The 54,328-nt window shown below is 67.2% G+C and carries 60 protein-coding genes and 1 riboswitch (2 of these 61 cut by a window edge); of the genes, 41 read left to right on the top strand and 19 right to left on the bottom strand.

Features of this window, described 5'->3' with window-relative positions:
- Positions 1–498, bottom strand: partial view of a LemA family protein gene (locus tag HMJ39_RS01320; protein ID WP_194295980.1) — the 5' portion only. 93 nt of this gene lie to the left of the window's left edge; the window shows 498 of its 591 coding nt (coding positions 1–498); its start codon is at positions 496–498; the stop codon falls past the left edge of the window.
- Positions 499–566: 68 nt separating this feature from the next.
- Entirely contained in the window at positions 567–836 is a 270-nt protein-coding gene (locus HMJ39_RS01315) for a GIY-YIG nuclease family protein (RefSeq protein WP_256244770.1), read from the bottom strand.
- 86 nt (positions 837–922) lie between these two features.
- Between HMJ39_RS01315 and HMJ39_RS01310 the strand changes: the two genes are divergently transcribed.
- From HMJ39_RS01310 to uca, 10 genes are all read left to right on the top strand, one after another.
- Entirely contained in the window at positions 923–1,333 is a 411-nt protein-coding gene (locus HMJ39_RS01310) for a hypothetical protein (RefSeq protein WP_161383897.1), read from the top strand.
- Between the two features lie 70 nt (positions 1,334–1,403).
- On the top strand, positions 1,404–1,964 hold the full coding sequence (locus tag HMJ39_RS01305) for a glutathione peroxidase (RefSeq protein WP_194295979.1): 561 nt from the start codon (positions 1,404–1,406) through the stop codon (positions 1,962–1,964).
- A gap of 82 nt (positions 1,965–2,046) precedes the next feature.
- Positions 2,047–2,364, top strand: coding sequence for a hypothetical protein (locus HMJ39_RS01300; protein ID WP_194295978.1), 318 nt, complete (start codon positions 2,047–2,049; stop codon positions 2,362–2,364).
- Positions 2,365–2,396: 32 nt separating this feature from the next.
- A complete protein-coding gene (locus HMJ39_RS01295; protein ID WP_194295977.1) occupies positions 2,397–3,170 on the top strand; it encodes a dienelactone hydrolase family protein in 774 nt (257 codons plus the stop codon).
- A 196-nt stretch (positions 3,171–3,366) separates the two neighbouring features.
- Positions 3,367–3,466, top strand: a riboswitch (guanidine-I (ykkC/yxkD leader).
- Between the two features lie 56 nt (positions 3,467–3,522).
- The gene (locus tag HMJ39_RS01290) at positions 3,523–4,593 is read left to right on the top strand and encodes a putative urea ABC transporter substrate-binding protein (RefSeq protein ID WP_194295976.1); all 1,071 of its coding nucleotides are present in this window, start codon (positions 3,523–3,525) and stop codon (positions 4,591–4,593) included.
- A gap of 25 nt (positions 4,594–4,618) precedes the next feature.
- On the top strand, positions 4,619–5,434 hold the full coding sequence (locus HMJ39_RS01285; RefSeq protein ID WP_194295975.1) for an ABC transporter permease: 816 nt from the start codon (positions 4,619–4,621) through the stop codon (positions 5,432–5,434).
- A gap of 10 nt (positions 5,435–5,444) precedes the next feature.
- Complete coding sequence (locus HMJ39_RS01280; RefSeq protein WP_194295974.1) at positions 5,445–6,239, top strand: ABC transporter ATP-binding protein; 795 nt, start codon at positions 5,445–5,447, stop codon at positions 6,237–6,239.
- On the top strand, positions 6,236–6,952 hold the full coding sequence (locus HMJ39_RS01275; protein ID WP_161383904.1) for an urea amidolyase associated protein UAAP1: 717 nt from the start codon (positions 6,236–6,238) through the stop codon (positions 6,950–6,952). Before HMJ39_RS01280 ends, HMJ39_RS01275 begins: the two co-directional genes overlap by 4 nt.
- An 11-nt stretch (positions 6,953–6,963) precedes the next feature.
- The gene (locus HMJ39_RS01270) at positions 6,964–7,602 is read left to right on the top strand and encodes an urea amidolyase associated protein UAAP2 (protein WP_161383905.1); all 639 of its coding nucleotides are present in this window, start codon (positions 6,964–6,966) and stop codon (positions 7,600–7,602) included.
- A gap of 85 nt (positions 7,603–7,687) precedes the next feature.
- The gene (gene uca, locus HMJ39_RS01265) at positions 7,688–11,284 is read left to right on the top strand and encodes an urea carboxylase (RefSeq protein ID WP_194295973.1); all 3,597 of its coding nucleotides are present in this window, start codon (positions 7,688–7,690) and stop codon (positions 11,282–11,284) included.
- Positions 11,285–11,364: 80 nt separating this feature from the next.
- Here uca and HMJ39_RS01260 read toward each other — a convergent pair whose 3' ends face one another.
- The 3 genes from HMJ39_RS01260 to proV all read right to left on the bottom strand — a co-directional run bounded on the left by HMJ39_RS01260 (position 11,365) and on the right by proV (position 14,442).
- Positions 11,365–12,222: a glycine betaine ABC transporter substrate-binding protein gene (locus tag HMJ39_RS01260; protein WP_228462083.1), complete on the bottom strand. Its 858-nt coding sequence runs from the start codon at positions 12,220–12,222 to the stop codon at positions 11,365–11,367.
- An 81-nt stretch (positions 12,223–12,303) separates the two neighbouring features.
- Positions 12,304–13,191: an ABC transporter permease gene (locus tag HMJ39_RS01255; protein ID WP_194295971.1), complete on the bottom strand. Its 888-nt coding sequence runs from the start codon at positions 13,189–13,191 to the stop codon at positions 12,304–12,306.
- Positions 13,192–13,194: 3 nt separating this feature from the next.
- A complete protein-coding gene (gene proV, locus HMJ39_RS01250) occupies positions 13,195–14,442 on the bottom strand; it encodes a glycine betaine/L-proline ABC transporter ATP-binding protein ProV (RefSeq protein ID WP_407645777.1) in 1,248 nt (415 codons plus the stop codon).
- A 140-nt stretch (positions 14,443–14,582) separates the two neighbouring features.
- Here proV and HMJ39_RS01245 point away from each other — a divergent pair, with 140 nt between their 5' ends.
- Positions 14,583–15,569 carry an alpha/beta hydrolase gene (locus tag HMJ39_RS01245; protein WP_228462082.1) on the top strand — a complete coding sequence of 329 codons (987 nt, stop codon included), beginning with the start codon at positions 14,583–14,585 and terminating at the stop codon, positions 15,567–15,569.
- Here the strand turns inward: HMJ39_RS01245 and murI are convergent.
- The 4 genes from murI to HMJ39_RS01225 form a co-directional block, all read right to left on the bottom strand.
- A complete protein-coding gene (gene murI, locus HMJ39_RS01240; protein ID WP_194295969.1) occupies positions 15,566–16,339 on the bottom strand; it encodes a glutamate racemase in 774 nt (257 codons plus the stop codon). The two genes, HMJ39_RS01245 and murI, sit on opposite strands and share 4 nt — an antisense overlap.
- A 127-nt stretch (positions 16,340–16,466) precedes the next feature.
- Complete coding sequence (locus HMJ39_RS01235; protein WP_194295968.1) at positions 16,467–17,330, bottom strand: alpha/beta hydrolase family protein; 864 nt, start codon at positions 17,328–17,330, stop codon at positions 16,467–16,469.
- A 5-nt stretch (positions 17,331–17,335) separates the two neighbouring features.
- The gene (locus tag HMJ39_RS01230; protein WP_161383911.1) at positions 17,336–17,527 is read right to left on the bottom strand and encodes a DUF1272 domain-containing protein; all 192 of its coding nucleotides are present in this window, start codon (positions 17,525–17,527) and stop codon (positions 17,336–17,338) included.
- 1 nt (position 17,528) lies between these two features.
- Entirely contained in the window at positions 17,529–17,708 is a 180-nt protein-coding gene (locus HMJ39_RS01225; RefSeq protein ID WP_161383912.1) for a hypothetical protein, read from the bottom strand.
- Between the two features lie 178 nt (positions 17,709–17,886).
- Here HMJ39_RS01225 and HMJ39_RS01220 point away from each other — a divergent pair, with 178 nt between their 5' ends.
- The 3 genes from HMJ39_RS01220 to HMJ39_RS01210 are packed head-to-tail and all read left to right on the top strand — an operon-like array spanning position 17,887 to position 22,282.
- The gene (locus HMJ39_RS01220) at positions 17,887–18,693 is read left to right on the top strand and encodes a helix-turn-helix domain-containing protein (protein WP_194295967.1); all 807 of its coding nucleotides are present in this window, start codon (positions 17,887–17,889) and stop codon (positions 18,691–18,693) included.
- 35 nt (positions 18,694–18,728) lie between these two features.
- Positions 18,729–21,608, top strand: coding sequence for an RNA polymerase-associated protein RapA (gene rapA / locus HMJ39_RS01215; protein WP_194295966.1), 2,880 nt, complete (start codon positions 18,729–18,731; stop codon positions 21,606–21,608).
- 23 nt (positions 21,609–21,631) lie between these two features.
- Positions 21,632–22,282, top strand: a complete 651-nt coding sequence (locus tag HMJ39_RS01210; protein WP_194295965.1) for an alpha/beta hydrolase — start codon at positions 21,632–21,634, stop codon at positions 22,280–22,282.
- On the opposite strand, the gene HMJ39_RS01205 is transcribed toward HMJ39_RS01210, so the two are convergent.
- Positions 22,279–23,004, bottom strand: coding sequence for a dienelactone hydrolase family protein (locus HMJ39_RS01205; RefSeq protein ID WP_161383916.1), 726 nt, complete (start codon positions 23,002–23,004; stop codon positions 22,279–22,281). The genes HMJ39_RS01210 and HMJ39_RS01205 overlap by 4 nt on opposite strands.
- 133 nt (positions 23,005–23,137) lie before the next feature.
- On the opposite strand from HMJ39_RS01205, the gene HMJ39_RS18780 reads away from it, so the two are divergent.
- Both HMJ39_RS18780 and HMJ39_RS01195 read left to right on the top strand, forming a co-directional pair.
- Positions 23,138–23,578, top strand: coding sequence for a hypothetical protein (locus HMJ39_RS18780; RefSeq protein ID WP_228462081.1), 441 nt, complete (start codon positions 23,138–23,140; stop codon positions 23,576–23,578).
- Between the two features lie 92 nt (positions 23,579–23,670).
- Positions 23,671–23,859, top strand: a complete 189-nt coding sequence (locus HMJ39_RS01195; protein ID WP_161383917.1) for a hypothetical protein — start codon at positions 23,671–23,673, stop codon at positions 23,857–23,859.
- Between the two features lie 382 nt (positions 23,860–24,241).
- Here the strand turns inward: HMJ39_RS01195 and HMJ39_RS01190 are convergent, their stop codons facing one another.
- Positions 24,242–24,574, bottom strand: coding sequence for a DUF1820 family protein (locus HMJ39_RS01190; protein ID WP_161383918.1), 333 nt, complete (start codon positions 24,572–24,574; stop codon positions 24,242–24,244).
- Positions 24,575–24,978: 404 nt separating this feature from the next.
- On the opposite strand from HMJ39_RS01190, the gene coxB reads away from it, so the two are divergent.
- Genes coxB through HMJ39_RS01170 form a run of 4 tightly spaced genes read left to right on the top strand, consistent with a single transcriptional unit; the run spans position 24,979 to position 29,321 of the window.
- Positions 24,979–26,187 (top strand): cytochrome c oxidase subunit II, encoded by a 1,209-nt coding sequence (gene coxB, locus HMJ39_RS01185; RefSeq protein WP_194295964.1) that lies wholly within the window; start codon positions 24,979–24,981, stop codon positions 26,185–26,187.
- 14 nt (positions 26,188–26,201) lie between these two features.
- Positions 26,202–27,803: a cytochrome c oxidase subunit I gene (gene ctaD / locus HMJ39_RS01180; RefSeq protein WP_161383920.1), complete on the top strand. Its 1,602-nt coding sequence runs from the start codon at positions 26,202–26,204 to the stop codon at positions 27,801–27,803.
- A gap of 21 nt (positions 27,804–27,824) precedes the next feature.
- Positions 27,825–28,409, top strand: coding sequence for a cytochrome c oxidase assembly protein (locus HMJ39_RS01175; RefSeq protein ID WP_161383921.1), 585 nt, complete (start codon positions 27,825–27,827; stop codon positions 28,407–28,409).
- 30 nt (positions 28,410–28,439) lie between these two features.
- Complete coding sequence (locus HMJ39_RS01170; protein ID WP_194295963.1) at positions 28,440–29,321, top strand: cytochrome c oxidase subunit 3; 882 nt, start codon at positions 28,440–28,442, stop codon at positions 29,319–29,321.
- Positions 29,322–29,391: 70 nt separating this feature from the next.
- On the opposite strand, the gene HMJ39_RS01165 is transcribed toward HMJ39_RS01170, so the two are convergent.
- Positions 29,392–29,643 carry a twin transmembrane helix small protein gene (locus HMJ39_RS01165; protein WP_161383923.1) on the bottom strand — a complete coding sequence of 84 codons (252 nt, stop codon included), beginning with the start codon at positions 29,641–29,643 and terminating at the stop codon, positions 29,392–29,394.
- A gap of 100 nt (positions 29,644–29,743) precedes the next feature.
- Here HMJ39_RS01165 and HMJ39_RS01160 point away from each other — a divergent pair, with 100 nt between their 5' ends.
- The 7 genes from HMJ39_RS01160 to HMJ39_RS01130 all read left to right on the top strand — a co-directional run bounded on the left by HMJ39_RS01160 (position 29,744) and on the right by HMJ39_RS01130 (position 36,092).
- Complete coding sequence (locus HMJ39_RS01160) at positions 29,744–30,475, top strand: SURF1 family protein (RefSeq protein ID WP_161383924.1); 732 nt, start codon at positions 29,744–29,746, stop codon at positions 30,473–30,475.
- 4 nt (positions 30,476–30,479) lie between these two features.
- Positions 30,480–31,091, top strand: coding sequence for an SCO family protein (locus HMJ39_RS01155; protein WP_161383925.1), 612 nt, complete (start codon positions 30,480–30,482; stop codon positions 31,089–31,091).
- Positions 31,092–31,123: 32 nt separating this feature from the next.
- A complete protein-coding gene (locus tag HMJ39_RS01150) occupies positions 31,124–32,197 on the top strand; it encodes a COX15/CtaA family protein (protein WP_161383926.1) in 1,074 nt (357 codons plus the stop codon).
- A 17-nt stretch (positions 32,198–32,214) separates the two neighbouring features.
- Complete coding sequence (cyoE, locus tag HMJ39_RS01145) at positions 32,215–33,156, top strand: heme o synthase (RefSeq protein ID WP_228462080.1); 942 nt, start codon at positions 32,215–32,217, stop codon at positions 33,154–33,156.
- 98 nt (positions 33,157–33,254) lie between these two features.
- Positions 33,255–33,842, top strand: coding sequence for a LemA family protein (locus HMJ39_RS01140; protein ID WP_194295962.1), 588 nt, complete (start codon positions 33,255–33,257; stop codon positions 33,840–33,842).
- 7 nt (positions 33,843–33,849) lie between these two features.
- On the top strand, positions 33,850–35,646 hold the full coding sequence (locus tag HMJ39_RS01135) for a M48 family metalloprotease (protein ID WP_194295961.1): 1,797 nt from the start codon (positions 33,850–33,852) through the stop codon (positions 35,644–35,646).
- Positions 35,647–35,708: 62 nt separating this feature from the next.
- Positions 35,709–36,092, top strand: coding sequence for a hypothetical protein (locus HMJ39_RS01130; RefSeq protein WP_194295960.1), 384 nt, complete (start codon positions 35,709–35,711; stop codon positions 36,090–36,092).
- Here HMJ39_RS01130 and HMJ39_RS01125 read toward each other — a convergent pair.
- Positions 36,050–37,120 carry a GNAT family N-acetyltransferase gene (locus HMJ39_RS01125; protein WP_194295959.1) on the bottom strand — a complete coding sequence of 357 codons (1,071 nt, stop codon included), beginning with the start codon at positions 37,118–37,120 and terminating at the stop codon, positions 36,050–36,052. The genes HMJ39_RS01130 and HMJ39_RS01125 overlap by 43 nt on opposite strands.
- 123 nt (positions 37,121–37,243) lie before the next feature.
- On the opposite strand from HMJ39_RS01125, the gene HMJ39_RS19125 reads away from it, so the two are divergent.
- Together HMJ39_RS19125 and HMJ39_RS01115 are read left to right on the top strand one after the other, a co-directional pair.
- A complete protein-coding gene (locus HMJ39_RS19125) occupies positions 37,244–37,831 on the top strand; it encodes a cold shock domain-containing protein (protein ID WP_194295958.1) in 588 nt (195 codons plus the stop codon).
- A gap of 10 nt (positions 37,832–37,841) precedes the next feature.
- The gene (locus HMJ39_RS01115; protein ID WP_194295957.1) at positions 37,842–39,362 is read left to right on the top strand and encodes a sodium:solute symporter family transporter; all 1,521 of its coding nucleotides are present in this window, start codon (positions 37,842–37,844) and stop codon (positions 39,360–39,362) included.
- Here HMJ39_RS01115 and HMJ39_RS01110 read toward each other — a convergent pair.
- Both HMJ39_RS01110 and HMJ39_RS01105 read right to left on the bottom strand, forming a co-directional pair.
- Positions 39,359–39,985 (bottom strand): hypothetical protein, encoded by a 627-nt coding sequence (locus HMJ39_RS01110; protein WP_194295956.1) that lies wholly within the window; start codon positions 39,983–39,985, stop codon positions 39,359–39,361. The two genes, HMJ39_RS01115 and HMJ39_RS01110, sit on opposite strands and share 4 nt — an antisense overlap.
- Positions 39,982–41,256 (bottom strand): sialidase family protein, encoded by a 1,275-nt coding sequence (locus HMJ39_RS01105; RefSeq protein WP_194295955.1) that lies wholly within the window; start codon positions 41,254–41,256, stop codon positions 39,982–39,984. The genes HMJ39_RS01110 and HMJ39_RS01105 overlap by 4 nt, the downstream gene beginning before the upstream one ends.
- Positions 41,257–41,438: 182 nt before the next feature.
- Between HMJ39_RS01105 and HMJ39_RS01100 the strand changes: the two genes are divergently transcribed.
- The 7 genes from HMJ39_RS01100 to HMJ39_RS01070 all read left to right on the top strand — a co-directional run bounded on the left by HMJ39_RS01100 (position 41,439) and on the right by HMJ39_RS01070 (position 47,314).
- Positions 41,439–42,164, top strand: a complete 726-nt coding sequence (locus HMJ39_RS01100) for an SRPBCC family protein (protein WP_228462079.1) — start codon at positions 41,439–41,441, stop codon at positions 42,162–42,164.
- Between the two features lie 76 nt (positions 42,165–42,240).
- Positions 42,241–42,981, top strand: coding sequence for a lysophospholipid acyltransferase family protein (locus HMJ39_RS01095; protein WP_194295954.1), 741 nt, complete (start codon positions 42,241–42,243; stop codon positions 42,979–42,981).
- Between the two features lie 122 nt (positions 42,982–43,103).
- The gene (locus HMJ39_RS01090) at positions 43,104–43,937 is read left to right on the top strand and encodes an SDR family NAD(P)-dependent oxidoreductase (protein WP_161383935.1); all 834 of its coding nucleotides are present in this window, start codon (positions 43,104–43,106) and stop codon (positions 43,935–43,937) included.
- 9 nt (positions 43,938–43,946) lie between these two features.
- Positions 43,947–44,534: a DUF938 domain-containing protein gene (locus tag HMJ39_RS01085; RefSeq protein ID WP_194295953.1), complete on the top strand. Its 588-nt coding sequence runs from the start codon at positions 43,947–43,949 to the stop codon at positions 44,532–44,534.
- A 95-nt stretch (positions 44,535–44,629) separates the two neighbouring features.
- Entirely contained in the window at positions 44,630–45,853 is a 1,224-nt protein-coding gene (gene rhlB, locus HMJ39_RS01080; RefSeq protein ID WP_267130480.1) for an ATP-dependent RNA helicase RhlB, read from the top strand.
- 23 nt (positions 45,854–45,876) lie between these two features.
- Complete coding sequence (gene glpE / locus HMJ39_RS01075) at positions 45,877–46,197, top strand: thiosulfate sulfurtransferase GlpE (protein WP_194295952.1); 321 nt, start codon at positions 45,877–45,879, stop codon at positions 46,195–46,197.
- Between the two features lie 106 nt (positions 46,198–46,303).
- The gene (locus tag HMJ39_RS01070) at positions 46,304–47,314 is read left to right on the top strand and encodes a hypothetical protein (protein WP_194295951.1); all 1,011 of its coding nucleotides are present in this window, start codon (positions 46,304–46,306) and stop codon (positions 47,312–47,314) included.
- Between the two features lie 123 nt (positions 47,315–47,437).
- Here HMJ39_RS01070 and HMJ39_RS01065 read toward each other — a convergent pair whose 3' ends face one another.
- Positions 47,438–48,883, bottom strand: coding sequence for a PhoH family protein (locus HMJ39_RS01065; protein WP_161383940.1), 1,446 nt, complete (start codon positions 48,881–48,883; stop codon positions 47,438–47,440).
- A gap of 236 nt (positions 48,884–49,119) precedes the next feature.
- Here HMJ39_RS01065 and HMJ39_RS01060 point away from each other — a divergent pair, with 236 nt between their 5' ends.
- A complete protein-coding gene (locus HMJ39_RS01060) occupies positions 49,120–49,593 on the top strand; it encodes a methyltransferase family protein (protein WP_194295950.1) in 474 nt (157 codons plus the stop codon).
- On the opposite strand, the gene HMJ39_RS01055 is transcribed toward HMJ39_RS01060, so the two are convergent.
- Positions 49,493–50,203, bottom strand: coding sequence for a C40 family peptidase (locus HMJ39_RS01055; protein WP_194295949.1), 711 nt, complete (start codon positions 50,201–50,203; stop codon positions 49,493–49,495). The two genes, HMJ39_RS01060 and HMJ39_RS01055, sit on opposite strands and share 101 nt — an antisense overlap.
- A 167-nt stretch (positions 50,204–50,370) precedes the next feature.
- Between HMJ39_RS01055 and HMJ39_RS01050 the strand changes: the two genes are divergently transcribed.
- From HMJ39_RS01050 to HMJ39_RS01040, 3 genes are all read left to right on the top strand, one after another.
- A complete protein-coding gene (locus tag HMJ39_RS01050; protein WP_194295948.1) occupies positions 50,371–51,420 on the top strand; it encodes a M14 family zinc carboxypeptidase in 1,050 nt (349 codons plus the stop codon).
- A 99-nt stretch (positions 51,421–51,519) separates the two neighbouring features.
- Entirely contained in the window at positions 51,520–51,999 is a 480-nt protein-coding gene (locus HMJ39_RS01045) for a hypothetical protein (RefSeq protein ID WP_194295947.1), read from the top strand.
- 254 nt (positions 52,000–52,253) lie between these two features.
- Positions 52,254–52,955, top strand: coding sequence for a TorF family putative porin (locus tag HMJ39_RS01040; RefSeq protein WP_161383945.1), 702 nt, complete (start codon positions 52,254–52,256; stop codon positions 52,953–52,955).
- A gap of 127 nt (positions 52,956–53,082) precedes the next feature.
- On the opposite strand, the gene HMJ39_RS01035 is transcribed toward HMJ39_RS01040, so the two are convergent.
- Together HMJ39_RS01035 and HMJ39_RS01030 are read right to left on the bottom strand one after the other, a co-directional pair.
- Positions 53,083–53,544: a copper chaperone PCu(A)C gene (locus tag HMJ39_RS01035; RefSeq protein ID WP_194295946.1), complete on the bottom strand. Its 462-nt coding sequence runs from the start codon at positions 53,542–53,544 to the stop codon at positions 53,083–53,085.
- Positions 53,522–54,103 (bottom strand): SCO family protein, encoded by a 582-nt coding sequence (locus HMJ39_RS01030; protein WP_194295945.1) that lies wholly within the window; start codon positions 54,101–54,103, stop codon positions 53,522–53,524. The genes HMJ39_RS01035 and HMJ39_RS01030 overlap by 23 nt, the downstream gene beginning before the upstream one ends.
- A gap of 160 nt (positions 54,104–54,263) precedes the next feature.
- Between HMJ39_RS01030 and miaB the strand changes: the two genes are divergently transcribed.
- A protein-coding gene (gene miaB / locus HMJ39_RS01025; RefSeq protein WP_194295944.1) for a tRNA (N6-isopentenyl adenosine(37)-C2)-methylthiotransferase MiaB crosses the window boundary here: on the top strand, positions 54,264–54,328 show its 5' portion. 1,279 nt of this gene lie beyond the right edge of the window; the window shows 65 of its 1,344 coding nt (coding positions 1–65); its start codon is at positions 54,264–54,266; the stop codon falls past the right edge of the window.

The following is a 54,328-nucleotide window of genomic DNA, read 5'->3' as shown; positions in this document are numbered from 1 at the left end:
CCAGATGCGGCCCGGGAAGGTGCGGATCTCGGTGTTGTACTGGCGCACCGCCTCGATGTAATCCCGGCGCGCCACCGCGATGCGGTTCTCGGTGCCTTCCAGCTGGGATTGCAGGGCCAGGAAGTTCTGGTTGGATTTCAGGTCCGGGTAGCGTTCCACCACCACCATCAGCCGCTGCAGGGCGGAACCGAGCTGGTTCTGGGCCTGCTCGAACTGTTTGAACTTCTCCGGGTTGTCGAGGATGTCCTCGCCGGCCTGGATGGAGCCCACCTTGGCGCGGGCCTCGGTGACGTCCACCAGCACTTCGCGTTCCTGGTCGGCGAAGCCCTGCACGGTGTTGACCAGGTTGGGCACCAGATCGGCACGGCGCTGATACTGGTTCTGCACCTGCGCCCAGGCCGCCTTGACCTGTTCGTCGTAGGTGGGAATGGTGTTGATGCCACAGCCGGCCAGGGTCATGGCCAGCCACATCAGCACGAAGGCACGCCAAAGCTTCATGGGAGGGTCTCCTGTTTGGAAGTGTCGGCAGTCAAGCAATTCCCGGCGCCGTTGGCAACCGGCCAGGCTCAGCCGGCGGTGACGGCGCGGATCAGTCGTTCCTTGCGGGCCCGGGGCAGCGCCTTGAGACGCGCCTCCAGACGGCCGGCGCGGGCCCGGTCGGGCACCGCCACGCACAGCACCAGGGCCACCGGCCGGCGGGCGCGGGTGTAGCGGGCGCCGCGCGGCCCGCCATTGTGTTCGTTCCAGCGCCGCAGCACGTCGGTGGTGACGCCGGTGTAGAGGGAACCGTCCGCGCAGCGCAGCATGTACACCCACCAGTCGCTGCCCTGTTTCACGGTTTTACATCCTCTTGCGTTCAAGTTGCTATCATCACCGACGGTACTGAATCGACACAACAATAGCCTGAAACAGGGAGTTTCGCATGATCACCTATTTGTATTGGTTCCTGGTGGCGGTGGCCATTTTCCTGGTTCTGTTCGGCGTCGGCGTGCGCATGGGCAAGTGGAAGCCGGCGCTGATCATCGCCGTGCTCCTGTGGCTGGCGGGCACCCTGCTCTATTACTTCTGGCTGGAGCAGATTTTCGTCAAGCGTCTGGGCGGCACCATGAACCTGACCATTCCCGAGGGCCAGCAGCACATCGCCGCCACCTGGAAAGGCGACAACCTCTGGATCGAGAACTACGACCCGGAGACCAACCGCTGCATCTTCCGCGAATACTCCCGGGGTAACGTGCTCGAGGGCCAGGTGGTGCTGAAGGACTGCAACCCCCTGCGCGCCGGCAAAAGCGGCGGCGAGCCCGCCATTCCGGAGGGGCCGCGCACCTCGCTGTGAGCCCTTGGCGCCGCCTTGACCGGCGGCGTCGGATAGTGGCCTCTGATCCATCACACGGGAGGACAACCCGATGACCCCGCTTCGCTCGATCCTGGCCGGCGCCGCGCTGCTGGCCGGCTTGCTGGCCTGGACTCCGGCCGCCGCCGAAGACGGCGCCTGCCCCGCCCTGTTCCAGCACGAAGTGCGCAAGCTGCACAGCCAGGAGGACCTGGATCTGTGCCCGCTCACCGCCGGCAAGGTGGTGCTGGTGGTGAACACCGCCAGCCAGTGCGGTTTCACGCCCCAGTTCAAGGGCCTGGAAGCGCTCTATAAAGCGTACCGTGATCAGGGTTTGGTGGTGCTGGGTTTTCCCTCCGACGCCTTTCGCCAGGAGCTGGACGACGAGGGCGCCACCGCCAAGGTGTGCTACGTGAACTACGGCGTGACCTTCCCGATGATGGCCACCTCCCGGGTGCGCGGGCCGGACGCCAACCCGGTGTTCCAGGCGCTCAACCGCGCCGCCGGCGAGCCGGAGTGGAACTTCAACAAGTACCTGGTGAGCCGCGACGGCGAGGTGCTGCGGCATTTCCCGTCCTCGGCCGAGCCCCGGGGCGGCGAGCTGGAAGCCGCGCTCCAGGCGGCGCTGCGCTGACCAACACGCTTGACCCATACTATGGCGGCGCCGGATCGGCGCTGCTATGGTGAAAGGCTCCCACCGGAAATCGCCCAGTCCCATGAAAGTCCGCAACAGCAAGGAACAGCAACGCCAGCGCCTGCGGCGGGACATGGAGCGGTTCCTCTCCCGGGGCGGCCACATCCAGGAAGTGCCCAGTGGCACCACCGGCGACCCCCCCGGCCAGCCCCGGGAGCGGCGTGCTTTTCCCTTCGCCCAGAGTCCGCGCGCCACGCGCACCGATCTGTCCCAGGTGGCGGCGGCCATCGACGCGCGCAAGAAGCGCGGCAAGCACCGGTCGGCGAAGCGGCCCGGCCCGCGCCGGCGCCTGGTCTATGACGATTTCGGCGAGCCGCTGCGCTGGGTCTGGGAAGACTGAACATTACCCTCACAATGAAAAAGGAGCCCCCCATGAAACGCTTGAGCGCTTTGATCTGTTTGCTGCTGTGGGCCGGCGTCGCCGCCGCCGACGTGGTGGAGGAGCCGGTTACCCTGCCCGGCGGCGTCGGCAACGGCGTGCTCTACATGGACGACGACCTGGACCGCACCACCGCCGGCGTGATCGTGGTGCATGAGTGGTGGGGGCTCAACGACTACGCCCGCAACCGCGCCCGGTTGCTCGCCGACGAAGGCTATGTGGCGCTCGCCGTGAACCTCTACGACGAGGGCAAGGTGGCCACCCATCCCAAGGACGCCAAGGCCTTCATGCAGCAGGCCCTGGCCAACCCGGAGAAAACCACCGCCCGCTTCAACGCCGCCAAGAAGCTGCTCCGTGACCAGCAGTACGTGGACGACGAGCGCCTGTTCGCGGTGGGCTACTGCTTCGGCGGCGGCGTGGTGCTGGAGCAGGCCCGGCGTGGCAACGACCTGGCCGGCGTGGCCAGCTTCCACGGCACCCTGGGCACCGAGCAGCGCGCCGAGGCCGGCGACGTCCAAGCGCGAGTGCTGGTGGCCACCGGCCAGGCGGACCCCATGGTGCCCGCCGACCAGGTCACCGCCCTGGTGGAGGAAATGACCGGCGCCGGCGTGGACTTCCAACTGCTCAGCTTCCCCGGCGTGAAGCACGGCTTCACCAACCCCCGGGCCGACCAGATGGGCCAGCGTTTCGAGCTGCCCCTGGCCTACGACCGCCAGGCGGACGAGATCAGTTGGGAAGCCCTGATGGACTTCATCGAACGCCCCTGACCGGCCCGCCGCGCCCCATCACGGGGCGCGGCGCACCACATAAGCGCACGGCACGCCCCGTTTTCGCGCTCCCCTCCAGGCCCCGACCGGGGCAATTCTTTTTAAAACAGGCACTTGCCGATTCTGGCATTGGACTTGCTCCGGTCCAGGCAGGAATCGAATGGCGCGGTTGCCATCACGACCCGGACAATTCGGAAAAATGGATCGCTAGGGTTCCGGTGGGCCTCGCCCACGACTGGTCCGAGAGCGGTCGACCTTCTTGCAAGGTTACACGGCGGGACAAAAGCCCGGGAGGACACCATGACGACTGTGTCATTGGATTCCTCACCGTCATAGCCTGAAGGAGGTCGACATGACCCGCATTCTGACTGCTTGCCTTTCCGCGGCCGCGCTGCTGGCGCTCTCCGCCCTCCCCCAACCGGCCCTGGCCGCCGGCGAACGCGACGATTTCAAAGTGTGCTGGTCCATCTACGTGGGCTGGATTCCCTGGGAATACGGCAACGCCCAGGGCATCGTCGACAAATGGGCCGACAAGTACGACATCAGCATCGACGTGGTGCAGATCAACGACTACATCGAGTCCATCAACCAGTACACCGCCGGCCAGTACGACGGCTGCACCATGACCAACATGGACGCCCTCACCATCCCCGCCGCCGGCGGCGTGGACACCACCGCCCTGATCGTCGGCGACTTCTCCGACGGCAACGACGGCATCGTGCTCAAGGACAAGAGCGAGCTGGCCGACATCGAAGGCCAGGACGTCAACCTGGTGGAACTGTCCGTGTCCCACTACCTGCTGGCCCGCGCCCTGGAAACCGTGGGCATGAGCGAGCGCGACGTGGACGTGGTGAACACCTCCGACGCCGACCTGGTGGCGGCCTACCAGACCGATGACGTCACCTCGGTGGCCACCTGGAACCCGCTGCTCAGCGCCATCACCGAGCAGCCCGGCGCCAACCTGGTGTTCGACTCCTCGCAAATCCCCGGCGAAATCATCGACCTGATGGTGGTCAACACCGACACCCTGGAAGCCAACCCGAAACTGGGCAAGGCCCTGGCCGGCGCCTGGTACGAGATCATGGCGCACCTGGCCGATGAAGGCGCCACCGGCAAGCAGGCGCGCGCCGCCATGGGCGAGATCGCCGGCACCGACCGGGCCGGTTTCGAAGCCCAGCTGGACGCCACGCGCATGTTCTACGACGCCGCCGACGCCGTGGACTTCGTCAAAAGCCCGGACGTGAAAACCACCATGCAGCGGGTGGCGGAGTTCTCCTTCGACCACGGCCTGCTGGGCGAAGGCGCGCCGGACGCCGGCTTCGTGGGCGTGGAAACGCCGTCCGGCGTGTTCGGCAGCGAGAGCAACGTGAAGCTGCGCTTCGACCCCACCTACATGAAGATGGCCGCCGACGGCGAGCTTTGATCCACGACGCCGGCCGGGAGCCGTCATGAAGAAGCTGATCAACCGTCAAGCCGGCCCGGTGGGCCGCTGGGCCCTGGGCCTGCTGCCCTTCGTGGTGCTGGTGGTGCTCTACCTGGTGGCCTCGGATGCGCGCCTGGCGGCCAACCCCAACGACAAGCTGCTGCCGGACCTGGCCAGCTTCGTGGACGCCATTCAGCGCATGGCCTTCGAGCCCAGCAAACGCAGCGGCGAGTACCTGCTTTGGGTGGACACCCTGGCGAGCCTGGAACGGCTCGCCATCGGCGTGGCGGTGAGCGCCGCCCTGGGGCTGGTGTTCGGTATCGTCACCGGTGCCCTGCCCCTGTTCCGGGCCGGCATCTCGCCGCTGGTCACCGGGCTGTCCCTGGTACCGCCGCTGGCGATCCTGCCGATCCTGTTCATCGTGTTCGGCCTGGGCGAGCTGGCCAAGGTGATGCTGATCATCATCGGCATCACCCCCTTTCTGATCCGCGACCTGCAGCAGCGGGCGGCGGAAATCCCCGCCGAGCAGCTGATCAAGATGCAGACCCTGGGCGCCAACACCTGGCAGATCATCCTGCGTCTGGTGTGGCCCCAGGTGATGCCCCGGCTGATCGGCGCGGTACGCCTGTCGCTGGGCTCCGCCTGGCTGTTCCTGATCGCCGCCGAGGCGATCGCCGCCACCGAGGGGCTCGGCTACCGGATCTTCCTGGTGCGGCGCTATCTGGCCATGGACGTGATCCTGCCCTACGTGGCCTGGATCACCTTCCTGGCGTTCGCCATCGATTTCGCGCTGGCGCGCTACTCACGCTGGCGCTACCCCTGGTTCCACCAGGCGGGATAAGGGAGGAACCATGGCCACCATTGAATTGAAGAATCTGTGGAAGGAATACGGCGACCAGGTAGTGCTGGAACGCCTCAACGCCGAGGTGGAGGAAGGCGAGTTCGTCACCGTCGTCGGTGCTTCCGGCTGCGGCAAGACCACCTTCCTGAAACTGCTGCTGGGCACGGAAAGCCCGACCCGGGGCCAGCTGCTGCTGGACGGCAAGCCGATCCCGGACGAGCCGGACGAAAGCCGTGGCATCGTGTTCCAGCGCTACTCGGTGCTGCCGCACCTGAACGCGCTCGCCAATGTGATGCTGTGCGGCGAGCTGGAAACCAGCCGCTGGCTGGGCCGCGCCTTCGGCGACACCCGCAAGCGGCTGCGCGAGCAGGCCGTGGCGATGCTGGAGTCCGTGGGCCTGGGCGGCGCCCTGGACAAATACCCCCATGAGCTGTCCGGCGGCATGCAGCAGCGCCTGGCCCTGGCCCAGGCGCTGATCAAGAAGCCGCGCATCCTGTTGCTGGACGAGCCGTTCGGCGCCCTGGACCCGGGCATCCGCCGGGACATGCACCAGCTGGTGCTGAAGCTGTGGCGCGAGCAGGCGCTGACCGTGTTCATGATCACCCACGATCTCGCCGAGGGCTTCTATCTGGGCACCCGGCTGTGGGTGTTCGACAAGGACCGCCTGGACCCACAGACCCCGGAAAGCTACGGCGCGCGCATCACCTACGACCTGCCCGTGGGCGACAGCGACAAGGGCACCCTGCAATCCATTTCGCAAAACGTGAACGACACCTCCCGCTTACTCCAAGGAGCAATCCGATGACCGAACCGCTGTACGAGTACACCATGCCCGGCGGCGCGCACTGGTCCTTCCGGATGCGGCGCGGCACCGCCCTGCGCCTCACCGACGTGGACGGCGGCGCCAACGTGGGCATGCTGTTCTACAACCCGGAAGAGAAACTGGAACGCTACAACGCGCCGGACACCCTCAAGGGCCAGCACACCTTCAAACTGACCCGGGGCCACTGCCTGTATTCCGACATGGGACGGGTGTTCGCCTCCATCGTCGACGACGACTTCGGCTGGCACGACACCGTGTGCGGCAACCTGCACCCGGACACCCTGAAGGAAAAATACGGTGAGCACGGCTACCAGCAGTACCGCAACGGCTGGTATCTGAGCGGCCATGACAGCTTCCTGGTGGAAATGGCCAAGTACGGCCTCACCGAGCGCGACCTGGCCGCCAACCTGAACCTGTTCAGCAAGGTGGCCAGCGGCGACGGCGGCGCCCTACGCTTCGACCCGGACGCGGCGAAAGCCGGCGCCGCCGTCACCCTGCGTTTCGAGATGGACACCCTGGTGCTGATGCACACCTGCCCGCACCCGCTCAACCCGGCGCCGGACTACCCGAAGAAGAAGGTGCGCGTGGAGATGCTCAAGGCGGACCCGGTGACGGCGGACGACTACTGCCTGAACTTCCGCCCGGAAAACGCCCGCGCTTTCGAAAACAACCGCCTGTACTACCTCGGCGCCTGACGGAGAGCCCCATGATCAAAGAAAGCGAACTGACCCCCGAACAGGCCGCGTTCCGCGAAGTGGTGCCCGCCGGCGACTACTTCCTGAAAGTGGTGCGCGCCGGCGAGACCCTGCGCATCCTCGACCTGGAGGGCAACCAGGCGGCGGACACCCTGTTCTACAACGCCGACGATCCCGCCGAGCGCTACAGCGCCATGGACACGGTGCGCGAGCAGGGCAACGTCTACCTCACCGCCGGCAGCGTGCTGCGCTCCAACCGCAACAACCCGATGCTGGAAATCACCGCCGACACCTGCGGCCGTCACGACACCCTGGGCGGCGCCTGCGCCACGGAAAGCAACACCGTCCGCTACGACCTGGGCAAGCGCACCATGCACGCCTGCCGCGACAGCTGGATGCTGGCGATCAACGAGAATGAAGAGTACGGGCTGAGCAAGCGCGACATCGCCCACAACATCAATTTCTTCATGAACGTGCCGGTCACCGCCGAAGGCGGCCTGACCTTCGAGGACGGCATCTCGGCGCCGGGCAAGTACGTGGAAATGAAAGCCTTGATGAACATCACCGTGCTGATTTCCAACTGCCCGCAGCTCAACAACCCCTGCAACGGCTACGACCCGACGCCCATCGAAGTGCTGATCTGGCACTGAACGGCGCCCGCGCGCCGCGCCGGGGACGACCCCGGTGATTCGCAACCACGGCGGGACGGCCCGCCAACCGGACGAGTGCCAAGCCATGTTCAAAAAGGTACTGATCGCCAACCGGGGCGCCATCGCCACCCGTATCATCCGTACCCTGCGCGCGCTGGGCGTGACCAGCGTGGCGGTCTACGCGGAAGCGGACGCCGACTCCCGCCATGTGGCCCTGGCCGACGAGGCCCTGAGCCTGGGCGACGGCAACGCCGCGCACACCTACCTGGACCAGGACAAACTGTTCGCGCTGATGGCGGAACACGGCATCGACGCCGTGCACCCCGGCTACGGCTTTCTCAGCGAGAACCCGGACTTCGTGGAACGCTGCGAAGCCAACGGCATCGCCTTTATCGGCCCCACCGCCGCGCAGATGCGCGACTTCGGCCTCAAGCACACCGCCCGGCAACTGGCCGAGGACAGCCAGGTGCCGCTGCTGCCGGGCACCGGCTTGCTGGAAGACCTGGCCGCCGCGCGCCGCGCCGCCGCCGACATCGGTTACCCGGTAATGCTCAAGAGCACCGCCGGCGGCGGCGGCATCGGCATGCAGATCTGCGCCGACCCGGCGACCCTGGAAAAAGCCTGGGACACGGTGCGCCGGCTCAGCGCCAACAACTTTTCCAACGACGGCGTGTTCCTGGAGAAATACATCCAGCGCGCCCGTCACATCGAGGTGCAGGTGTTCGGCGACGGCCAGGGCGGGGCTCTGGCCCTGGGCGAACGGGACTGCTCCGCCCAGCGCCGCCACCAGAAGGTGCTGGAGGAAACCCCGGCGCCGGACCTGCCAGACAAGGTGCGCGCCACCCTGCACGACACCGCCCGCCGCCTGATGGAAGCGGTGCACTACCGCAACGCCGGCACCGTGGAATTCATCCTCGACCAGGACAGCCACCGCTTTTACTTCCTGGAGGTGAACACCCGCCTGCAGGTGGAGCACGGCGTCACCGAGCAGGTCTACGGCGTCGACCTGGTGGACTGGATGGTGCGCCTGGCCGCCGGCGAACTGCCCGCCCTGGCGCGACTGGGCGGCGGCCTGAGCCCGCGCGGCCATGCCATTCAGGCGCGGCTCTACGCGGAGGACCCGAACAAGGACTTCCAGCCCAGCGCCGGCCTGCTCACCGCCGTGGAGTTTCCCGAGGCGGACGGCGACGCCCTGCGCATCGATCACTGGATCGAGCCGGGCCTGACGGTGTCGCCCTACTACGACCCCATGCTCGCCAAACTGATCGTCCACCGGGCGGACCGCGGCGCCGCCCTCCAGGCCCTGGAAGACGCCCTGGCCGACACCCTGGTGGAAGGCATCGAGACCAACCGGGGTTACCTGCGCGCGGTGCTCGCCGACCCGGTGTTCCGCGACGGCGCCATGACCACCCGCTACCTGAACGACTTCCGCTACCGGCCGCGCACCCTGGACGTGCTGGCCGGCGGCACCCTGACCACGGTGCAGGACTACCCCGGCCGGCAGGGCTACTGGCCGGTGGGCGTGCCGCCGTCCGGGCCGTTCGACGCGCTCAGTTTCCGGCTGGGCAACCGCCTGCTGGGCAACGACGAGGACGCCGCCGGCCTGGAGTTCACCCTCAACGGCCCCACCCTGCGCTTCAACAGCGCCACCCGAGTGGCCCTCACCGGCGCCGACATGGGCGCCACCCTGGACGGCGAACCAGTCCCCACGCACCGGGCCTTCCCGGTGGCCGCCGGCCAGACCCTGACGCTGGGCAAGGCCGACGGGCGCGGCGCCCGCGCCTACCTGGCGGTGGCCGGCGGCATCCAGTGCCAGCCCTACCTGGGCTCCCGCGCCACCTTCACCCTGGGCCAGTTCGGCGGCCACGGCGGCCGCGCCCTGCGCACCGGCGACGTGCTGCACCTGAGCGACGCCGAGCCGGCGGCGCCGGCCACGGACCCGGCTCTGCCCGAGGGCCTGGCGCCGGCCCTGGGCGAGAGCTGGGAACTGCGCGTGATCTACGGCCCCCACGGCGCCCCGGACTTCTTCACCGACCACGACATCGAGACCTTTTTCAGCGCCGACTGGCAGGTGCACTACAACTCCAGCCGCACCGGCATCCGCCTGGTGGGCCCGAAGCCGGAATGGGCGCGCCGGGACGGTGGCGAGGCGGGCATGCACCCCTCCAACATCCACGACAACGCCTACGCCGTGGGCACCGTGGACTTCACCGGCGACATGCCAGTGATCCTGGGCCCGGACGGCCCCTCCCTGGGCGGCTTCGTGTGCCCGGCCACGGTGATCGCCGCGGACCGCTGGAAGCTGGGCCAGCTCAAGGCCGGCGACCGGCTGCGCTTCGTGCCGGTGAGCCTGGAGGACGCGGAGCGGCTGGCCGCCGAGCAGGACGCCTGCGTGGCGGAACTGACGGCGCCGCAACGGACCGTCACCCCGGCCGCGCCGGGCTCGCCGATCCTGGACCGCCTGGAAGAGCAGGCGGAGGGACCGGAGGTGGTCTACCGGACCGCCGGCGACCGCTACGTGCTGGTGGAATACGGCCCCCTGGAGCTGGACCTGCGCCTGCGGCTGCGCGCCCACGCCCTGATGCTGTGGCTGGAGGACAAGGCCCCGGACGGCATCCTGGAACTGACCCCGGGCATCCGTTCCCTGCAGGTGCACTTCGATCCCACGGTGCTGCCCCGCAACGAATTGCTGGCCCTGCTCAAGAACGCCGAGCTGACCCTGGACAAGCAGGACGACCTGGAAGTGCCCTCTCGCATCGTCCACCTGCCGCTCAGCTGGGACGACGAAGCCTGCCGTCTGGCCATCGAGAAATACACGCAGTCGGTGCGCAAGGACGCCCCCTGGTGCCCCAGCAACATCGAGTTCATCCGCCGCATTAACGGCCTGGACGGCATCGACGAGGTGAAACGCATCCTGTTCGAGGCCAGCTATGTGGTCATGGGCCTGGGTGATGTGTACCTGGGCGCGCCGGTGGCCACCCCCTACGACCCGCGCCACCGGCTGGTAACCACCAAGTACAACCCGGCGCGCACCTGGACGGCGGAAAACTCCGTGGGCATCGGCGGTTCCTATCTGTGCGTGTACGGCATGGAAGGCCCCGGCGGCTACCAGTTCGTGGGCCGCACCTTCCAGATGTGGAACCGCTACCGGCGCACCGAGGCCTTCACCCAACCCTGGCTGCTGCGTTTCTTCGACCAGATCCGTTTCTACCAGGTGTCCGCCGAGGAACTGCAGCGCATTCGCCGCGACTTCCCCAAGGGCCGCTACCCGTTCAAGGTGGAGGAAACCACCTTCAACCTGGGCGAGTACCAGCGCTTCCTGGAAGACAACGCGGCCTCCATCGAGGCGTTCACCGACGCCCGCAACAAAGCGTTCGACGAGGAGCTGCGGCGCTGGGAAGAAAACGGCCAGATGCACTTCGAGAGCCAGCAGGATCTGGACGCGGACGAAAGCGACGGCCTGCCGGACGGCGCGCCGGTGGAAGCCCCCACCGCCGGCAATATCTGGAAGCTGCTGGTGGCCGAGGGCGACACCGTGGAAGAAGGCCAGACCGTGGCGATTCTGGAATCCATGAAAATGGAGATCGAGATCGCCGCGCCGGAGGCCGGCCAGGTGATCCACGTCGCCCGCCAAGAGGGTCAGCAGATCAACGCCGGCCAGGCCCTGATGGTGCTGGGCTGACCCGGATCCGGGCCGCCCCCGAAAAACAAAAAACCCCGCCGAGGCGGGGTTTTTCGTATCGACCGAACGGTGGCGGCGTTTTACTTGCCGAGCCACTCGTTGATGCGGTCCTCGTGATCGGCCACGTAGTTGTCGATGGCCTCTTCGTAGCTGGTTTCCTGGGCCTCGTTCATGGCCGCCTGCAGCTCGTCCAGCGGCAGGTGCATGCGGGTCAGGAATTCCGCCACTTGCGGATAGTCTTCCTTGAAGCCCTGACGCACCACGGCGTCGATGTGCTCGGCTTCACCCAGGGTCCCCTTGGGGTCGTCCAGGAAGCGCAGGTCCCAGCGGCCGAACATCCAGTGCGGCGTCCAGCCGGTGACCACCACCCATTCCTCGTTCTTGGCGGCGCGGGCCAGCGCGGCGGTCATGGCGGCGCCGCTGGCGGACTGCAGATTGTAGTCCAGGTCATAGCCCTCGATGGTCTTCTCGGAAAGCTGCATCAGGCCGGCGCCCGGATCGATGCCCTGAATGTTGCCGTCCAGCTTTTCCTTCACTTCCGGCTTTTTCAGGTCCTCGATGGAAGACAGTTCGTCCTCGGGGATGTAGTCCGGCACCACCCAGCCGAGCTTGGCGCCTTCGTACAGCGGGCCCAGGCTTTCCACCTTGTCGCCCACCTTGTTCCAGTAGTTTTCGTGGGTGGAAGGCAGCCAGGCCATCAGCATGCCATCCAGGTCGCCGCCGGCGACGCCCTGATACTGCACGCCGATGGAGGACAGCTGCAGCTTCACGTCATAGTCGTAATTTTCCTCGATGACTTTTTTCGCCAGCTTGGTGACGAACTCCGCGTCGGACCAGGCGGTCCAGCCGAAGGTGATGGTTTTGTCCGCCGCCTGTGCCGTGCCGGCGCCCAGTACCAGGGCCAGCGGCAGTGCGATCAGTTTTACGAAACGTGGCATTGAAATTCGCATTGTTTCCCTTCTGATTGCTTGAAGATGTAACTACCGTAGTAAAGAAAGCGATGGGACGCGACCCCTATTTTAAGTGGGTGTTCGCTCACTCCCTTCGCCGCCAAACAGTTTTTTCAGCCGCCCAAGCGGACTGTCCTTCCGCCCGGCCTGACCGAAACTCTGCGTCAAACGGTCGAGAATGATGGCCAGTACCACCACGCCCAGACCGCCTTCGAAACCCAGCCCCACGTCCAGGCGCTGGATCCCGGTAAGCACCGTGTTGCCCAGGCCGCCGGCACCGATCATGGAAGCGATCACCACCATGGAGAGCCCCAGCATGATGGTCTGGTTGATGCCCGCCATGATCGACGGCATCGCCAGGGGCAGCTCCACCTTGAACAACAGTTGAAACGGGTTGCAGCCGAAGGCGCGGCCGGCCTCCACGTTTTCCACGTCCACGTGGCGGATGCCCAGATTCATCAGCCGCACCGACGGCGGCATGGAAAAGATCACCGTGGCGATCGCCCCGGGCACCTGGCCCAGACCAAAAAACATGGCCGCCGGAATCAGGTACACGAACGCCGGCAAGGTCTGCATGAAATCGAGCACCGGTCGCAGCACGGCGGCGACCAGATCGCTCTTGGCCATGGCCACGCCCAGCGGCAGGCCCAGGCCCAAGGCGACGATGGCCGCCGCCAGCACCAGCGCCAGGGTTTCCATGGTCTGTTCCCAGAGCTGCATGCCCAGCACCACGCCCAGGGCGGCCACCACGAACAGGGCGAACTTCCAGTTCACCCGCCACAGGGCCAGCCCCGCCAGCACCACGATCACCACCCAGGCCGGCAGCCAGCCGAGCAGGTCGGTGAGTCCGCCGGTGAGAAATTTGAGAATCGCCGCGAAAAAATCGAACGCCCCCTGGAAGTGTTCGAGCATGAAATCCACGGCGGCACTGATGCCTTCGCCAATCGGAAGATCCATGGTTTATTCCTCCCCTTGATCCGAGCGGTTCAGGGTTTGCAGCAACGCCGCCTTGGAAATGGTGCCCACGTAGCGGCCTTCATCGTCGACCACCGGCACCGGCCAGGGGCTCTCCGCGGCCAGGGACATGACGTCCGCCAGGGGCGCGTCGGCGCGGGCCGGCTCGATGTCCTTCACGAAGGCCTGCTCGATGCGGCCGTCGTCGTCGCGGGCCAGGCCGCGCAGACAGCTGAGCAGGGAATCGGAGGTGACCACGCCCTCGAAGCGGCGGCGCTTGTCGTGCACCACCGCCAGGCTGCGGTCGTGTTCCTCCAGACGGGACAGAGCGGCGCGCACGCTGACGCCGGGCCGCTCGATGATGGTCACCTGGTCGCGGCGGGCCACGTCGCCGGCGCTGAACACCTGGCTCACGTCCACGCCACGGAAGAACGAACGCACGTATTCGTTGGCCGGGTTGCGCACGATGTCTTCCGGGGTGCCCACCTGGACCACTTCGCCGGCCTGCATGATGGCGATGCGATCGCCCACGCGCATGGCTTCGTCCAGATCGTGGGTGATGAACACCACGGTGCGGGCGTGCTCGGACTGCAGGCGCAGCAGTTCATCCTGCATTTCCGTGCGAATCAGCGGATCGAGGGCGGAGAACGCCTCGTCCATGAGCAGAACGCCGGGGTTCACCGCCAGCGCGCGGGCCAGGCCCACCCGCTGTTTCATGCCGCCGGACAGTTCATCCGGGTAGCTGTCCGCGTTGGGTTTGAGCCCCACCGCGTCCAGGGCCTCGAGCGCCCGGGCCTCGCGCTCGGCGCGTGGCACGCCGGCCACGTCCAGGCCGAAGGCGGTGTTTTGCAGAACGGTTTGGTGGGGCATCAGAGCGAAGGACTGGAACACCATGCTGATCTCGCGGCGGCGCACCTCGATCAGTTCCTTGCGACTCATGCTGGTGATGTCGCGGCCATCCAGCAGCACCGAACCGGCGGTCACGTCGATGAGCCGGTTGAGCATGCGCACCATGGTGGATTTGCCGGAGCCGGACAGCCCCATGACCACGAAGATCTCGCCTTCCCGAATGTCGAAGCTGGCGTCGGAGACGCCCACCGTCATCCCGGTTTTTTCGAAGATCTCGTCCTTCCCCAAGCCCTGACGGACCATCTCCAGCGCCCGCTTCGGATGGGGACCGAAGATTTTGTAAACATTACGGACCGATAATTTTGCGTCCAAAAGCCTTCCCCGTTGCGTCTTGGGGTTACACACCTTAACGCAAACCGGGGCCCGAACCGAAGCGTGAACCGCATCACGTTCCCAAATGGCGGCTCGTTTATTGCTTTATCATTGCAAAGAAGTCCGCGAATACGCACATTGGCGCCCATGCACCGACGCCGAACGGGAGCACCATGCACGTCATCAAAACCCTGCTCTTTATCGGCCTGGCAGGCGCCACCCTCTATCTGGCGACGGGGCTGGCCCTGACCTTGCTGAGCCCGCTGGCCGAGGACGACGCGCCACCGGCGACGGGGCTGTTCACTGGCCTGCGTTCCCCGGACACCCCGCCCCCACCGCTGTCGCTTTACCCGACCCGCGATGGCTCGGCGCTGCACTACCGCGCCTATCCCGCCGAAGGCGGCGCCGACCGGGTGCTGGTGCTGATCCACGGGTCCGGCTCCCACGGCGCCTACCTGGCGCCCCTGGCCCGGGCCGTGGCCAGCGCCGGCCTGGCCCATGTCTACACTCCGGATCTGCGCGGCCACGGCAGGGCGCCGGCGCGCCGGGGCGACGTGAACTACCTTGGCCAGTTGGAAGATGACCTGGATGATTTTCTGGCCCGTCTGCGCCTTGAGCACCCGGACGCGGCCCTGCTGCTGGGCGGGCACTCCAGCGGCGGCGGCCTGGTCATCCGTCACGCCGGCGGCCGCCCGGAGATCAAGGCTGACGGTTACCTGCTGCTGGCGCCCTACCTGCACCATAAAGCGCCCACCCACCGATCCGACGCCGGCTGGGCGCGGCCGAACGTGCCGCGCCTGATCGGCCTGAGCCTGCTCAACCGGGTAGGCATCACCGCCTTCAACGACCGGCCGGTGATCCGCTTCAATATGCCCCGGGCGGTGCGCGACGGCACCGAGACCCTTACCTACAGCTACCGGCTGCAGGTGTCCTTGCACCCCCGCGACGACTACGCCGCCGATCTGGCGGCGCTCAACGCGCCCACCCTGGTGCTGGTGGGGAAAAACGACGAGAGCTTCCGGGCGGATGCCTATCCGGCGGTGTTCCAGGACGCCGCCCCGGAGGCGGAGGTGCGCTTGTTACCGGACGTGGGCCATCTGGACCTGGTGGCGGCCCCGGCGGCCCTGGCCGCCGTGAAAACCTGGCTGAACCGGTTCTAGACCGCCAGCAACCGGGGCGGCGGGAAACCGAAGGCCTGGCAGGCCGCCGCCAGGCCGGCCCGGTGCGCGTCCGTGGCCCAGGCGGCGGCCGGCGGTGTGGCGGCCCAGCGCGGCGCGCCCAGCACCTGGTCCACGCGGCGGGCGATGGCGGCGCCGGAATCCACCCAGGTCACCGGCCGGGGCGCCGGGAAGTGCGCCCGCAGCAGCGGGAAATGGGTGCAGCCCAGCACCACGGTGTCCAGCGCCGGCGGTTCCCAGAGCGGCGCCAGGGCGGCTTCCACCACCGCTTCGTCCACGCTGCCGGTGGCGAGCAGCCGTTCCGCCTGGGCTACCAGCGGGTCGGCGGCCACCCGCACCACGGTACGGTGGGCGGCGAAATCCGCGATCAGGCGGTCGGTATAGGGCCGGCATACGGTGGCGGAGGTGGCCAGCAGGCCGATCACGCCGCTGGCGGTGAACGCCGCCGCCGGCTTGATCGCCGGCACCGTGCCCACCACCGGGATCGGCAGGGCCGCGCGCAAGGCGTCCAACGCCAGGGTACTGGCGGTATTGCAGGCCACCACCAGCACCGCCGCGTCGCTGGCCGCCACCGCCGCCCGGCACACCGCCACGATGCGCGCCACCAGCCAGCCGTCGTCCTTGGTGCCGTAGGGCAAGGCGGCGTTGTCGCAGGCGTAGGCCAGGGGCGCGTCCGGCAGGCGCTCGCGCAGGGCGCGCACCACCGACAGGCCGCCGACGCCGGAATCGAATATCAGCACCGGGCCGTTCAACGGCGGGCTCCGCGCGCCACCACATCAGGCACTTCAGCAGGAAAAGGACGGACCATGGACGGGTCTCGAACGACTCACACAGGCGGCCAAGCGTACCGCCGCCCCCCCGGGGAATAAAGGCCGGCGCTCAGGCGCGTCGGCGAAGGGCCTTATCCGGGTACCAGGCGGCCACCCGGTCCGCCACGGTGGTGGCCTGGCGCGCCCAGCGGAAATGGTCCGCCCGGTCGCCCAACGCCTCGGCGTCGAGCACCACCCCGGTCAGCGTGGCGTGGCGGAACTTGTCGGTGACCGCGCGCACCGCGGCCTCCGGGGCGAAGGCGTCGTCCGCCAGGCGCACCGCCAATACCGGGCCCGGGAAGCCGCCGATGGCGGCATCCAGATCCTGGCTCAGGCCCCGGGCACGATAGCGGTTGGTCAGCGCCAGATCCCGCCAGTCCGCCATCAGGGTGCGCGCTTCGCGACCGCCGAAACCGATGCGGTCGCCGGGGTAATAGCCCAGCACCAGATTGCAGACCGGAATCAAGCGCGTCAGCCAGCGGATACGTTTGCGCACCGGTTCGGCGAAGGCGTCCACCCAGGGGCTGCCGGTGGCCACCAGCACGACCCCGTCCACCCGCTCCGGGAAACGGCCGGCGGTAATCGCCGCGTAATGACCGCCCAGGCTGTGCCCCATCAGCACGATGGGGGCTTCCGGGTGATGATCGCGCAGCCAGTCGAGCAGCGCCGGCAGGTCCCGGGTCAGGGTCTCGGCGAAGCCCCAATCCCGGCGCCGCGACGGACGCAGGGCACTGTCGCCATGCCCGCGCTGCTCCATCAACGCCACATTGAAGCCCCGCTCCGCCAAGGCCCCGGCAAGCCGCTGGTAAAACCGCGCCGGCACCCCCAGGGCGGCCATGAGCACGACCACCGGCGCCCCGGCGGTGGCCGGATACCAGGTCAGAGGCACCCGGTAGTCACCACTGGCCACACTGAAGGGCTCTCCGGCGATCATGGCGCTCACCGGGTCGCGCCGCCGCTGTCCGGACGGCGCGGGCGGCGCACCAGCTCGCCGCCGCAGTTGGGGCAGACCGCGCCCAGGGCGGTGCAGCAGTCCACGCAGAAGGTACATTCGTAGGAGCAGATGTACACCTCGCCCTGGGCCAGCAGCTCATCCTCGCAGTGCTGGCAGTGGCTCTTCATTTCCAGCATATCAGTGCGCCTCCACTTTCCGTTTGCCACACCGCTCGCATTGGTAGCGGGTCACCAGCTTGCCCTTCTGGCTGTCGAACCGGGTGTTCTTCACCACCTTCCATTTATGGAAGCCGTGCTGGCACAGCCCTTTCTTCGGCTTCTTCCGGGGCGGCTTCTTGAACGGGACGATCTCACCCATCGCTTCACCTTTGACGTTCCATCGGCCCAAGAATAACCGAACCGGGCGCTGCTGACGTCAAAGCGCGTGTTTCGGGGATTGCCAGGCATGGTCTTTCTCCTCGTCGTTTCTGGTAAAGTCAGCATCTTCACTTCCCCGGCGTGTGCGCCAACAACGGCGGAGGAGAAGAGGAGCGGCGATGGAACCGGGCGAACTGCTTTCCGATTGGCGCAAGACGCGCCGCCTCAGCCAACTGGAACTGGCCGGCCGGGCGGCGGTGTCGAGCCGCCATCTGAGCTTCGTGGAAACCGGCCGCGCCCGGGCCAGCGCCGGCTTGCTGCGGCGTCTGGCCGCCGCCCTGGATCTGAACTGCCGCGACACCAACCAGTTGCTGATCGCCGCCGGCCATGCGCCGGTGTACGGTGAAACGCGCCTGGATGACCCGGCCATGGCGCCGGTGCGCGAAGCGCTGACGGTGATGCTGGACAACCATCTGCCCTACCCGGCCGGCGTGCTCGACGCCCAGTGGAATCTGTTGCTGGCCAACGACGCCCTGCAAAGGCTCATTCGGGCCATGGTGGCCGAGGGCGGGCCGCTGCCGGCCACCGGCAACCTGGTGGAACTGGTGTTCCACCCGGAGGGCTTCAAACCCTTCATCCTCAACTGGGACACCGTGGCGTCCATGCTCTTGCGGCGGCTGAGACGGGATCTGGACCTGCGCCCGGACCCGCTGCTGCGGCGCCTGTACCGGCGCCTGGAAGACCTGGCCGACGTGCCCGGCCTGCTCGGCGACGCGCCGGCCAGCGCCGACCCGATGCTGACCCTGCAAATGATGATCAATGGCCAGCGCCTGACCACCTTCTCCACCCTCGCCAGTTTCGGCACCGCCATGGACGTGATCATGGAGGAACTGCGCATCGAACAGTACTTTCCCGCCGATGACGCCACCCGGGAATTCTTCGAAAACCTCGGCTTTCATCGCGCCGACGCGGCCGAACCCGTATAATCCCGCTCCCGAAATCCACCGGCCACAGGATTGCCATGACCGACTTTACCCCCGGCCAGCGCTGGCTCAGTGAATCCGAGACCGAACTGGGGCTCGGCCTGATCAAGGAGGTGGACTACCGCCTGGTGACGGTGAGCTACCCGGCCGTGGAAGAGGAGCGCACCTACGCGAAGAACAACGCGCCGCTGTCGCGCATCACCTTCGACGTGGGCGACACCCTGACCACCGGCGACGGCCTGGATCTGGTGGTGCAAAGCGTGGAGGACCACAACGGTCTGATGGTCTACCACGCCCACCCCGCCGGCGAGCCGGACAATGTGCAACCGGTGCCGGAATCCCTGCTCGGCCACCGTCTGCGCCTGAGCGGCGCCCAGGACCGGCTGCTCACCAATCAGTTGTCCTCCAACCGCTGGTTCGAGCTGCGCGTGGCCGCCCTGGACGCCCGCGCCCACCGCGAGGGCTCCCCGATCCAGGGCCTGCGCGGCCCGCGCATCGACCTGATCGGCCACCAGCTGCACATCGCCGACCAGGTGGCGCGCCGCTACGCGCCCCGGGTGCTGCTGGCCGACGAAGTGGGCCTGGGCAAGACCATCGAGGCGGGCCTGATTCTCCACCAGCAGCTGCAGACCGGCCGCGCCCGCCGCGCCCTGATCGTGGTGCCGGACGCCCTGGTGCACCAGTGGTTCGTGGAGATGGCCCGGCGCTTCAATCTGCGCTTTTCCATCTTCGACGAGGAGCGCCTGAACGCCCTGTCCCGGCCCAGCGTGGACGACGTCAAGGAAATGCTGGCGGACATCTTCGCGGAGGCGGAGGGCGAAGCCGATGCCCCGGAGCTGGACGACAATCCCTTCCTTTCGGAGCAGCTGGTGCTGTGCAGCACCGCCTTCCTGGAGGGCTGCGACATCGACAGCCTGGCGGAAGCCGACTGGGACCTGGTGATCGTCGACGAGGCCCACCATCTGCACTGGTCGCCGGACGCGCCCTCCGAGGCCTACCAGCGCGTCGAGCGCCTGGCCGGCGCCAGCCGCGGCCTGCTGCTGCTCACCGCCACGCCGGAACAGCTCGGCCTGGAGAGCCACTTCGCCCGCCTGCGGCTGCTGGACCCGGACCGCTACCCGGATCTGGATACCTTCATCGCCGAGCAGGACCACTACCGGGAGGTGGCGGACCTGGTCGGCGCGCTGCACGACCGGGAGGAGTGGCCGGCGGACCTCAAGCAACGGGCCGCCGGGCTGCTGCCCGACGAAACCGTGGACGAAGCCCACCGCGACGCGGTGCTCGCCGAACTGCTGGACCGCTTCGGCCCCGGCCGGGTGATGTTCCGCAACACCCGCCACAACGTGGCCGGCTTCCCGGCCCGCCAGGTGCATGGCGACGCCCTGCCGCTGCCCGACGCCTACCGGGTGGATGAGGATGAGGAACTCGAGCTGCGGCTCTACCCGGAAGCGGGTTTCGCCGATGACCGCTGGTGCGCCGACGACCCGCGGGTAAGCTGGCTGGAGCGCTTCCTCAAGGAGCACCGGGGCGAGAAGGTGCTGGTGATCTGCGCGCGCCGCGACACCGCCATCGACCTGCACGCCCACTGCGGCTACAAGCTGGGCATGAACCTGGCGGTGTTCCATGAAGGCATGGACCTGATCGAGCGTGACCGCGCCGCCGCCTATTTCGCCGACCAGGAAGACGGCGCCCAGGCCCTGGTGTGCTCGGAGATCGGCTCGGAGGGCCGCAACTTCCAGTTCGCCCACCACCTGGTGCTGCTGGACCTGCCCCTGGACCCGGATCTGCTGGAGCAGCGCATCGGCCGCCTGGACCGCATCGGCCAGAGCGAGGACGTGCAAATCCACGTGCCCTACTTCCAGGGCCACGCCCAGGAAGTGCTGTTCCACTGGTACCACCAGGGCATGAACGCCTTCGAACACACCAACCCGGCCGGCCATGAGATTCGCCAGCGCACCGGCGACGCCCTGGAAAAGGCCCTGAACGCCCCCGAGGACGGCGCCGCCCTGGACGCCCTGGTGGCCGCCACCCGGGAGCAGGCGGACGCGCTGCGCCAGCGCCTGGAAGAAGGCCGCGACCGGCTGCTGGAGCTGGCGTCCTTCGACCCGCAACGGGCGGAGGTGCTCAAGGAGCGCCTGGCCGACGCCGACGCGGACAGCCCCTGGCCGTTCATGACCCGGGTGTTCGACCATTACGGCGTGGATCAGGAGGAGCATTCCGACGATGCCTGGATCCTCAAGCCCGGCAGCCACATGCGCGAGCCGTTCCCGCATCTGCCCGAGGACGGCATCACCGTCACCGACCAGCGCGGCACCGCCCTGGCCCGGGACGACATGCAGTTCCTCACCTGGGAGCACCCCATGGTGGAAGGCGCCCTGGATCTGATTCTCGACGAGCACCGGGGCAAGGCCTCGGTGAGCCTGCTCAAGAACCCCAAGATCCAGGCCGGCACCCTGCTCCTGGAGCTGGTCTACACGGTGGAACCGGAGGCGCCCCGCCATCTGCAGGCGGACCGCTTCCTGCCGGTGACCACGGTGCGCCGGCTGCTGGACGCCAACGGCCGCGACCTGTCCTCGGCGATCACCCACGAGGCCCTGTGCAAACAGTGCCACAAGCTGGAAAAGCCGCTGGCGCGCAAGATCGTGGCGAGCCAGAAAGCGCTGCTCGAGGAGCGCCTCAAGGACGACGAGGAAAAGGCCGCCACCCAGGCCCGCGCGGTGATCGACGACGCCCTGGCGCGGATGCGCGAGAGCCAGGACCGGGATCTGCGCCGGCTGCGCGCCCTGCGCGACAAGAACCCGCTGGTCCGGGAGGAGGAAATCACCTTCCTGGAGCGGCAAACCGAAGCCCTGGAGGCCCGGTTGGCGGACGCCCGCTTCCGTCTGGAAGCGGTGCGCGTGATCGTCGCCGGCAATTGAGCCCTGGATAGAAGGAAAGCCCGATGGACTATCTGCCCTGCGTGGAAATCGAGCCGTCACAGCCCGCCGATTCCAGCGTGATCTGGCTGCACGGCCTGGGGGCCAGCGGCCACGACTTCGAACCGGTGGTGCCGGAGCTGGGCCGCAAGCGGACCCGCTTCGTGTTCCCCCACGCCCCGCAAATCCCGGTGACCGTGAACGGCGGCATGGTGATGCCCGCCTGGTACGACATCACCGCCCTGGGCGGCACCAACCCGGTGGACGAGGACGGCATCCGCCGTTCCGCGGCCCAGGTGGATGCGTTGATCGAGCGGGAAATCGAGCGCGGCGTGCCCGCCGAGCGGATTCTGGTGGCCGGCTTTTCCCAGGGCGGCGCGGTGGCCTACGAAGCGGCCCTGCGGTACCCCGAAAAGCTGGCCGGACTGATGGCGCTGTCCACCTACTTCGCCACCGCCGACAGCGTGGCGTTCAGCGACGCCAACGCCGGCCTGCCCGTGTTCATCGCCCACGGCACCTTCGATCCGATCGTGCCGGAACAGGGCGGCCGCCAGGCGGCGGACACCCTGAGCGCCAAAGGCTACCCCACGGAGTACAAGACCTACCCCATGGAGCACGCGGTGTGCCTGGAGGAGATCCAGGACATCGCCGCCTTCCTGGCGCGAGTATTCGACTAGGCGCCGAACACCTCGTCGAACAGGTCGTCCATGGCCGCGAACGCGCGCCGGGCGACCTTGGGGTCGTACACCGAACGGCCCGGGATATTCGCCCCCGGGTCGGTGAACGAATGCACGGCGCCGCCGAAATGGGTGAGCTGCCAGTCCGCCCCGGCGCCGTCCATCTCTTCCTTGAACGCCTTCAGTGAGTCCTCACTGACCATCGGGTCGTCGGCGCCGTTGAGCACCAGCACGCTGCCCTTCACCGGCCCGGCGGCGGGCGCCGGGGTGTCCAGCAGGCCGTGGAAGCTGACGAAGGCGCGCAGATCGGCGCCGTCCCGGGCCAGCTCCAAGGCACAGGCACCACCGAAACAGAAGCCGAACATGGCCAGCCGGTCCCGGCCGATGCCCAGTTCACCTGCTTCCCGCTCCAGCACCGCCAGGGCGCCGCGCAGCCGCGCGCGCAGGGCGTCGTTGTCGGCGCGGATCTCGCCCATGGCGGTCATCGCCTCCTCCGGCGTTTGCGGGCGCACGTCCACGCCGAACGGATCGAGCACGAAAATCGCCCGGGTGTTGTCCAGGCAGCGCTCCGCCTGGGCGATGGCGGCGTCACTGACGCCGAAGAAGTTGGGGGCCATCAGCAGTCCGCGACTGGGGCTGGCGCCGCGCAGGTACAGCAGGTGGCCTTGAAAGGTGCGGCCGTCCACTTCGTAGTCGACGGCCTGGTTGACGATATCGCTCATTCTTTCTCTCCCGGTCGGAACGCCCGCCATTAAACACTTCGTTACCTTCCGGTCGCAATCAGCGGAACCGGATCATGGCGCCTTCACCCGGAAGCGCGTTCCATGGGGAGGAGATAATGACAGGAGGCCGACCATGAAAACCCCACTGCGATACACCCTGCTCGCCGCCAGCCTCGCCGGGCTGACCCTGGGCGCCCAGGCGGACCCGCCGTCCTGGGCCGGCAAAGGCAACAAGGGCGGCCACCGGGCGGAAGCGCCGGACCGCCAGGCGCGTGCCTTCAACGACCGCGAGCGGGAGGCCCTGCGCCGCTTCGGTGACCGCTACCGCGGCGACGACCTGCCGCCGGGGCTGCGCAAGAAAATGGCCCGTGGCGGCGACCTGCCACCGGGCTGGCGCGACAAGCTGCGCGAAGGGCGGCGCCTGCCCGATGACCTCTACTACCAGGGCTACCGGTTGCCGGAATCGGTGTACCGCACCCCGGACGGCTATTCCGACGTGGTCATCGACAATGAAGTGGTCCGCATCCTGGATGCCACCCAGACCATCATGGACGTTTTCAGACTCAACCGCTGACCCCGGCACACGGAAACCGGAATTTCACGGAACCGAAGCGGGCGGGCTCCGCTCAAAAAATGGAAATCATTCCCATCAGAGGAGAGCCCGCCATGTCGAAACTGGCCATTCAGGGATTGCTCGCCCTTACCACCGCCCTCTGGCTGCCGGCCCAGGCCGACACCGCCTCCCGCTCGTCCTGGACCGGCGAGCCATCCACGGAAACCCGGTTGAACGCCGACGACGCGGCGGAAAACAGCCCGGCGCTGATCCGCCCGGCGGCGCGCAACGAGGAAAAATAGGCCGGTTTTGTTAAATCGGAAAAACCCGCGTGCGCCGGTTCACACTTGTACTCGGGGACCGGAACGCCCCGCCCCCGCCGGACTCTGATCTGGTGCCGACGGCGCTGACGTTGGCGAGCGCGGGGCCTGATCAGGGAAGGCCAAGGAGCAAGGACGCCAAGCCGCTCGCCGTCGCCGGCCGGCACCGAACATCGACGCTGATTCCGTTGTTGGATGTGTTTTTGAGGCGAGTTGGGAGTGCATTCGGAAAAATTGGCGCGCGCCGGGAACTAATCCCCCACCGGAACGCACTAATCGGATGAGTCTCCCAATACAATCAGGCAACCCTCCGGGCGTACAGTCAGGCTGACGCCCTTCTTTTTTGCTTCTTTCCACCCGGCGATCAGGTCTTCTTGCCGCCACCCGGGCCGAACGGCAGGGGAAAGGCGGTGACGTTGCTGCCCGCCTCGGTAATTTTTCCTACCCCTTCCTTCTCCACCTCGTCGATGCGGATCACCGCGTGCATGGGAATGAAGGAGCGCTGTACCCCGGCGAACTGGTTCTTGAGCTTCTCCTCGGAGGGGTCCACCACCATCTGGGCGCGCTCGCCGAACAGGAATTCCTCCACCTCGATGAACCCGTAAAGGTCACTGGTGTAGATCTGGCCGGCGTAGATCTCGTAGATCTGCCCCTGGTTGAGGAAAATGACCCGATAGATTTGGCGGTTTTTGGTCATGATGCGGGTACGACACGGGCTGAAACGGGGGCGCAGTCTAGCACAGTTCCGGGCGCCGGGATGCCCCGCCGACGCGCCCCGCGGGCCGCTTTCCGGCTGGACTTTACCCCTTTGAATGACTAGAGTTACGGCCCACAATGCCGTGGGGCATTTTGCCGCACCCTGGAGAACCACCGGACTTTCCCTTACTCGAAGTAAGTGCTTGATCAGGAACGGTTTTCCCCATTACCAGGCGGGTTATTGGCCACCCCCTTGGCCGCCCCCGTCCTACCGGGGTAGGGACCCGGCAGGGCTCCACGGTATCTTATCCTGAAACTCGCTTTCCAGGTGCCGGTGACGGCAAAAGAACAGGCGTGACCCCTTGTTCCGGGGGGTACTCGCTGGGGAAAACAGGGAGCTTACGCATGCAGTCAACTCTGTTCCACCGCGCGGCGGTCGGCCTGATGTCGCTGATGATCAGCGGCGTGGCCATGGCCAGCGACTGGACTGAACGTTCCGACCACAACCTGCGGCCCGGGGTCACCGCGGTCAGCCAGGAGGTCTACGATCTTCACACCACGATCCTCTGGATCGTCACCATCATCGGCTTGCTGGTGTTCGGCCTGATCCTGATCTCCATGATCCGCCACCGCCGCTCCCGCAACCCGAACCCGGCCACTTTCCACGAGAACGTGTTCCTGGAAGTGCTGTGGACGGTGATTCCGTTCGTCATCCTGATCGCCATGGCGGTGCCCGCCACCCGGGTGCTGATCGAGCTGGATGACTCCTCGGACGCGGCCCTCACGGTGAAGGTCACCGGTCACCGGTGGAAGTGGGAGTACGAGTACCTCACCTACCAGGACGACAACAACATCGGCGTGTCCTATATGTCCAACATCGCCACGCCGCCGGAACAGATCAACAACCCGGTGCTGGACGGCGGCCTGTTCCCCTACGGCACCGCCCAGGACGCGGTGGGCAAGGACTTCCCCGAGAAGGGCCAGAACTACAACCTGGAAGTGGACAACCCGCTGGTGCTGCCCTCCGGCCAGAAGGTTCGTTTCCTGGTCACCTCCGCGGACGTGATCCACTCCTTCTGGGTGCCGGACTTCGGCGGCAAGAAGGACGCCATCCCCGGCTTTGTCAACGAAACCTGGGCCCAGGTTCCCGAAGGCCAGGAAGGCACCTATTATGGTCAGTGCGCCGAGCTGTGCGGCAAGAACCACGCCTTCATGCCCATCGAGGCCGAGGTGGTGAGCCAGGCCGAATTCCAGGACTGGCTGGCCCAGAAGAAGGAAGAGGCCGCCGCGGCGCCGGATCTGACGCCGTTCGCCGACCTGGACGAAGCCATGGAGCTGGGCGAGCAGGCCTACGCGGGCAACTGCGCGGTCTGCCACGGCAACAATGGTGAAGGCGGTGTCGGCCTGCCCTTCGCGGGCAGCGACTTCGCCACCCAGGAAGAACATCTGGAAGAGCACATTCATGTGCTGATCGAAGGCCGCGGCGCCATGCCCGCTTTCGCCGCCCAGTTGTCACCGCGCCAGATCGCCGCCGTCATTACCTACGAGCGTAATGCCTGGGGTAACGAGACCGGTGACCTGATTCAACCCGAAGACGTCTACGAACAAGAGTAAGGGAGGGGAGAGCGATGAGTACCGCTGCCACCGCACACGATGATCATCATCACCACGCCCCGACCGGCCTGAAACGCTGGCTGTTCAGCACCAACCACAAGGACATCGGCACCCTGTACCTGTGGTTCAGCTTCGCCATGTTCCTGGTCGGTGGTCTGCTGGCCATGGTGATCCGCACCGAGTTGCTGGAACCGGGCATGCAGTTCGTGGACCCGGAGTTCTTCAACCAGATGACCACCGTCCACGGCCTCGCCATGGTGTTCGGCGCCGTGATGCCGGGCTTCGTCGGCTTCGCCAACTGGATGATTCCGCTGATGATCGGCGCGCCGGACATGGCGTTGCCGCGCATGAACAACTGGTCGTTCTGGATTCTGCCGTTCGCGTTCGCGATCCTGATCAGCTCGGTGCTGATGAGCGCCTTCGGCGCCGGCCACCCGAGCGCGCCGAACTTCGGCTGGACCTTCTACGCGCCGCTCTCCACCGAGTACGGCCCGGCCTCCACCGACCTGTTCATCCTGTCCGTGCACATGATGGGGATCTCCTCGATCATGGGCGCGATCAACGTGATCGTGACCGTGTTCAACATGCGCGCCCCGGGCATGACCCTGATGAAGATGCCGCTGTTCGTCTGGACCTGGCTGATCACCGCCTTCCTGCTGATCGCGGTGATGCCGGTACTGGCCGGCGCGGTGACCATGATGCTCACCGACCGCCACTTCGGCACCAGCTTCTTCAACGCCGCCGGCGGCGGTGACCCGGTTCTGTTCCAGCACGTGTTCTGGTTCTTCGGGCACCCCGAGGTGTACATCATGATCCTGCCCGCGTTCGGGATCGTGTCGTCCATCATCCCCACGTTCGCGCGCAAACGGCTGTTCGGCTACGCCTCCATGGTCTACGCCACCGCCTCCATCGCGCTGCTCAGCTTCGTGGTCTGGGCCCACCACATGTTCACCGTGGGCATGCCCCTGGCCGGCACCCTGTTCTTCATGTACATGACCATGCTGATCTCGGTGCCCACCGGCGTGAAGGTGTTCAACTGGGTGGCCACCATGTGGCGCGGCTCGATGACCTTCGAGCTGCCCATGAAGTGGGCCATCGCCTTCGTGATCCTGTTCACCTGCGGCGGCCTGTCCGGGCTGATGCTGGCGATCACCCCGGTGGACTTCCAGTACCACGACACCTACTTCGTGGTGGCGCACTTCCACTACGTGCTGGTGTCCGGCGCCGTGTTCAGCATGTTCGCCGCCGCCTACTACTGGCTGCCCAAGTGGTCCGGCGTGATGCCCAACAAGCTGCTCGGCGAGCTGCACTTCTGGAGTTCCCTGATCTCCGTGAACCTGCTGTTCTTCCCGATGCACTTCGTGGGTCTGGCGGGCATGCCGCGCCGCTACGCGGACTACGCCCTGCAGTTCGCCGACTACAACTTCTGGATTTCCATCGGCGGTTTCTGGTTCGGCCTGTCGCAGCTGTTCTTCCTGGCGGTGTGCGTGCTGTGCGCCCTGAAGAAAGGCGAGAAGGCCGCGGCCAAACCGTGGGACGGCGCGGAAGGCCTGGAGTGGGAAGTGCCCTCCCCGGCGCCCTTCCACACCTTTGAAACGCCCCCGGTGGTGAAATAACGGAACGCGGATAACGGCGCCATGAGTGACGACAGCCTCGAACATCGCAACAAGCGCACCCTGCGCAAGCTCCTGATCTGGGCGCTGGCGATGTTCGGCTTCGCGTTCGCCATGGTGCCGTTCTACGACGTGATCTGTGACATCACCGGTTTGAATGGAAAGACGTCGTCGACGGCAAGCAGCGAGGGCCCGTCACGGACCGTGGAAGACCGCACCGTGACGGTGGAATTCATCACCCAGCGCGGCCAGGGCGTGAACGGGGACTTCATGTCCGCCACGCGCCGCGTCAAGGTGCATCCGGGGGAAATCACCCTGGTGAATTTCTACGCCAGCAACCCGAAGACCAGTGACATCGTCACCCAGAGCATTCCGTCCGTGACCCCCGGGGAAGCGGCGCGCTACCTGCACAAGACCCAGTGCTTCTGCTTCGACCAGCAGACCCTGGGCGCCGGCGAGCGCAAGGAAATGCCGATGATCTTCTATCTGGATCCGGAGCTGCCGCGTCACATCAACACGCTGACGCTGTCGTACACGATATTCGACGTGACCGATCGGGTCGCCGCTGCGAATGACGCCGTGATTAACAACAATGCGGTCGCTCAATAACGGCCCGGTTGTACAGGAGATTTTTTGAAAATGGCTACCGACAAGTATTACGTACCCGAGAGCAGCCCCTGGCCCCTGGCGGCCTCGGTGGGCCTGTTCATGACCGCCTTCGGCGGTGCCCACTTCATCCAGCAGGCCACCGACCCGGACAAGTTCCAGGGCAGCTGGGGCATGCCGCTGTTCTTCATCGGCCTGGCCACCCTGCTGTTCATCATCGCGGTCTGGTGGCGCGACACCATCAAGGAATCCGTGGGCGGCCTGCACAGCAAGCAGCTGGGCATCTCCTACCGCCAGGGCATGCTGTGGTTCATCTTCTCCGAGGTGATGTTCTTCGGCGCCTTCTTTGGCGCCCTGTTCTACACCCGCTGGATGATCGTGCCCTGGCTGGGCGGCGCCGGCAGCAACGCCATGACCCATGAGCTGCTGTGGCCGAACTTCCAGGCCATGTGGCCGCTGATCAAGACCCCGGACGGCACCACCACCCAGGCCATGGGCGCCTGGGGCCTGCCGGCGATCAACACCGCCATCCTGCTGACCAGCTCCATCACCCTGACCATCGCCCACCACGCCCTGCTGGAAGGCAAGCGTGGCAAGCTGATCGGCTTCCAGGCGGCCACCGTGCTGCTGGGCGTGATCTTCCTGACCCTGCAGGTGGAAGAGTACATCCACGCATACACCGAGATGGGCCTGACCCTGGACGCCGGCATCTACGGCAGCCTGTTCTTCCTGCTCACCGGGTTCCACGGCGCCCACGTGACGATCGGCACCATCTTCCTGTTCGTCACCCTGCTGCGGGTGATCAAGGGGCATTTCGACTCGGAAAACAACTTCGCCTGGGAAGCGGGGGCCTGGTACTGGCACTTCGTGGACGTGGTCTGGCTGTTCCTTTTCGTGGTGGTGTACTGGCTGTAACCCCGCCGACCACCCTGGAAACGAAAAGCCCCGGTCACAAGCCGGGGCTTTTTGTTTTCGCCGGCGGTTATTATTCCGCCGACTGCTCGATGGGCTCGCCGTAGCGCTGGCCCGGGTTGACGTCGTGGGGCTGGATCCAGCCCATCATCATGCTCAGCAGGATGAACAGGAACACCGCCGCCGAGAAACCCACCCGCCAGGCCAGCGCGCGCATGGTCTTGCCGTCCTTGCCCTCGCCGCGCACCAGCGACATCAGGGCGCGGGCCAGGGCCACCACCGCCGCCACCAGCAGCACCAGGATGATCAGTTTCACCCACCACATAGGGGTCTCCTCCAATTCGCCCAGGCGACATTGCCTCGACGCCCGATCCGGGTCGGGTACAATACGCGCCCATTGTAGCCGCCACCCCAGCGAGTGAAAGATGAAGAGGCGTTTTTCCCCACTCGGACTGCTGCTCACGCTCACCGTGGTCGCCCTGTGTCTGGCGCTGTCCTGGTGGCAATGGCAGCGCGCCGGGGAAAAGCGCGCCTGGCTGGCGGACCAGGCGGCCAAGGCGCGCTCCGCGCCGGTGACCCTGGAGGCCGCCCTGGCCCAGGCGGACCCGCAGCACCAGCCGGTGCGGGTGCGCGGCGAGCTGGACAACCGCCGCTCCGTGCTGCTGGACAACCGCACCCACCAGGGCGTCGCCGGCTATTACCTGCTCACGCCGCTGCGCACCGGCGACGGCCGCTGGGTGCTGGTGAACCGAGGCTGGTTGCCACGCGGCGCCGACCGCCGGCAACTGCCGCCGGTGCCCGAAGTGAACGGCCCGGTGACCGTGAACGGCGCGGTTTACGTGCCGCCGGACAACGCTCTGGTGCTCAAGGACACCCCGCTGCCGGAAAATCACTGGCCATTGCGGGTACAAAAGGTGGATTTTGCAGCCATCGGGCACCGACTTGGGGTAGAATTGGCGCCCTTCGAGATTCGGGTGGCCCCCGACCAACCCCTGGGCGATCGCGAACCGCTGCCACGACCCTGGCAGGCGGTGACGGCGGCTATCAGCCCGGAGCGTCATCAGGCCTACGCCCTGCAGTGGCTGGGCCTGGCCCTGGCCGCCCTGATCATGTACCTGGTCGCCCTTATCCGCCGGCGCCCCCGATCGGATCGCTGAAACCATGTCGCCACGTACCAAAAACAGGCTGACCTTGCTGGCCATCGTCGGCCCCTTCGTGCTGTTCTTCATCGCCGGCCGCTATTTCGTGGACCCCTGGGAGCTGCCCCGGGAGAACAAGGGCCAGCTGATCCTGCCCCATGTGCAGCTGCGCGCCCTGGAGCTGCGCGAGCCCGGCGGCGGCGCCTACAACGCCAAGGACACCGCCGGCCTGTGGAGCCTGATGTACGTGGCCGGCGCCGACTGCGGCGCGGCCTGCAAGAACGGCCTCTACTACCAGATGCGCCAGGTGCAACGCACCCTGGGCGAGAACATGGACCGGCTGCGGCGAATCGTGGTGCACACCGCCCCGGCCTCCGACGAACTGCGCGCCTTCCTGGACCAGAAGGTTCCCGACACCGTCGAGGTGCGTGGCGACGCGGACACCGTCAAGCGCGCTCTGGCGCCGGCCTACGAGGGCCACGACGGCGACGCCATCGGCGACGTCTTCGTGGTCAGCCCGGACGGCCAGATCTTCCTGCGCTACCCCACCCACGAGGACATGGACGCCACCCTTGAGGAGGCGGAAAACATCCGCCTGGATCTTGAACGCACGTTGAAAGGCTCGCTGATCTGAGCGTCGGCCCCAACCCTGACAGGTCCCGATACATGCATCCCGAAACCGTGCAAACCCCGACTTCCTCGCAAATCTGGCTGCGCCGCGTGGCGGTGCTGGCCCTGGTGCTGGCCGCCGGCGTCATCATCCTGGGCGCCTGGACCCGGCTCTCCGACGCCGGCCTGGGCTGCCCGGACTGGCCCGGCTGCTACGGCCATCTGGACGTGCGCAAGGCCATCGAGCACGTCAACGAGCAGAACGCCAGCAACCCGGGGGCCCTGCGCGAGGCCCACAAGACCGTCCCGGAGATGGTGCACCGCTACTTCGCCTCCACCCTGGGCCTGCTGATCCTGATCATCGCCGGCCTCAGCCTGGCCAACCGCAAACGGGAGAAGCAGCCGCTCAAGCTGCCCCTGTTCCTGGTGGCGCTGGTGATCTTCCAGGGCATTCTGGGCATGTGGACGGTAACCATGGGGTTGCAGCCCACCATCGTCATGCTGCATCTGCTGGGCGGCTTCACCACCTTCACCCTGCTCGCCCTGCTCACCGCCCGGCTGTACCGCTGGCCACGCTTCCTCAACGACTGCGACGTGCGCAGCCTGCGCACCCTGGGCGGGCTGGCCCTGGCGGCGGTGATCCTGCAGATCGCCCTGGGCGGCTGGACCACCGCCAACTACGCCGCCGTGGTGTGCACCGAGCTGCCGGTCTGCGAGGACGGCTGGGTGGAGCACATCAATTTCGAGGACGCCTTCGTGTTCTGGGGCCATGAGCACGACAAGCCGGACTACGAGTTCGGCGTGCTGCAGAACGACGCCCGCACCACCATCCATGTGATGCACCGCTTCGGCGCCCTGCTGGTAACGGTCATGGTGCTGCTGCTGGTGGGCCGCATCCTGCTGCGCGCGCGCAGCGTGTTCTTCCGCAACTTCGCCCTGGTGATCCTGGGCCTGCTGGCCCTGCAGGTGGCCCTGGGCGTCAGCAACGTGGTGTTCGCGGTGCCACTGTGGGTGGCGGTGGCGCACAACTTCGGCGCCGTGGCGCTATTGGTGTCACTGGTACTCTTCATCCGCTCGATTAACGTAAAATGCGGTGCCCGCCACCCGCGGCGCCCGGACGGGCAGCCATAGGCCGACAGGGAGCCACCATGAGCGCGAACAACAAGGCGATAAGCCCCAATCAGTCCGACCACCAGGACCGCCCCGCCCCCGGCTGGCGCGACTATCTGGCGCTGACCAAACCCGGCGTGGTGATGCTGTTGATGGTCACCGCCGTGGCCGGCATGTTCCTGGCCACCGACCCGCCGGGCATGGTGCCCCTGGACATCTTCATCCCCGCCTTCGTGGGCCTGTCCCTGGCGATGATGGCCTCGGCGGCGATCAACCAGATCATGGACCAGAAGATCGACGCCATCATGAAGCGCACCGAGAAGCGCCCGCTGGTGGCCGGCGTGATCTCGCCCAGGGCGGCGGTGGCCTTCGCCGTGGCTCTGGCCCTGGCGTCCATGGCCATGCTGTATTTCCTGGTCAACCCGCTCACCGCCGGGCTCACCCTGTTCGGCTTCGTCGGCTACGCCTTCATCTATACCCTGTACCTGAAGCGCGCCACGCCGCAGAACATCGTGATCGGCGGCATCGCCGGCGCCATTCCGCCGCTGCTCGGCTGGGCGGCGGTGACCAACTCCCTGGACCCCTACGCCTGGCTGCTGGTGCTGATCATCTTCGTGTGGACGCCGCCGCACTTCTGGGCCCTGGCGATCCACCGCGCCGACGAATACGCCAAGGCGGACGTGCCCATGCTGCCGGTGACCCACGGCATCCCGTTTACCCGGGAATCGGTGCTCTACTACACCATTCTGCTGTTCATCTGCTCGCTGCTGCCCTACCTGACCGGCATGAGCGGCCTGATCTACCTGGTCAGCGCGGTGATTCTCAGCGGTATTTTCCTGATCCACGCGGTGCGCCTGCGTTTCAGCCAGGACCCGAAACTGCCGATGAAGACCTTCGGCTACTCCATCGTCTACCTGTTCGTGCTGTTCACCGCCCTGCTGGTGGATCACTACATTCCCCTGCATCCGCTGCAACCGTGAACCGGTGCCCATCGCGCGGATAGCCAAGGCCGGAGGCTTGCAGTAGTTTAGAGCCTGCTTCCGGCACACAACGATCACCCTGGGGTGAGGGGGAAAGAATGGGTACCTGGCTGTTTTTCGCCGTGATCATCGCGGCGGTGGTTTACCTGATCGCCGTTTACAACCGTCTGATCAGCCTGCGCAACCGCTTCAAGAACGCGTTCGCGCAGATCGACGTGCAACTGCAACGGCGTCACGATCTGATTCCCAATCTGGTGGAAACCGCCAAAGCCTATCTCGACCATGAACGGGAGACCCTGACCCGGGTCACCGGGGCCCGCAACCAGGCCGAGGCGGCGCGCCGCGACGCCGCCGCCCAGCCCGACGACGGCGCCGCCATGGACCGGCTGGGCCGGGCGGAATCCCTGCTCAGCGGCGGCCTGTCCCGCCTGCTGGCGGTGAGCGAGAACTACCCGGAACTCAAGGCCAACCAGACCATGGCGGAGCTGATGGAGGAACTGTCCAGCACCGAGAACCGCATCGGTTTCGCCCGCCAGGCCTTCAACGACGCCGTGATGCACTACAACACCTACCGGGAGCAGTTCCCCAACAACGCCGTGAGCGGCCTGTTCGGCCCCTTCAAGGAAGCGCGGCTGCTGGAGATCGAGAACCCGGAGGCCCGTCAGGCGGTGAACGTCACGTTCTGATCCCTTCATGGATTTCTTCGACCATCAGGCCCGGGCCCGGCGGCGCACCCTGCTGCTGGTGCTGTATTTCCTCGCCGCCCTGACGGCGGTGGCCGCCGCCGTGGACCTGGGCGCCTGGCTGCTGGTCCGCTGGCTGCGCCCGGAACTGGGGCTGATTGACTGGCTGACCAGCGAAAACGGTCTGTGGATCACCGTGGCGACCCTGGCGGTGCTGATCGGCGGTTCCCTGCGCAAGGCCTGGCAGCTGCGCGAGGGCGGCCCGGCCCTGGCGCGCCTGCTGGGCGCCCGCGAGGTGTCGGCCAACCCGGAGGACGCCGGCGAGCGGCGCCTGCGCAACGTGGTGGAGGAAATGAGCATCGCCGCCGGCGCCTATCTGCCCCGCCTCCATGTGCTGCCCCGGGAAGACCGCATCAACGCCTTCGTGGCCGGCCTCACCCCTTCGCGCACGGTGCTGGTGGTGACCCGGGGCGCCCTGGAGCAGCTCGACCGGGACGAACTTCAGGGCGTGGTGGCCCACGAATTCAGCCACATTCTCAACGCCGACATGCGCCTGAACCTGCGCCTGCTGGCCGCCCTGGCCGGCATCCTGGCGATCGGCAAGGTGGGCGAGTTCCTGCTGCACTTTTCCGCCGGCGACGGCCACCGCCGGGGCAATGCCCCGTTCGCCGTGGGCGGCCTGGTGCTGATCGCCATCGGCTACGCCGGCTTGTTCTTCGGCCGGCTGATCAAGGCCGCCATTTCCCGCCAGCGGGAACGTCTGGCCGACGCCAGCGCGGTGCAATTCACGCGCCGGCCGGACGGCCTGGCCGGCGCCCTGATCAAGATCCGCAACGGCCCCGGTTCCTACCTGCACAGCCTGCACGCCGAGGACCTCAGCCACATGGCGTTCGCCGAAACCCTGGGCCTGCGCTGGCGCCGCCTGTTGGCCACCCACCCCAGCATCAAGCAGCGCCTCACCGATCTGGGGGCGGACTGGCCGGCCCGGGCCCGGGCACGGCGACGGCGCCCCTCGGCGGAATCCGACGCGGCGCCATCGCGGCGCATCGGCCGCCTGGACGACGCCAATCTGGGCTACGCCCGCTCCCTGCTGGAAAGCCTGCCCGGCGACCTGCGCCAGGCCTTGCACACCCAGGAGGGCGCCGAATGCGTGCTCTACACCCTGGCCCTGGGCCCGGTGGCGCCGCCGCCGGCGCTGCGCACCGGGCGCCGGGGCGAGCTGGTGGAGCGGGTGCGCGGCCTGGGCACGCGCCTGCGGCTGCCGTTGCTGGATCTGGCCCTGGCCACCCTGACCCAGGCCCCGGCGGACCGCCGCCCGGTGATCCTCCGCCAGCTGCGCGCCATCACCCGCCAGCGCAGCCAGGAGGATCTGCTGTGCTGGGCGCTGGGGGCCATGGCCCGCCAGGCCCTGGCCGACACCGGCCGCCGCGGGCCGAAACCGGATATCCACCGGCTGAGCGCGGTGGCCGGCGAAATCCAGGTGGTGTTCTCGGCGCTGGCCTGGGCCGGCGACTCCGCCCGTACCACCGCCCTGGCCGCCTTCCAGCGCGCCACCCGGGGCCTGCTGCCCGCCGGCCGCCTGCTGCTGCCGCCGGACCGCTGCCCGGCACCGCGCATGGAGGCGGCGGTGGCGCGCCTGGCCCGCCTTACGCCGTTATTGAAGGCGCCGCTGATCGACGCCGCCGCCGATCTGGTGCTTTCCGACGGCCAGGTGCAGGTGGCCGAGGCGGAGCTGCTGCGCGCCCTGTGCACCCTGCTTGAGTGCCCCATGCCACCGCTGTTCTCCCAACCACTGAACAATATTTGACCAATTCAAATTTTGTGATAGGGTTCACACCAATAAGAAAGGGGGTTTCAGGGGAAAACAACATGGAATTGCTCAAGAACAGTCACCGCAATACCTGGCGCGTGGTGTGCGAACACACCCGCCACGTGCGCGAGGGGTCCCTGGACCCGGCGCTGACCGCCTGGCTGGCGGCCCACGGCGTGACCGTCGGTGACTGCGTGTTTCCGCTGGTGTGCCGCTGCGACGAGCAGCTCTACACCGGCACCCTGGTGGATGGCCAGGGCCGCGTTCTGGAATACCTGGCCAACCTGGCCGACCAGGACGGTGACGACGCCCTGGACGACGTCACCGAAGCGCTGGGCCCGAAAAACCCGGACCACCCCCGCCACGATCCCTGCGACCCGATCACCATGGCGCTGATGATTCAGCGCGGGCTGGCGCCCTCCCCGGAGCCGGTGCCGGCCTGATCCGCCCGGTAGGGCAGCAGGGTGCGCGCCTCGTCGCGGTAGGCGCGCACATGCTCCGCCTCGCGCCGGCAGAAATCCGCCACCGCCTCGTGGAAGGCGGGCTCCGCCAGCCAGTGCAGTGAATAGGTGAGCACCGGCTCGAAGCCACGCAGAATCTTGTGCTCGCCCTGCACTCCCGGATCGAACTCCGCCAGACCCCGCTCGATGGCGAACTCAATGCCCTGGTAGTAGCACACCTCGAAATGCAGGGCGTCGTATTTCCGCACGCTGCCCCAATAGCGGCCGTACAGCGCCCGGTCGTCGAACAGATAGAGCCCGGCGGCCACCGGCTCGTCGCCGTCGCTGGCCAGCACCAGCAACACCTGGTCGCCAAGGCGCTCCGCCAGCCGCCGGAAGAACACCTCGTTGAGATAGGGCAACTGCCCGCGCACCAGGTAGGTATTGGCGTAGCACTCGTAGAACAACCGCCAGTGGCGCGGTTCGATGGCGGCGCCGGTGAGCCGCTCCACGGTGAGCCCCTGCTCCGCCACCCGGCGCCGCTCCCGGCGCACGCTCTTGCGCTTGCGGGAATTGAAGGTGCCCAGAAAAGCGTCGAAGTCCGGATAATCCCGGTTGAACCAGCGGAAATGGCAGGCCTCGCGCTCGATCAGCGGCAGCTCCGCCAGCGCCTCCCGGGCCGGCCGGTCGGGAAACAGCAGATGCCAGCCGCTGGCGCCCTGCTCACGGACCCGCTCGCGCACGCCCTCCCAGAGTTCCTCCGCCCGCCAGTGCCCGCGCCAGCGCGGGCCCACCACCGGCGTGAACGGAATGGCGGTGACCAGCTTGGGGTAGTAGGGCAGCCCGTTGCGCTCGTAGGCGTCCGCCCAGGCGAAATCGAACACGTATTCGCCCCGGGAGCCGTTGCGGGCATAAAGCGGCAAGAAGGCGTCGCCGTCGCGCAGATGGCAGGGGCCCCAGCCCCGGGCCGGGGTGGCGCCGGTTTCTTCCAGCGCGCCAAGAAAGGCATCGGTGAGAAACGGAAAGTGCATGGCCGCATGATACTGGCCGTGGCGCATGGCGGCGAGAGCGCCGTGCCCGTGAGATTGCCGGGCCGGTTCGTTACAATGCGCCGTCCATAATGATAACGATGCGTCCAAGGACATAACGATTTCATGAAAGTCTCCAAACTCTTGGCGGCCGTGTACGCTCTGGCCGTCGTGTTGCTGGCCCTGCCCGGCGCCTGGCTGCTGTTCGCCCCGCAATCCTTCGTGATGCTCGCCCACGGCGGCGACGAGGTATTGCTGATCTCGCCCCTGTTCACCCAGCAAACCGGCCTGGGGCTGCTGCTGGCGGCGGCGGTGAACCTGGTATGCCTGGCCGGCGGCCCTACCCGGGTGCCGCTGCACGTGGCGGTGCTGTTCTATCTGGCCGGCCTGGTGGCCAGCCATGGCGCGCCGGCCTTCGGCGCCGCCGCCTGGTTGTGGATCCCGGTGCTGCTGTACGCCCTGCCGCTGGCGCCCTGGGACCGCCTGCCGGTGTCCGCCGGCGGCGACGGCCGTCGCCGGGGCGAGGTGAAGTGGTTCAACCCGAAGAAGGGCTTCGGGTTCATCCTCGCCGACAATGGCGAGGAGATCTTCGTCCACTTCAAGGCGATTCGGAACGGCGGCCGGCGCAGCCTGAGCGCCGGCACCCGGGTGCATTTCGTGGTGCGCCAGTCCGAGCGCGGCGAACAGGCCGACCAGGTGGAAATCCAGCGATGACCGGCCGCCCATGACCCTTGCCACGCTCGACTGGGCGGTCCTGCTGGCCTACTTGGCGGCGATCCTGCTGATCGGCTTCTATTTCGCGCGGCGCAATACCAGCACCGAGGAGTATTTCGTCGGCGGTCGGCGCTTCCGGGGCTGGGTGATCGGCCTGTCCCTGGTGGGCACCTCGATCAGCTCGGTGACCTTCCTGGCCTACCCGGCGGACGCCTTCAAAACCGGCTGGCTGCGCTACCTGCCCAACCTGGCGTTGCCGCTGGCGCTGCTGATGGCGGCCCGGGTGTTCCTGCCGTTCTTCCGGCGCGGCAACATGACCAGCGCCTACCAATTCCTGGAGCAGCGCTTCGGCCCCAGCGTGCGGGTCTACGGCGCCCTGGCGTTCATCGTCGCCCAGCTGGTGCGCCTGGCCATGATCCTCTACCTGCTGTCGCTGCTGATTCTGCAACTGGTGGACGTGTCGCCGACCGTGGCGATCATCGCCGCCGGCCTGTTCGTGGGGCTCTACACCATCGTCGGTGGCATCGACGCGGTGATCTGGACCGACGTGATGCAGACCCTGGTGCTGCTGATCGGCGGCCTGCTGTGCATCTGGGTGGTGGTGGACGCCCTGCCCGGCGGCCTGGGCCAGGTGTTTCGCGAGGCCGGCGCCGCCGGCAAGTTCGCCCTGGCGGAATGGCGCGACGGCGAGCCGCAACCGGTGCGCTGGGGCCTGTCGCTGAGCGAGAAGACCGCCACCATGATGCTGTTCATCGGGCTGACCAATTGGCTCACCGAATACTCCAGCAACCAGAACACGGTGCAGCGCTACTGCGCCTCCCGCTCCACCCGGGAAGCCCGCCGGGGCCTGTGGGTGTACCTGTTCACGGCGCTACCGGTGTGGGCCTTCTACATGCTGCTAGGCACCGCCCTGTGGGTGTTCTTCCAGCATTTCCCGGACCCCATGGCCACGGCGGTGCTGGCCGGCACGGAAAAAGCGGAGGCGATCCTGCCCTGGTTCATCACCGAGTACCTGCCGGCCGGGCTGGCCGGGCTGGTGGTGGCGGCGGCCCTGGCCGCGGCCATGAGCTCCCTGGATTCCAGCATCAACTCGGTGACCACGGTGTCGATCGTCGACCTGTACCGGCGGCACCTGCGCACCGGCCTGGACGACCGCCATTATCTCCGCGTGGCGCGGGCCGTGGCGGCGGCGGTGACCGGCCTGATGATCCTCGGCGCCCTGTGGCTCAACGGCGCCCATACCCACACCCTGCAGGACACCTCCACCATTCTGGTGTCGCTGTTCGGCGGCGGCATGCTGGGGCTGTATCTGCTTGGCTTCCTGAGCCGGCGCGGGGACGCCCGGGCGGCCTGGTGGGGAATTCTCTGCACGCTGGCGTTCACGTCCTGGACGGTGCTCACCAACGAGGGGCTGCTGCCGGCGGCGCTGAGCGCGCCCTTCGACCTCTATTACACCGGTCTGATCGGCAATCTGGTGATGTTCGCGGTGGGCTACGGCGCGGCCAGCCTGTGGCCGCGCCGCGCCGCCTAGTGGCCGGCGACCCGGGCGGTGGTGGCCGCCACCGGCTCGTCGGCGGTGTCCCGGCGGCGCCGTTCCCGGCGGGCCAGTAGCCGGTCACGGACCAGCCAGCCCACCGCCCAGAACACCAGCCAGGGATCCACCAGGTAATCCCAGAGGTTGTCCGAGTGCAGCAGGTTGGCGCCGTAGGCCAGTTGCGCCACCACCAGCACCAGACAGCTGGCGTAGGCCCGGTACAGCCAGGCCAGCAGGCCCATCAGCAACAGCACCGCGCTGAAGGCGGTGTCGCCGAAGCCCAGGGCGTAGGGGTCCGCGTAGCTGGAGCCCAGGCTCATGGGGTAGAACCACAGCGCCAGCACCACCAGCAGCACGCACACCGCCCGCAATTGCCACACCGGCAGCCAGTAATGGCCGGTGAGGCGGTGCTGGATGGCCACCAGCGCCAGCAGGCCGGAGGACAGGCTGAAGTGGCTCAGGTAGCTGAGCACCCAGCCGCTCAGGCCATAGGGAAACGGCAACAGCGCCGCCACCAGCATGGCGCCGGCCAGACCGGCGCGCCACGGCAGCGGCAGGCGCGCCGCCAAACGCAGTACCACGGCGACCAGCACCAGGGCACAGATCCATTCCGCGATCATCCTTCCCCCCGGGGTTCGGGCCCGGCCGGCAGCCAGGCATGACGAATGGCGGATTTGTTCCAGGTATAGAGGATGTGCACGTCGCCGTTGCTGGCCTGCAGCACATAGGGATAGTCGTACTGGAACTCACAGCCCTCTTCGTGGCACTTGTTGTGTTCCACCCGGCGGCGCATCAATTCCGGATTCTCCGCCTCCAGGGTGTTGGCCACTTCCTCGGAAATCATTTCCAGATAGACCGGCTCGGACACGTCGTCGGCGCGCCAGCGGTGCCGGTTGTGGAAGAAGAAACGGTCCGACCAGGTCTGGCCGCTGTCCCAGGTTTCGCGCATGCACAGATCGTCGCGCTCCTTCGGGTTGCAGTTGGCCACCACCAGCCAGTGGCCCGGCGACAGCACCACGCCGCCCACCGCCGAGGACGGATTGGTGAGCCGCGATCCGTACAGCGGCGACCAGTCCTCGCCGCCGTCCAGGGAATCGCTGCGGTAGAGCATGCCCTGGTCGTCCTCGTTCTCATTGCGCAGCAGGGCGGTGGCCTGCTTGGGCCCGTCCACCAGCACCAGCGGCTGGATCGCCTTGCGACCGTAGCCGATGCGCTCCTTGTCGACGATGCGGTTGTGCTCGTCCAGGCGCAGGATCTCGCCGAACTTGCCCACCATCTCGTGGTAGACCGGCAGCCCCACGGTGCCGTCCTGGTAGCTGATCGGCGGGGTCTTCACCAGGGTGCTGATGTTCAGGAAGGGCGAAGCGGTGAGTGCCTCGTCGAAGCGCCAGCTGGCGCCCAGATCGTCGGACTCCAGCACCACCAGGCGGCTGGCCGCCCAGCCACCGAAGCTCACCGCCACCACGAACAGCCGCATGCGACCGTCATCGTCGAGCACCGGCACGGCGTTGCCCAGCTTGCGCACATGGCGGCCCCACTGGCGGCGAATCTGTTCGCGGGTGACCACCCGCTCCTCATCGCTCCAGCGGGCCGCGCAGGGATCGAACACCGCCGAGTGGATGCCCACGTCCGGGCCGCCCTCGCGCTTGCCGGCGAACCAGAAGGCACGTAGCCGGCCGTCGGGCAGCTCCACCATGGAGGCGGCGTGCACCAGGGGGGTTTCGGCGTCGGAGGCGAAGCGCATCTGCCAGCGACCGTCCAGATCGTCGTGGCCGCGCACGTAGTCGGGGCGGAACTCCGGGGTGGAGCGGCGGCCCGGATCGTCGGGCAGAGCCACCCAGAAGGCGACCACCAACAGCCCCCCGATAAACCAATGGATGAAACGCTTCATACAGTAACGGCGTCTCGCTGCGTATTATTTGCACTAAAAGACCGATGGTAACACCCGGAACCCGGTCTTTACTCTGACCGAACCGCCCGGCGTGCCGGAAAATCGGACCAACGGCCCGGCACGGAGTTCCTGGGCCGCCTATGATGGGGGATTGGCCTCCCTGGAAGTTCGGATCAGACTCTATGCGAAACAGCGCCCGCCGGCTCTCCCTGCTCTTGCTGTTGCCGCTGCTGGCGGGCGCCGGCACCCCGCCGGCCGAGGGCGAGGAGCGCCAGTGGCGGCTGATCAGCGACCGCAACGGCATCCAGGTGTACCGGCCGAGCGCCCCCGCCGCCCGGCTGAGCGCCTTCCGCGGCGTCACCCGGCTGCCGGCCGGCGACGAGTACGCCCTGGTGGCGCTGCTGGAGGATTACGCCGCCTACCCGGACTGGCTGCATTTCGTGGACGGCGCCCGCCCCCTGGAACGGGACCGGCCGGGGCCACGCCGGCTGCGCCTGACCACGCTGATGCCCTGGCCCCTGCGGAACCGGGACGCGGTGGTGGAGGCCCGGGTCACGCAGACCCACGAAACCAGCCACCAGCAAGTGGTGGTGTCCCTGCGCAACCGCCCCGCCCTGCTGCCCCCGGACCCGGACTATCTGCGGCTGCCGGCGCTGACCGGGGAGTTGCGCTTCCGCCGGGTGGCGCCGGACGAACTGGAAGTGCGCTATGAGCTCAGCCTGGACCCGGGCGGGGACATCCCCGACTGGCTCACCAACCTGCTGCTGCGCGAAGCGCCCCACTTCACCCTGGAACGGCTGCGCCGGGTGGTTACCCGCGCCAAGTACCAGGGGCACTATTACCCGGGCCTGGACCTGCGCGGCCCGGGCCGGCCGCCATCGACGCAAAACGTAACAAAACCCCAATGACGCCTGTCATATTCGGTCATCTCCGCTAATATTGGAGGTTGGTCCAATTCGCCGCCCGGCCATGGAGACGACAGGCATGGTGAACGCGCTCTTCTTCATTTATTCCTGGTTCCTGTTCGCCCCCCTGATGCTGGCGGCCACCCTCCTGTTCGGTCTGCTGTGCTTTTTGCTGATGCCCTTCCTGGGCCCGCGCCGGGTGGCACGCCTCACCGCCGTGCCCTGGTCGCGCCTGGGCCTGATGCTGAGCGGCGTGCCGGTGCGGCTGCACGGCACCGAGCACCTGGATCCGAAACAAAGCTACGTGATCGTGGCCAACCACCTCAGCCAGTACGACATCTGGGTGCTCTACGGCCATCTGGACAAGGACTTTCGCTGGGTGATGAAGCACGAGCTGCGCAAGCTGCCGGTGATCGGTTTCTCCTGCGCCCTGCTCGGCCACATCTTCATCGACCGGCGCGATTCCCGGGCCGCCATGGCCAGCCTGGAAACCGCCAAGGCGCGGCTGGTGGACGGCACCAGCATCCTGTTCTTCCCGGAAGGCACGCGCAGCCGCGACGGCGAGCTGCGGCCGTTCAAGAAAGGCGCCTTCCGCATGGCCCAGGACCTGGGGCTGCCACTGCTGCCGGTGACCCTCACCGGCACCCGGGAAGTGCTGCCGCCGGACACCCTGCGCCTGCACCCGGGCCCGGTGGCGCTCACCGTGCACGCGCCGGTGACCGTGGACGGCGACGACGAAGCCGCCCTGGAAGCGGCCCTGGGGCGCTGCCGCTCGGCGATCGCCGGCGTGGCCACGGAAGGCTGCCTGGAACTCACCTGAAGGCAGGACCCTGGCGTCAGCGGGCGTCGTCCTCAAAGCCAGCGAGGCCCCGGGGATTGGCCCGTTTGGAATGAGCGGAATCGCTACACTCCGGCCAATCCATCACAACCGACGAGCTCGCAATGAAGCACTTCAACGACAAGGTGGCCGTGGTCACCGGCGCCGGTTCCGGCATCGGCCGCGCCCTGGCCCGCCAACTGGCCGACGCCGGCGCCAAGCTGGCCCTCGCCGACATCAATGAAACCGGCCTGCGGGAAACCGCCAACGAGCTGGGCCTGGACGAGAGCCGTCTGATCACCGAGGCTTTCGACGTGGCCGACCGGGAGGCGGTGTACCGCTTCGCCGAGCGGGTCGCCGGCCACTTCGGCGCCGTGCACCTGGTGATCAACAACGCCGGCGTGGCCCTGGGCGCCACCGTGGAGCGCATGACCTACGAGGATTTCGAGTGGCTCATGGGCATCAATTTCTGGGGCGTGGTGTACGGCACCAAGGCGTTCCTGCCGCATTTGAAAGCCGCCGGTGAAGGCCATATCGTCAATGTGTCCAGCGTGTTCGGCCTGATCGGCGTGCCCACCCAGTCCGCTTACAACGCGGCCAAGTTCGCGGTGCGCGGCTTCACCGAATCCCTGCGCCAGGAACTGGAAATGGAAGGCGGCAAGGTGTCCTGCACCTCGGTGCACCCGGGCGGCATCAAGACCAACATCGCCCGCAACGCGCGCATGGCCGAGGGCATGGAACACATCACCGGGGATCCGGAGAAGGCCCGCCGGGACTTCGAGAAGATGTTCCGCACCACCCCGGACGAAGCCGCCCGCACCATTCTCAAGGGCGTGCGCGGCAACAAGCGACGGGTGCTGATCGGCTCCGACGCGCGCGCCATCGACAGCATGCAACGGCTGATGCCCACCGCCTACCAGCGCATCATGGTGGCCGGCCAGAAGATGATCAAAAAGTAAGGACTTTCCATGCTCCCCTTCTCCCAGGCAGCGGACAACAACAAGGGACCGATCCTCGAGGTCCTGCGTGACTACTTCACCGCCCCCGGGGAGCTGCTGGAAATCGGCGCCGGCACCGGCCAGCACGCGGTCTGGCTGGCGCCGCGCTTTGCCGACATCGGCTGGACGCCGTCGGAACAGCCGGACTACCTGGATGCCTTGCTGCCCCGCCTGGCCGCCGAACCCGCCGGCAATCTGCGCCCGGCCATCGGCCTGAGCGTCCAGGACGACGCCGCCTGGCCCGCCGGTCCCTTCGACTACGTGCTCACGGTCAACACCTTCCACATCATGAGCCGCGACCAGGTGGCGTGCTGCATCGACCAGGCCTGCCGGCGGCTCACGCCGGGCGGCCGCTTCGCCGTCTACGGCCCGTTCCGCTACGGCGGCCAGCCCACCACCGACAGCAACCGGCGCTTCGACGAAAGCCTGCGCGCCCGGGACCCGGCCAGGGGGCTGCGCGACCAGGAATGGGTGGTGGCGCGCTTCGCCGACCACGGCCGCGCCCTGCTCGGCGATCACGCCATGCCCGCCAATAACCGGGTTTTGGTATTCGGATAAGCCCGCTTTTTATACACTGTTCGGTCTGACGACGCCGCCGGCCGGCGAGCCCATGCCGCGCCGGGTCGTTTCTGGCTTCCCAACCGAGCGAATCCATGCAAAAAGAGAGCGACAACGCGTGGAGCCTGGACCAGTTCCAGGTTCCCGAAAAAGAGGGGGAAACCCGGTTCCACGATTTCGATCTGGCGCCGGAACTGATGCGAGGCATCGCCGACGCGGGCTTCCAGTACTGCACGCCGATCCAGGCCAGCGTGCTGGAGCACACCCTGGCCGGCGCCGACGCCATCGGCCGCGCCCAGACCGGCACCGGCAAGACCGCCGCCTTCCTGATCACCATGATCAATGATCTGCTGCGCCACCCGATCACCGTGAAGCGCTTTGCCGGCGAACCGCGCGCGCTGATCGTGGCCCCCACCCGGGAGCTGGCCATGCAGATCGAGAAGGACGCCAAGCAGCTCGCCCACCATACCGACCTGCAGGTGATGAGCGTGGTCGGCGGCATGAACTTCAACCGCCAGCAGGAACGCCTGCAGACCCGCCTGATCGACATTCTGGTGGCCACCCCGGGCCGCCTGCTGGATTTCGCCAAGCGCCGCGATCTGTGGCTGGACCGGGTCGAATCCCTGGTCCTCGACGAAGCCGACCGCATGCTCGACATGGGCTTTATCCCGGACGTGAAGCGCATCGTGCGGATGACGCCCCAGAACCGCTACCGGCAGACGCAGTTGTTCTCCGCCACCTTCAACGACGACGTCATGGCGCTGTCCCGGCGCTGGACCGAGGGCGCCGCCGTGGTGGAGATCGAGCCCACCCAGGTGACCACCGAGACGGTGGACCAGAAGGTCTACATCACCGCCACCGACGACAAGTTCAACCTGCTCTACAACCTGATCACCAACGAAAACATGGAAAAGGTGATCGTGTTCGCCAACCGCCGCGACATCACCCGGCGCCTCAACGACCGGCTGCACAAGAAGGGCCTGAAGGTGTCTCTGATTTCCGGCGACGTGCCCCAGAACCAGCGGCTCAAGACCCTGGAGCGCTTCCGCGCCGGCGACCTGCAGGTGCTGATCGCCACCGACGTGGCCGGCCGTGGCATCCACATCGAAGGCGTGTCCCACGTGATCAACTACAACCTGCCGGAGGACCCGGAGGATTACGTGCACCGCATCGGCCGCACCGGCCGCGCCGGCGCCAGCGGCGTCTCGATCAGCTTCGCCTGCGAGGACGACGCCTTCCTGCTGCCGCAGCTGGAGGAGGCCATCGGCATGAAACTCACCTGTGAACACCCGGACGCGACCCTGGTCGCGGACCGTTAGTTAAGTCAGCAAGGAGCGACCCCATGGCCGAACGGATCAGCCCGGAACAGGGCCTGGAACGACTGCGCGCAGGCGACGCTCTGTTCGTGGACGTGCGCGACCCGGGTAGCCACGAGCAGGCGCGTATTCCCGGCGCCGTGCCGCTCAACCAGGCCAACCTGGAACAATTTCTCGCCGACACCGACCGCCAGCGCCCGCTGGTGGTGTACTGCTACCACGGCCACTCCAGCCAGGGCGCCAGCGACTACCTGGCCGAGCAGGGCTTCGATGCCGTGGTCAGCCTGGACGGCGGCTTTGAGTATTGGCGCCAGGCCTACCCGGACCAGGTCGACGACGACCACTGACGCCGGGCTGGCGCCAGCGCCGGGCACCGTCGTCCGGATGGCTGCACGGCCCGCCGCCGTTGTGGCCCATCATGGGCCACCCTGAAGAACCGGAACGAGGAAGCCGATGAACGCAGCCGATCTGGCCGGCGCCCTGCGCCAGGCCCATGTGGACCACGCCCGCCAACGTCTCCAGGAAAAAAGCTACTGGCAAAGCCAGTTGGACGCCGGCGTGAAACGGCTCGGCAAGACGCCGGTGGGCGCCCTGGTGGACGCCGACGCCCTGGCCGCCGTGGTGGACGACTGGCTGGCCCGGGTCGATACCGTGCAGGGGCTGGAGCCGGTGGTGATTCAGGTGTCCGAGGCGGTACTGGAGCGCGCCAGCCAGCAGCCCACCACCGTGGGCGAACTGCTCGAGGAGGAGCATTTCGAGGCGATCCTGGCCCAGGCCCTGCGCCTGCGCGAACTTCGCGAGCGCGCCATCCATGCCTGCCTGAACCATCCGCTGGTCAGCGACATGGTCAGCGAGATGCTCTACACCGGCATCAAGAATTTCCTGCTCGAGGAAAACGCCCTGGCCAAGCTGCCCGGGGTGAGCAGCATGATGAAACTGGGCCGCAAAAGCGTGGGCCGGGCCATGGGCGGCCTGGAGGAAACCATCCGCGACTACCTGCGCCACAATACCCGGGCCACCCTTAAGACCGGCGAGCAGTGGCTCAACCGGCAACTCACCGATGAACGCATCGCCGAGCTGGCCCGGGACGGTTACCGGCGGATCGCGCCGATGCGGCCGGCGGATTTGATCCAGCGCCTGCCCGAGGGCGTGGTGGCCGACAGCGTGCCCCACGCGGCGGTGATCGCCGACCAGGGCGCCCGCCTCGAATACAGCCGTGCCCTGGTGAACGCCGGCCTCCATGCCGCCGTGACGGCGCTGCTGGACAAGGATCTGCCGGCCCTGCTCAAGGCCATGGGCACCACGCCCAAGCAACGCGCCAAGGCGCTGGCGCCGGCCCTGGCCGCCGGCGCCGCGGTTCTCTACGAGCGTGATCTGCTGGCCGGGGTGATCGACGACGCGGTGGGCGACTTCTACACCAGCGACGCCTGCCTCGACGTCCTCAAAACCGCCCTGGGAGAGTAATCGGCACGCCACCCTGGTGGCTCCATCGGGGACGCGGCTCCGTCGATAGGGAATCGCGGTAGGAGCGACTTCAGTCGCGATACGGCGCCCTCCCTAAGAAAGGCGCCTTCCGCCAGCGACCGCCTACAACCAGGTCTCCGCATACTCCGCCAGCAACGACCGGGGTACGCCCATCAACTGCACCGACCCACCGTGCACGAAGCTCTTGAAGCGCTCGGTCATATAGGTGAGCCCGGAGCTGATCGGCGACAGGTAAGGCGTGTCGATCTGCGCCAGGTTGCCCAGGCACACCACCTTGGAGCCCTCCCCGGCCCGGGTGATGATCGCCTTCATCTGATGGGGCGTCAGGTTCTGGCTTTCATCGATCAGGATCAGGGATTTCTGGAAGCTGCGGCCGCGGATGTAGTTAAGCGCCTTGAACTGGATGTTGGCCTTTTCCTTGACGTACTGAATGCTGCCGGAGGGGTTCTCGTCGTTGAGGTGCAGCGCCTCGATGTTGTCGTTGATGGCGCCCAGCCAGGGGTCCATCTTCTCTTCCTCGGTGCCGGGCAGGAAGCCGTGGTCCTCGGCCAGGGGCGGCGTGGAACGGGTGGCGATGATCTTGTTAAAGCGCTTCTGCTCCACGGTCATCTCGATGGCCGCCGCCAGGGCCAGGATGGTCTTGCCGGAGCCGGCGGCGCCGGTGAGCGTGACCAGATGGATGTCCGGGTCGAGCAGCAACTGCAGCGCCACCGCCTGCTGGATGTTCATCGGCTTGAGCCCCCAGGCTTCCTGGTCGAGCAGGGTTTCCGCCTTGTGATGACGCAGCGTCACCACGCCCGCTTCGACGCTGAGGATGCGGCCCACGAACCCCTGCTCGTCGAGAATGAACTGGTTGGGGTAGACCTCCTCGCCAAGAATATCGCCCACCACCAGGCCATGGGGCAGGCGGTGCAGGGTTTCCGCGCCCACCTGTTCGGTTTCCACCTCGGTGACCTTGTCCCAGAACGAGCCGGGCACCTCGAAATAGCCCCGGGTGAGCTGCTTGATGTCCGAGACCAGCTGGTCGTTGTGGTAGTCCTCCGCCTCGATGCCGCAGGCGCGCGCCTTGAGGCGCATGTTGATGTCCTTGGTGACCAGCACGTAGCGGCTGTCCGGGTCGGCCATTTTCATGGCCATGACGTCGTTGATGATGCGGTTGTCGTTGAGGTGTTCGGGGAGCGCCGAGCCGCCGGAGGCGGGGCGCGGCATCAGCACCGTGAGGGTACCCTGGTCGGACTGCCCCCGATTGATGGGGATACCCGCTTCCACTTCCGCCGGGGTCGCCGCCCCCAGCACCCGGTCGATCTGGCGGATCGCCGCGCGGCAGTCCGAGGCGGTGTGGGATTTGCCGGTTTTCAGACGGTCCAGTTCCTCCAGAACGGTCATCGGGATCGCCACGCGATGCTCTTCGAAATTGAGCAGCGAGTTGGGATCGTGGATCAGCACATTGGTGTCGAGGACGTAGGTTTTCGGCGTGGCGTCGGGTTGGCCGTGGTGGGAGTTGGATGCTGCGGAGACGGAATGCAAAGTGGCCGCGCGCTTTTCCATGCGTTTCCCCTGTTGGTCTGCACCTGTTGGTGCGGTTGGGCGACCGGGGCGAACGTCGTTCCGCGAGCCTGCTTGCGGCGGGGGATCGCGAGAGCGACGCAGGCCTCTGCCGCCGTGGTTTGGCTTACCGGCGGTGGCTGGTCAAGCTCGGTTTGGATCGCGATCCCTCCCGCAATAACGGGATGTGAATTACCATAACCCAGCTTTTCATCACTGACAACGAAGCGAGTTCGAGCATGTCCGACGATCCGTTACCGGACCATCCCGAGGTCCGCATGCCGCCGCCCCTGCTGCATCTCGGCGGCCTGCTGATCGGCTACGGCCTGGACCAGGCCCTGGGCTGGACCCTGCCCGCCTTGCCCGGCCGCGAGGCACTGGCGGCGGTGCTGGCCCTGGCCGGCGTGGCGCTGGTGCTGGCCGCCCTGCTGCAGCTGGCCGCCCACCGCACCACCGCCATGCCCCATCGGGCGGCGCGGGTGCTGGTCACCAATGGCGTGTTCCGGTTCAGCCGCAATCCCATCTACCTGGCCTTCGCGCTGCTGCACCTGGCCTGCGCCCTGAGCCTGGCCAGCCCCGGCATGCTGCTCACCCTGGGGCTGGTGGCGTGGGTCATGCATAGCCACGTGATCGCGGCGGAAGAGGCGTTTCACGCGCGCCGTTTCGGCCCCGAGTGGCAAGCCTATCGGCAACGGGTGCGTCGCTGGCTGTAGCGCCCTTCCAGGCCTTGAGCACCCGGGGCTCGCCCAGGGCGCCCTCGCGCAGCGCCAGGCGCGGCGAATCGAAGTCGCCGGGCACGAAGCCGGCCACGCGAATGTCCCGGGGCAGCCAGCCCAGCCGCCGGTACATCTCCGCCACCAGCTCGGAGCAGAACCAGCCACGCCGGTCCGGCGGCCGGGTGAAGCCGCTGAGCAGATCCAGGGCGTTGCACAACACGAAGTTCTTGTAGGGCCGGTGCAGCAACCGGCGCACCAGGCGCGCCACCAGCCGTTGGCGGCGGGGACAAAGGGGCGCGCCCTCGCGGCGGCGCAGCACCACGTCGCCGGGGTAATCGCGCAGCTTGTCCGCCAGCGGCACCAGGGCCACGCCGGCCACCGGCCGGCCCAGATGCAGGTCGGCGGATTCGCTGGCGCCCACCGCTTCCAGCACCAGGGGCCGGTCGTCGCCGGGCAGGCACACCACCATGCCGATGTGGCTCCAGCGGCTGCGGGTGAACAAACGGATGGTGCTGCTGACCAGGCCACGCCCGGCGAACAACAGGATGTCGCCGGTTTGCGGAGTCGGAACGGACGGAGCGGAATCCGGGATCACGAGGCTACCCATCAAAGACCGAGGCTCGTTGTGCAGAGTGGGCGCCCGCCATGACAGCACCCTGACAATTTGGTCACGCTTGCGTGACACGGACGCCGCCGGCGGAGCGCCATGAAACCACTGTCATAAAACCGTGACACCGCCGGGCTACACTGCCGGCAACGATCGCGGTCCCCTCAATGGAAGAACGTCTCTATCTCCTACAACGGCACCTGCCCGAGCTGCTGCACCTGGACAGCCTGATCCGTCTGGGCGAGCGGCACCTGCGGGTCAGCGAGGTGCTGCGCGTGCCCCAGGGCGACCTGGCGCTGCCGGTGCGCGTGATCGAAATGGGCAGCCGCTCGCCGGGCGCGCCGGTGATGGGGTTCTTCGGCGGCGTGCACGGCGTGGAACGCATCGGCACCCAGGTGATCCTGTCGCTGCTGCACAGCCTGATCCACCGCCTGCAATGGGACGACCATCTGCACCGGCGGCTGGAAAGCGTGCGCCTGGTGTTCATGCCCATGGTCAATCCCGGCGGTATCTGGCGGCGCACCCGCAGCAACCCCAACGGCGTGGACCTGATGCGCAACGCACCGGTGGACGCCGACGGCAAGGTCTCCTTCCTGGTCGGCGGCCAGCGGCTCAGCCGCCACCTGCCCTGGTACCGGGGCCGCGCCGGCGACCCCATGGAGGCCGAGGCGCAGGCCCTGGTGGAAGTGGTACACGACAAGCTGATGAACGCGCCGGTGTCACTGAGCCTGGACTGCCACAGCGGCTTTGGCCGGCGCGACCGCATCTGGTGCTCCTATGCGCGCACCCACCGGCCCATCGCCCATCTGGCGGAGGTGTACCGCCTCAAGCAGGTGCTGGAAAGCACCTACCCGCATCACCACCCGTATCTGATCGAGCCGCAGTCGCTTAACTACACCACCCACGGCGACCTGTGGGATTACCTGTACGACGATGCCCGGGAGCGCCACCCGGACCGTCTGTTCCTGCCGTTCACCCTGGAAATGGGCTCCTGGCTGTGGGTGCGCAAGAATCCGCGCCAGATGCTGGATTTCTTCGGTTACTTCAATCCCATCATCGGCCATCGCCATCACCGGGTGCTGCGCCAGCACCTGCCGCTGTTCGACGTGCTCATGGCCCTGGCCGGCAACGCCGGCAACTGGCTGCCCACCGGCGAGCGCCGCCGCGCCCTGGCCCGGGACGCGGTGCGCCACTGGTTCGGCGGCAGCGAAGACTGAACGCCGCGTCACATAAACCCGCTGGTGGCCCTCGATAAACCCGCTGGTGGCCCTCCTCTTGCATCCGTACACTCGTTTCAATTGTTCAGGAGGACCACCATGATCAGAATAACCACCGCTCTTTTGCCACTGGCGCTGCTCACCGGCTGCCAGATGTTCAGCTACCAGGAACCGGCCGGCGCCGACACCGCCACCGTCACCTTCACCGGCGACGCCTCGGCCCAGCCGGCGGTGTGCGTGCCCGGCAAGGGCTTCAAGGACACGCAAATGGCCCTGGCGGTGAAGCCCTGGGAAACCAACGCCTTCGACAAACTGTTCCAGACCATGAAGAAAGGCGAGGAGGTGACCGTGTCCGTGGCCGCCTCGGAGCGCGCCCGGGTAGGCCTGGTGTACAACGAGGCCCGCGCCGCCGGCGGCCGCGACCGCTGCCGGGTGGCGGCCCAGTTCGACGCCCGCCCCGGGGAGCGCTACCGGGCCCACTTCACCCGCACCGATACCGGCAACTGCGGGCTGGAGATCCGCGGCGAGGATGGCGTGCGCGCCGATGCCGTGCCGGTGGACTGGCACTGCCCGGACTGAGTCCGGCGCGCGGCGGCGCCGTAAAGCACCGCCGCGCGGCCCCATTTCGGTGCATCGCACCAAAACGACGCATCCGCCCTTCCCGCTTTTCGTTATTTTACCTTTCCGATTTTCCCCTCCCCCTCTCAAACCCCTGATTCCTAACCGTTTTTTATTTTTGGCACGCTCCCTGCTTTGTATCCGGTCGAGCCTCCCAGGCCAGTGCGCCAGGAGCGCACAACCTAGAAAACAGTTATTTGCAAAGAGGGTTGCACATGAAACACGTATCTGGGATGAAGAAGACCGTTTTGGCCGCCACCGTGGCCGCCACCGCCGCCACCGGCCTGATCGCTCCGTCCATGGCCGCCGCCGAAGTCAGCGGTAACGTGGGCATTTCCAACATCTACCTGTGGCGTGGTCAGGACTTGTCCGCCGGTAACGCCCAGGTATTCGGTGGCTTGGACTACGCGCATTCCACCGGCCTGTACGCCGGCGTGTGGGCCAGCTCCGAGAACGACACCGACGGTGACGGCGACGCCAGCACCGGCGGCATGGAATACGACCTGTACGCCGGCTACGGCGGCGCCGTGGGCGACTTCTCCTACGACCTGTCCTTCGTCGACTACAACTACCCGAACGCCACCGACGCGGACTTCCAGGAAGTGATCGCCAGCTTCGGCCTGGCCGGCTTCTCCGCCGCCGCCTTCATCGGCGTGGGCGACTACGGCCACGGCAGCGACGCGGTGGACAACAAGGACAACTACTACAACGTGGGCTACAGCTACGACCAGTTCGGCGTCAACGTCGGCTACTTCGACTTCGACGCGGACAGCTCCGACTACACCCACGTGGATCTGACCTACGCCATGACCGATGAACTGGGCTTCACCGTCTCCAAGGTGGTGGATTCCGATGACGACAACATGGACGAAGCCAACGACACCCTGTTCGTCGTGACCTACGCCCTGTCGTTCTAAGAAGTAAGCGCTGAGAGTATTCGGGCGGGTCTCTCCCCCCGCCCAACCTTTTCACACCGTGGGGCCCTCCCTGGTCCTCGCTGGAAACGCAAGCAGGCCCCACGGTGTTTTTTAATTCCTCCCTCCCCTAAGGCGAATTGTGCCTTACCTGGAAATCCGCGCAGACATCATCGTGATTGGTGAAGGTCAAACACACCGCCACGGTTTCGCCGGCGCGCGGCACGTCGCTGAGTTTCATCAGCATCAGATGCTTGCCACCCGGCTTGAAGCTGACCCGGTCACCGGGATCCAGACGAATGGTCCCCAGATGCACCATGCGGCGCTGGCCGTCGCCGGTGGTTTCGGTGCCGTGCAGCATGGCCATGCCGGCGAATTCCGCCTCCGCGCCTTCCAGCTTCACGCTGCGGTCGCCTTTGTTGCGCAGCTCGAAATAGCCCGCCATGGTCGGCGACACCGGTGGCACCGCGCGCAGCCAGGCGTTTTCCACCACCAGATCGTCCGCCGCCGAGGCACCGGCGGCCAGGGCCAGCAGGCCGGCGCCGGCGAGCGCCCGCGCCAGAGCGCGGTTAAAGAAGGCTTTGTACATCATCGGTCACCTCGTCGATATTGAAGTCCGACGGGTACAGCTTGCGCACCCGCCCCTGCTGGTCCAGCAGATAAACATAGTCGCTGTGGGTGAAATCGTAGCCCCCATCCTGGGGATCGGATTTCAGGAAGACCACCCCGTACTGCTCCGCCACGGCGCGAATGTCCGCTTCGCTGCCGGTCAGGCCGATCACGTCGGCCTTGAACCAGGGCAGGTACTCGGCCAGATGGGCCGGGGTGTCCCGGGCCGGGTCGAAGGTGATGAACAGCGGCTGCACCCGGCCGGCGTCGCCGGCCTCGCGCAGATTGCGGTACACCTGGGAGACCCGGGCCAGGGTGGCCGGACAGATGTCCGGGCAATGGGTGTAGCCGAAGAACATGAGCACCACCCGGCCTTCCTGGTCGGCCAGGCGGAACGCCTCGCCACGGTGGTCGGTGAGGGTGAAATCCCCACCCAGGCGGGTGTTCACCGGCAGCTCCTGGCGGGGCTCGGCGCAGGCGGCCAGGGCCAGGAACAGGGTCAGCAGGCCAAGCCGGCCCGCCAGGACGCGGTAAAAGGGCATGGTGGGCTCCGGATCACGACGGCGGCGCCGGATGATACCGCGCCGGGGCGGCGCGCGCCCAGCGCGGCGGTGCGGCGTTTTGCCACGTCCGGGGTTCCCGGTTTGCCCCCTCGGGCGGTACAATCGGCGCCCATTTTCCAATCGATCGACGGTCTTCCCCATGGCACGCAAGCTGTTTATCCAGACCCACGGCTGCCAGATGAACGAGTACGACTCCACCCGCAT

The organism is Alloalcanivorax profundimaris (assembly GCF_015265435.1).
Taxonomy (GTDB): domain Bacteria; phylum Pseudomonadota; class Gammaproteobacteria; order Pseudomonadales; family Alcanivoracaceae; genus Alloalcanivorax; species Alloalcanivorax profundimaris.
This window is presented reverse-complemented; position numbering and strand designations above follow the sequence as displayed.

Coding starts and splice junctions, on each gene's coding strand:
- HMJ39_RS01310 (WP_161383897.1), top strand. CDS start 923: ATGATCACCTATTTGTATTGGTTCCTGGTGGCGGTGGCCATTTTCCTG.
- HMJ39_RS01305 (WP_194295979.1), top strand. CDS start 1,404: ATGACCCCGCTTCGCTCGATCCTGGCCGGCGCCGCGCTGCTGGCCGGC.
- HMJ39_RS01300 (WP_194295978.1), top strand. CDS start 2,047: ATGAAAGTCCGCAACAGCAAGGAACAGCAACGCCAGCGCCTGCGGCGG.
- HMJ39_RS01295 (WP_194295977.1), top strand. CDS start 2,397: ATGAAACGCTTGAGCGCTTTGATCTGTTTGCTGCTGTGGGCCGGCGTC.
- HMJ39_RS01290 (WP_194295976.1), top strand. CDS start 3,523: ATGACCCGCATTCTGACTGCTTGCCTTTCCGCGGCCGCGCTGCTGGCG.
- HMJ39_RS01285 (WP_194295975.1), top strand. CDS start 4,619: ATGAAGAAGCTGATCAACCGTCAAGCCGGCCCGGTGGGCCGCTGGGCC.
- HMJ39_RS01280 (WP_194295974.1), top strand. CDS start 5,445: ATGGCCACCATTGAATTGAAGAATCTGTGGAAGGAATACGGCGACCAG.
- HMJ39_RS01275 (WP_161383904.1), top strand. CDS start 6,236: ATGACCGAACCGCTGTACGAGTACACCATGCCCGGCGGCGCGCACTGG.
- HMJ39_RS01270 (WP_161383905.1), top strand. CDS start 6,964: ATGATCAAAGAAAGCGAACTGACCCCCGAACAGGCCGCGTTCCGCGAA.
- uca (WP_194295973.1), top strand. CDS start 7,688: ATGTTCAAAAAGGTACTGATCGCCAACCGGGGCGCCATCGCCACCCGT.
- HMJ39_RS01260 (WP_228462083.1), bottom strand. CDS start 12,222: ATGCCACGTTTCGTAAAACTGATCGCACTGCCGCTGGCCCTGGTACTG.
- HMJ39_RS01255 (WP_194295971.1), bottom strand. CDS start 13,191: ATGGATCTTCCGATTGGCGAAGGCATCAGTGCCGCCGTGGATTTCATG.
- HMJ39_RS01245 (WP_228462082.1), top strand. CDS start 14,583: ATGCACGTCATCAAAACCCTGCTCTTTATCGGCCTGGCAGGCGCCACC.
- HMJ39_RS01235 (WP_194295968.1), bottom strand. CDS start 17,330: ATGATCGCCGGAGAGCCCTTCAGTGTGGCCAGTGGTGACTACCGGGTG.
- HMJ39_RS01230 (WP_161383911.1), bottom strand. CDS start 17,527: ATGCTGGAAATGAAGAGCCACTGCCAGCACTGCGAGGATGAGCTGCTG.
- HMJ39_RS01225 (WP_161383912.1), bottom strand. CDS start 17,708: ATGGGTGAGATCGTCCCGTTCAAGAAGCCGCCCCGGAAGAAGCCGAAG.
- HMJ39_RS01220 (WP_194295967.1), top strand. CDS start 17,887: ATGGAACCGGGCGAACTGCTTTCCGATTGGCGCAAGACGCGCCGCCTC.
- rapA (WP_194295966.1), top strand. CDS start 18,729: ATGACCGACTTTACCCCCGGCCAGCGCTGGCTCAGTGAATCCGAGACC.
- HMJ39_RS01210 (WP_194295965.1), top strand. CDS start 21,632: ATGGACTATCTGCCCTGCGTGGAAATCGAGCCGTCACAGCCCGCCGAT.
- HMJ39_RS01205 (WP_161383916.1), bottom strand. CDS start 23,004: ATGAGCGATATCGTCAACCAGGCCGTCGACTACGAAGTGGACGGCCGC.
- HMJ39_RS18780 (WP_228462081.1), top strand. CDS start 23,138: ATGAAAACCCCACTGCGATACACCCTGCTCGCCGCCAGCCTCGCCGGG.
- HMJ39_RS01195 (WP_161383917.1), top strand. CDS start 23,671: ATGTCGAAACTGGCCATTCAGGGATTGCTCGCCCTTACCACCGCCCTC.
- HMJ39_RS01190 (WP_161383918.1), bottom strand. CDS start 24,574: ATGACCAAAAACCGCCAAATCTATCGGGTCATTTTCCTCAACCAGGGG.
- coxB (WP_194295964.1), top strand. CDS start 24,979: ATGCAGTCAACTCTGTTCCACCGCGCGGCGGTCGGCCTGATGTCGCTG.
- ctaD (WP_161383920.1), top strand. CDS start 26,202: ATGAGTACCGCTGCCACCGCACACGATGATCATCATCACCACGCCCCG.
- HMJ39_RS01175 (WP_161383921.1), top strand. CDS start 27,825: ATGAGTGACGACAGCCTCGAACATCGCAACAAGCGCACCCTGCGCAAG.
- HMJ39_RS01170 (WP_194295963.1), top strand. CDS start 28,440: ATGGCTACCGACAAGTATTACGTACCCGAGAGCAGCCCCTGGCCCCTG.
- HMJ39_RS01165 (WP_161383923.1), bottom strand. CDS start 29,643: ATGTGGTGGGTGAAACTGATCATCCTGGTGCTGCTGGTGGCGGCGGTG.
- HMJ39_RS01160 (WP_161383924.1), top strand. CDS start 29,744: ATGAAGAGGCGTTTTTCCCCACTCGGACTGCTGCTCACGCTCACCGTG.
- HMJ39_RS01155 (WP_161383925.1), top strand. CDS start 30,480: ATGTCGCCACGTACCAAAAACAGGCTGACCTTGCTGGCCATCGTCGGC.
- HMJ39_RS01150 (WP_161383926.1), top strand. CDS start 31,124: ATGCATCCCGAAACCGTGCAAACCCCGACTTCCTCGCAAATCTGGCTG.
- cyoE (WP_228462080.1), top strand. CDS start 32,215: ATGAGCGCGAACAACAAGGCGATAAGCCCCAATCAGTCCGACCACCAG.
- HMJ39_RS01140 (WP_194295962.1), top strand. CDS start 33,255: ATGGGTACCTGGCTGTTTTTCGCCGTGATCATCGCGGCGGTGGTTTAC.
- HMJ39_RS01135 (WP_194295961.1), top strand. CDS start 33,850: ATGGATTTCTTCGACCATCAGGCCCGGGCCCGGCGGCGCACCCTGCTG.
- HMJ39_RS01130 (WP_194295960.1), top strand. CDS start 35,709: ATGGAATTGCTCAAGAACAGTCACCGCAATACCTGGCGCGTGGTGTGC.
- HMJ39_RS01125 (WP_194295959.1), bottom strand. CDS start 37,120: ATGCACTTTCCGTTTCTCACCGATGCCTTTCTTGGCGCGCTGGAAGAA.
- HMJ39_RS19125 (WP_194295958.1), top strand. CDS start 37,244: ATGAAAGTCTCCAAACTCTTGGCGGCCGTGTACGCTCTGGCCGTCGTG.
- HMJ39_RS01115 (WP_194295957.1), top strand. CDS start 37,842: ATGACCCTTGCCACGCTCGACTGGGCGGTCCTGCTGGCCTACTTGGCG.
- HMJ39_RS01110 (WP_194295956.1), bottom strand. CDS start 39,985: ATGATCGCGGAATGGATCTGTGCCCTGGTGCTGGTCGCCGTGGTACTG.
- HMJ39_RS01105 (WP_194295955.1), bottom strand. CDS start 41,256: ATGAAGCGTTTCATCCATTGGTTTATCGGGGGGCTGTTGGTGGTCGCC.
- HMJ39_RS01100 (WP_228462079.1), top strand. CDS start 41,439: ATGCGAAACAGCGCCCGCCGGCTCTCCCTGCTCTTGCTGTTGCCGCTG.
- HMJ39_RS01095 (WP_194295954.1), top strand. CDS start 42,241: ATGGTGAACGCGCTCTTCTTCATTTATTCCTGGTTCCTGTTCGCCCCC.
- HMJ39_RS01090 (WP_161383935.1), top strand. CDS start 43,104: ATGAAGCACTTCAACGACAAGGTGGCCGTGGTCACCGGCGCCGGTTCC.
- HMJ39_RS01085 (WP_194295953.1), top strand. CDS start 43,947: ATGCTCCCCTTCTCCCAGGCAGCGGACAACAACAAGGGACCGATCCTC.
- rhlB (WP_267130480.1), top strand. CDS start 44,630: ATGCAAAAAGAGAGCGACAACGCGTGGAGCCTGGACCAGTTCCAGGTT.
- glpE (WP_194295952.1), top strand. CDS start 45,877: ATGGCCGAACGGATCAGCCCGGAACAGGGCCTGGAACGACTGCGCGCA.
- HMJ39_RS01070 (WP_194295951.1), top strand. CDS start 46,304: ATGAACGCAGCCGATCTGGCCGGCGCCCTGCGCCAGGCCCATGTGGAC.
- HMJ39_RS01065 (WP_161383940.1), bottom strand. CDS start 48,883: ATGGAAAAGCGCGCGGCCACTTTGCATTCCGTCTCCGCAGCATCCAAC.
- HMJ39_RS01060 (WP_194295950.1), top strand. CDS start 49,120: ATGTCCGACGATCCGTTACCGGACCATCCCGAGGTCCGCATGCCGCCG.
- HMJ39_RS01055 (WP_194295949.1), bottom strand. CDS start 50,203: ATGGGTAGCCTCGTGATCCCGGATTCCGCTCCGTCCGTTCCGACTCCG.
- HMJ39_RS01050 (WP_194295948.1), top strand. CDS start 50,371: ATGGAAGAACGTCTCTATCTCCTACAACGGCACCTGCCCGAGCTGCTG.
- HMJ39_RS01045 (WP_194295947.1), top strand. CDS start 51,520: ATGATCAGAATAACCACCGCTCTTTTGCCACTGGCGCTGCTCACCGGC.
- HMJ39_RS01040 (WP_161383945.1), top strand. CDS start 52,254: ATGAAACACGTATCTGGGATGAAGAAGACCGTTTTGGCCGCCACCGTG.
- HMJ39_RS01035 (WP_194295946.1), bottom strand. CDS start 53,544: ATGATGTACAAAGCCTTCTTTAACCGCGCTCTGGCGCGGGCGCTCGCC.
- HMJ39_RS01030 (WP_194295945.1), bottom strand. CDS start 54,103: ATGCCCTTTTACCGCGTCCTGGCGGGCCGGCTTGGCCTGCTGACCCTG.